This window comes from Terracoccus sp. 273MFTsu3.1, from assembly GCF_000383675.1.
GTDB lineage: Bacteria > Actinomycetota > Actinomycetes > Actinomycetales > Dermatophilaceae > Terrabacter.
On sequence record NZ_KB911820.1, the window covers coordinates 740,108 to 795,822 of the forward strand.

Sequence of the window (55,715 nt, forward strand, 5' to 3'; positions counted from 1 at the left end):
GCGCAGAGGACCGTCACCTGCTCGCCCGCAGCGCGTCGGCCCGCTGCCTCGCCGCCTACCTCTACGCCGCCGCCGGCGAGGGCGAGAGCTCGACCGACCTGTCGTGGGACGGCATGACGATGGTCTACGAGAACGGTGCCCTCCTCGCCGAGAGCGAGCGCTTCCCCGAGGGTGCCCGCGCCTCCGTCGCCGACATCGACCTCGACCTGCTGCGCCAGGAGCGCCAGCGGCAGGGCACCTTCGACGACAACCGCCGCACCCTCGCCGCGCGCACCGACGGCTTCCGCACCGTCGAGCTCGAGCTCGACCCGCCGACCGGCGACCTCGGCCTGCTCCGCAAGGTCGACCGCTTCCCCTTCGTGCCCGACGACGAGGACCGCCTCGCGCTCGACTGCTACGAGGCGTACAACATCCAGGTCTCCGGTCTCGAGCAGCGTCTCCGCGCCATCGGGCAGCCCAAGGTCGTCATCGGCGTGAGCGGCGGCCTCGACTCGACCCACGCGCTCATCGTCGCGGCCAAGGCCATGGACCGGCTGGACCGGCCCCGCAGCGACATCCTCGCCTTCACGATGCCCGGCTTCGCGACGAGCGACCACACCAAGAGCAACGCCATCGCGCTCATGGAGTCGCTCGAGGTCACGTGGGAGGAGCTCGACATCCGACCGGCGGCGACCCAGATGCTCGAGGCGATGGGCCACCCGTTCGGCCGGGGCGAGGAGCTCTACGACGTCACCTTCGAGAACGTCCAGGCGGGCCTGCGCACCGACTACCTCTTCCGCATCGCCAACCAGCGCGGCGGCATCGTCCTCGGCACCGGCGACCTGTCCGAGCTCGCCCTCGGCTGGTGCACCTACGGCGTCGGCGACCAGATGAGCCACTACGGCGTCAACACCGGCGTGCCCAAGACCCTCATGCAGCACCTCATCCGCTGGGTCGTGTCGTCGAGCCAGTTCGACGAGGAGGTGGCCGGCACGCTGACCTCCATCCTCGACACCGAGATCACGCCCGAGCTCGTGCCGGCCAAGGATGGCGAGAAGCCGCAGAGCACGGAGGCGATGATCGGGCCCTACGCGCTGCAGGACTTCACGCTCTTCCACGTGCTGCGCCGCGGCTACCGCCCGTCGAAGATCGCCTACCTCGCGTGGAACGCGTGGCGGGACAGCGAGGCGGGGGAGTGGCCCGCGGGCTACCCCGAGGCCGACCGGACGGCATACGACCTCGCGACGATCAGGCACTGGCTGGAGGTCTTCGTCAGGCGCTACTTCGCCAACCAGTTCAAGCGCTCCGCGCTGCCCAACGGGCCCAAGGTCGTGGCGGGCGGCTCGCTGTCGCCGCGGGGTGACTGGCGTATGCCGTCCGACGCGACGTCGGTGGCGTGGCTGAGCGAGCTCGATGCGAATGTCCCTGAGAAGTAAGGCGATCCGAGTGGCTTCCAGCATCACCGTCCGTGACTTCGACGAGGCCGACTGGCCGCTCGTGTGGCCCGTCATCGAGGAGGTCGTCCGTGCGGGCGACACCTTCCCGTTCCCGACCGACCTCACGGAGACGGAGGCGCGCGGCATCTGGCTCGAGAACGGTCCCGGCGGCCGGGTCACCGTCGCCGTCGACGGCGAGCGTGTCCTCGGCACGGCGAAGATGGGACGCAACCGTCCCGGCCCCGGGTCGCACGTCGCGACCGCGAGCTACATGGTCACGGCAGAGGCGCGTGGTCGTGGTGTGGGCCGCGCCCTCGTCGTCGACTCGCTCGACTGGGCCCGGGAGTCCGGGTATGCCGCCATGCAGTTCAACGCCGTCGTCGCCACGAACACCGGGGCCGTGCGGCTCTACGAGAGCCTCGGCTTCACCGTCGTCGGCACCGTGCCGCGGGCCCACGAGCTCCCGACCGGGGAACGCGTGGGCCTGCGGATCATGCACGTCGACCTCTGAGGTCGCGCGCTCCTCAGCGCGTCAGCACCACCTTGAGGGCTCCGGTGTCCGCCGCGCGGGCGAACGTGTCGTAGGCGTCGAGGAAGTCGGCCATCGGGAACCGGTGCGTCACGAACTGCGCGAGGTCGATGTGGTGGGCGGCCAGGAGGCGGAGCAGGGTCGGCGTCGAGTACGTGTCGACGAGACCCGTCGTGATGGTGACGTTCTTGATCCAGAGCTCCTCCAGGTGCAGGGTGGCCGGGCCGCCGTGGACCCCCACGTTGGCGACGGTGCCGCCCGGACGCACGAGAGCCGCGCACTGCTCGAACGTCGCTGCCACCCCGACCGCCTCGATGGCGACGTCGGCCCCGAGACCCTGGGTCAGGCCCCGGACGATGGCGACGGCGTCCTCGCGGGAGGGGTTCACCGTGATGTCGGCCCCGAACTGCTTGGCCGCCTCGAGTCGGGCATCGGCCAGGTCGATGGCCACGACGTGCGCCGGACTGAAGAGCTTGGCACCCATGATGGCGGAGAGCCCGACCGGGCCGGCGCCCACCACCGCTACGACGTCACCGGGTGAGACCCGGCCGTTCAGCACACCGACCTCGTAGCCCGTGGGCCCGATGTCGGCGAGCATGAGCACTTCCTCGTCAGTCACTCCTTCGGGGACGGCATACGTCGAGGTGTCCGCGAAGGGGACCCGGACGTACTCCGCCTGTGTGCCGTCGATCCGGTGGCCGAGGATCCAGCCACCGCCGCCGATGCACTGGCCGTAGCTGCTCTCGCGGCAGTAGCGGCACGCACCGCACGCGGTGATGCACGAGACGAGCACGCGGTCGCCGGGCTTGACGTTCTTGACGCCGGGTCCGACCTCCTCGACGGTGCCGACGGCCTCGTGGCCGAGGATCCGCCCGTCGGTGACGGCTGCGACGTCACCCTTGAGGATGTGCAGGTCGGTGCCGCAGATGGTCACGGTGTCGACCCTGACGATGGCGTCGGTGTCGGCCTGGACCGTCGGCTTCGGGACCTCGTCCCACGTCTTGCGGCCGGGGCCGTGGTAGACGATCGCGTGCATGGTGCTCATGTCTCCTCCTCGGGCCGCAGGTCAGCGGCGCGGGTCCAGTCCATCGCGCGGACCGGTGAGGAGGTAGGGCCATACGTCCCGGCCCGGGGCGCCGGGACGGGACCTGGGTCCCGTCCCGGCAGGCGGGCGTCAGAGCTCGACGAGGGCCTGGCGCAGCAGCTCGACGAGGGCGTCGAGCTGGAGCGTGTCGCCCGAGGTGATGTCCTCGTCGCTGCCGTCGAGGGCGCGCGCGGCGAGCCCCTGCTTGGCGTCGATGAGCTCGGCGATCTTCGAGTCGATCGTGCCGGACGCGAGGATGCGCCAGGCCGTGACGGGCTCGTCCTGGCCGATGCGGTGCACCCGGTCGATGGCCTGCTGCTGCTCGGCCGCGGTCCACGACAGCTCGGCGAGCACGACGTTTGAGGCGGCGTGCAGGTTGAGCCCGACGCCGGCGGCGGTGAGCGAGCAGACCGCGACCGCGACCTCGGGGTCCTTCTGGAAGGCGTCGATCGCCTCCTGGCGCTGCTTCGAGGTCTGCTCGCCACGGACCGACACGGTGCGCAGGCCGGCCGAGGCGAGGACGCGCTCGGCGGCGTCCATCACGTCGATGTGCTTGGCGAAGAAGACGACCTTGCCCACCGAGTGCGACAGCTGCACGGCGTAGTCGGCGGCGAGCGTCGACTTGGCCTGGCCGATGCGACGCACGAGCGAGAAGACGTTGTCGGTCCCCTTCTCGGCCGACGCGGCGCGCAGCTCCGCGGCGGCGACCCGACGCATGAGCGCGGGGTCGGGCTCGCCGTCCTCCTCGCGTCCGTCGCCGGCAGCCAGGAGGGACCGGTAGCGCTGGGCCAGACGGCGGCCCAGGGCGCGCTCGGCCTCGCGGATCGACCGACCGAGGTCGTCGTCGAGCTCGACGGTGATGTCGGCGATCCGCTTGTCGGGAAGGTCCTTGGCGACGTCGACCTTGCGGCGGCGCACGATGCCCATGTCGATGACGGCGCGACGGGCCTCCGGGTAGAAGGCGCGGTCGGCGGGCGTGTGCCCGGTCTCGTCGAGGCGCCGGGTGATCTCGGCGGTCGGCTTGCCGTCCTTGATCCAGCCGAGGAAGCGCCAGATCGCGTCGAAGTCCTTGACGTCGTTGATGAGCGGCGTGCCCGTCAGGGCGATGAGGAGCGGGTCGCCGCCGGGCGTCGTCGACCGCAGCCGGTCGCCGAGGGCCAGGACCTGCTGGGACCGCTGCGACTGGAGGTTCTTGATGAAGTGGGCCTCGTCGACGACCATCGAGCGGAAGCCGAAGCTCGAGAGCCACCCGAAGTGCCGGTCGAGGATCTCGTAGTTGACGACGAACACGTCCGCGAAGGCGTCGACGTCGTTGCCGTCGCCGTGGATGACGGTGACCCGGCGCTGCGGCGTCCACCGCTCGACCTCACGGGCCCAGTTGATCTTCACGACGTTCGGCACGACGGCGAGCATCGGGTAGGCGCCGGCGATCGAGGCGGCCATGACCGACTGGGCCGTCTTGCCGAGACCGGGCTCGTCGGCGAGCAGGAAGGTGCGGTGGCCCTCCTGGACGCTCTGGAGGAAGCGGGACTGGTGGACCATGAGCTGCGACCCGGGAGGGGAGAAGCGGTCGATCTGCGGGGTCGGCGGCAGGTCCATCGAGGCTGCCTCGCCGCCGGCGCCCTGCTCGAAGGCGCGGTAGAGCGGGCTGAGCAGGTCCCAGCCGGCGAGCCGGTTGGGAAGGTAGTCGCTCTGGGCGCGACCGACGTCGGGCGTCAGGAACGGGTTGGCGAGCGCGCGCGACGGCACCGACTGGGGCATCACCTGGCGGGCCGCGATCTGCGGCGGGACGACCGGCCGCGGGGGCTCGGGCGCCTGGATGACGAGGTCCTCCTCGGCGAGCTCGGCGCCCGACTCGAGGAGCCAGTCGCGGCGCATCTGCTGGGCGGCCGGGCCGGGCTTGGCGTTCGCGTCGAGCAGCGTCAGCAGGCTCGTGTCGCGGGCCGCGATCTGCGCGAGGATCGTCGCGATGCCGTCGAGGCGCTTGAGCAGGTCGGCTCGGGTGGCCGACGGGATCGAGGCGTCCTCGCGGACCCGGGCGCGCTCGGACCGCATGAGCAGGGCCACGACGAGGAACTTGGTCCGGTTCGTCGGGCTGGCCTTGCCCTTGCTCGAGACGCGGGACTCGACCTCGCGGACCCGCCGAGCGAGCACGGGGATGAGCGGCGCAGGGTCGTCCTTGCGCTGGGTGGCCTTCCGCTGACCGTGGTTCTGGCCGTTCTGCCCCTGCTTGGGGCCCTGGCCGTCGGTCGGTCGGCGGCGGACGCGCGTTGCCATGTTCCTCCTGATGACGCGGAGGACGTCGAGCGGGCTGGGCCCCCGGACGACACCGTGCCTGACTGGGTCGGTGTCGGCGGCGGACTCGGCTCGAGTCCCGGTGGACGCGCATCGCGCGCCCCGTGCCCCGAGCGCCGGACCGGCGGTTGCGCCACTGACGGGCGCTTGGGACACCTCGACTCTACAGCCCGGCGGGCGCTGATCGGGTCGTATGCCGCGTGCTGGCCGTGAAGTGGCCGCGCGCTCAGCCGATGTTGACCCCGACGAGCGCGCCGATGGCATACGTCACGCCCATGGCGAGCAGGCCGCCGGCGACGTTGCGCAGGACCGCCCGGGTGGCCGGGCTGCGTCCGAGGCGGGCGCTGACCGCTCCGGTCAGGGCGAGGGCCGCGGCGACGCTGACCACCGTGACGTGGATCCGGATCGAGGCCGGGCTGAAGGTGATGGTGAGCATCGGCAGGATCGCGCCGACGACGAAGGCGAGCATCGAGGCGCCGGCGGCGTGCCACGGGTTGGTCAGCTCGGTCGGGTCGATGCCGAGCTCGGCCTCGGCATGCGCCGTGAGCGCGTCGTGGGCCGTGAGCTCGCGCGCGACCTCGGCGGCCAGCTCGCGGCGCATCCCCTTGGCCTCGTAGAGCTGGGTCAGCTCCTCGAGCTCGCCCTCGGGGTCCTCGTGCAGCTCCTTGCGCTCGAGCGTCAGGAGCGCGCGTTCGGAGTCACGCTGGGTGCTGACCGAGACGTACTCGCCGGCAGCCATCGACATGGCACCGGCGGACAGCGCGGCGATGCCCGCGAGGATGATCGCGGCCTTGTCGGCGGTCGCACCCGCGACGCCGACGACGACGCCGGCGGTCGACACGATGCCGTCGTTGGCGCCCAGGACGCCGGCGCGGAGCCAGTTGAGGCGCGCGCCGACGTTGGCGTCGTGCGGCTCGTCGCGGTCGTGGCCGTTGTCGACGGGCGTGGGCTCGTCGGACGCTCGCACGTCGGACATGGGTGGTGCTCCGATCGAGGGTGAGGCGGTGGGGAGCGGTGCCCGTCGATCGTGGCACCCGCCGGGGACGCTGTCACCGAAGGCGAGGCTCACCTGCGGTGCGCCCGCCCTCCCACGCCGAAAAGAGCGCGCCATCCGGGCGCCACGGCCCGACATGCGCGAGGATCGGGACATGTCGGGCATTGCGGGCGGTCGCGAGGAGGCGGGGGACGACCTCTTCCGCTGGATGGTCGCCGCCTCGCCGGACGGGCTGTGGGTCTTCGACGGCGAGGGGCGCACGATCTTCGCGAACGCCCGGATGGCCGAGCTGCTCGGTCGCGACCCCGACGACATGATCGGCTTCTCGGTCTTCGACGCCGTCGACGACGTCGGCAAGGAGCAGTTCCGCCACCACCTGGCAGAGCTCGCCGCCCAGGGCGAGCCCGGCGACAACATCGAGTGCAGCCTCCTCGACGCCCACGGCAACCGCTTCTGGGCGCTCGTGTCGCACACCCCCCTCCTCGACGACTCGGGCGTGCGGCGTGGCTGGATGCACCGGGTCAGCGAGCACAGCGCCCAGCGCAAGCTGCTCGACCAGCTCGCCGAGGCGCAGTCGATCGCCAAGATCGGCAGCTGGGAGTGGGACGTCGCCGCCGACCGGGTGTCGTGGTCCGACGAGCTCTACCGCATCTACGGGCTGGACCGCACCGACCTCACCCCCACCTACGAGGGCTTCCTGTCCCGCATCCATGCCGACGACCGGGCCCACGTGTCCGAGGTCGTCGGCGCGGCGCTCGTCGCCACGGACTCGTTCGAGTTCGACGCCCGCGTCGTCCGCACGACCGGCGACATCGCCTGGATCCGCGGTCGGGGGCTCGTCACGCGCGATCCCGAGGGACGCGCGATCCGGATGGGCGGCACGACCCAGGACATCACGGAGAAGAAGGACGCCGAGCAGGCGCTCGGCCTCGTCACGGCGATGGCGACCGCCGCCAACGAGTCCGCGACGCTGGACGAGGCGTTGCCCGCGGTGCTCGCCGAGGTCGCCCGCCACACGACGTGGCGCCCGGTGCTCGGGACCGTCGTCGACGCCGAGGGCACCCTCGGCGAGGCGATCCTGCCCCCTGAGGGGACCGAGTCGAGCCGGCTGCCGGTCGAGGTCGGCCTCGACTTCGCGGCCCGTGCCGCCGAGAGCCTGGCCGTCGTGGCCGAACCGTCGCCGGAGGGCTCGACGATCGTCGCCGTGCCGATCGTCCACGAGGGCCGGGTCGCCGCCGTCGTCGTGCTCGACATGCGCAGCGCGGCACCGCCGGTCGAGTCCGACGCCGTGACGATCACCCAGATCACCGCGCTCTTCGCCCGGGTCGCCGACCGCGAGTGGACCGCCGAGCACCTCGCCGCGGCCCGCGACGCCGCCATGGAGGCCTCCCGGGCCAAGTCGGAGTTCCTCGCGACGATGAGCCACGAGATCCGCACCCCGCTCAACGGCGTCATCGGCCTGAGCGAGCTGCTCGGACGCACCGAGCTGACCCCGCACCAGCGGCGGCTCTCGGACGGCATCGACCAGGCGGGCCACGTGCTGCTCGAGCTCGTCAACGACATCCTCGACCTGTCCAAGATCGAGGCCGGCCGGCTCGAGCTGGAGTCCGTCGACTTCGACCCGGCCGCGGTGCTCGAGCGCGGCGTCGCCCTGCTCGCCGAGCGGGCCCGGGCCAAGTCGCTCGACCTCTCGGTGACCCACGGTCCGGACGTGCCGTTCATGGTCTCGGGCGACCCGGTGCGCTTCGGGCAGGTCGTCGCGAACCTCACGACCAACGCCGTGAAGTTCACCGACTCCGGCAGCGTCGTCATCCACCTCACGCTCGACCACGTGACCGACGCCGGACCGGTGCTGCGGGTCGAGGTCACCGACACCGGGGCGGGCATCGCGCCCGAGGTGCGGTCCCGGCTCTTCGAGTCCTTCTCCCAGGGCGACTCGTCGACGACCCGTGAGTACGGCGGCACCGGGCTGGGCCTGGCCATCAGCCGGCAGATCGTCACGGCGTTCGGCGGCGAGATCGGCGTCGAGAGCGAGCCGGGAGAGGGCAGCACGTTCTGGTTCACGGCGGCGTTCGAGCCGGCCTCGGCCCGCAGCGTCGGCCGCTCCGAGACCCAGGCCGCCGCCGTGTCGGGGCTCCGGGCCCTCGTCGTCGGCTCCAACGTCCCCCACCGCGTCCGTGTCGAGGAGCAGCTCTCCGCGTGGTCGATGTCGGTCACGTCGGCCGGCTCCGGCGTCGACGGCCTCGTCCAGCTCGACCGGGCTCACCGAGGGGGCACCCCGCTCGACGTCGTCGTGCTCGACGACCCGGGCTCGGGCGCCGGTGGGCTCCAGGTCGCGCGGATGATCCGTTCCGACGAACGCTTCGCGGGCGTACGCGTCGTGCTCGTCTGCGCGCACGTCCCGCCTCCCGACGTGGCCACGCTCAAGGAGGCCGGCGTCGACGCGACCCTCGCGGCGCCCGTCATGCCGTCCTCGCTCTTCGACGCGATGGCCGATGTCGCCGGTCGACACCTCGTGCCCGAGCCGCTGGCGGCCAGGTCCGTCGTCGCGCCGCCTGGCCCTGACGCGCACCTCGGCACGGTGCTCGTCGTCGAGGACAACGAGGTCAACCAGCTCGTGGCGCAGGGCGTCCTCGAGAGCCTCGGCTACGCCGTCGTGCTGGCCCGCAACGGTGTCGAGGGCGTCGCCGCCCACGCCGCACGCGGAGACGACGTCGTCGCCGTCCTCATGGACTGCCAGATGCCCCAGATGGACGGCTACGAGGCGACGCGGGCGATCCGGGCCCAGGAGGAGCCGGGCCACCGGCTCCCGGTCATCGCGATGACCGCCTCGGCCATCGCCGGCGAGCGGGAGCGGTGCCTGCAGGCGGGCATGGACGACTTCCTGACCAAGCCCATCGACGTCGCGCTGCTCGCCTCGACCCTCCAGCGCTGGACCGGCTCGGGACCCGCGCCACGCCCGCGCCCCCTGGCGGCTGCCGCGACAGCGGGCGGCTCGGACGTGCTCGACCTGGGCCGTCTCGACGAGCTGCGCGACCTCGAGCCCGGCGACCCTTCGATGCTGCTGCGCTTCATCGACCGCTTCGGCTCGGGTGCCCGCCAGCGGCTCTCCGACCTCGTCGACGCGCGCGCCGAGGGCGATGCCCAGACGCAGGGCCGGATCGCCCACGGGCTCAAGGGAACCGCTTCCAACCTCGGGGCCTCGGTCCTCGCCGGCCTGTGCCAGCAGGTCGAGGACCTCGGGGCCGAGGGACGCCTGGCCGACGAAGCCCTCGTCGCCCGGGTCGAGGACGAGGTCGACCGGGCGGCGAGGGCGCTCGAGGAGTACGCGGCAGCGCTGCGTGGCTGATCAGGTCGTCGTGGTGCTGCCGGACGAGCTCGAGTCGTCCTGGCCCGGGTCCTGGCTCGGGTCCTGGTCGGAGAACGGGTCGATGCCCTGACCGAGCTGCTGGAGCAGGTCCTGGGGGTCGAGCTGGCCCAGCTGGTTCGGGTCGATGCCGCCCAGTCCGCCACCCGGCACGCCGTTCTGGAGGTTGGGCAGCTGCTGCGGGGTCGTGCCCTGCTGGTTGGGGTTCTGGTTCGTCAGGCCCTGCTGGCCCCCCGGGAACTGGAAGCCGCGGCCACCGCCCGGACCGCGGAAGCCCGTGTCACCACCCGTCGACCCGGCGGGCATGGCGGCCGCGGCACCGATGGCACCCGCAGACGTCAGCACGAGCGCGAGCCCGGCGGTCACCGCCGTCTTCTTCGCGTTCCACCGGGGCCCGTCACCGGTCGCCGCCACGCCGGCCGGCTTCTCGCGGACCGCCCTCTCGCGGACCGGCAGGCCGGTGGGTGAGAGCGGCACGTCGGGACCGGCGAGGGGGGCCGCGGTCCCCGGCGACACGGCATACGCGTACGGCGTGGCCGGTGGCGTCACCGGCATCTCGGTCGTCGTCGCCGACGGGAGCTGCTGGGTGTCGTCGGCGGGGTGGGCGGCCGGCGCGTTCGGGTCGAACTGCGGCAGCGCGGGCGTCGGCTGCGACGCCGGGACCTGTGGCGTGGACTCGTTGCTCATGGGGCCAACGGTCGGGCGGCTGCCTGTGCGGGTGCTGTGGCGCAGCCATCGAGCCGCTGGGACTTCGGGACAGTCATCCCACAGGATTCGCACAGGAAGGTACTGGTCACAGCACAGGCCCAGGGGTTTCACTGGATGACATGAGCGAGAAGACCAAGCCCGCAGCGGCGCGACTCCAGCGACTCGACGGCTCCCCGGTGCGGGTGCTCGTCGTCGACGACGAGGCCAACCTCACCGAGCTGCTCGGCATGGCCCTGCGCTACGAGGGCTGGGAGGTGCGCGCCGCCGGCACCGGCATGGAGGCCGTGCGCGCGGCCCGCGAGTTCGACCCCGACGCCGTCGTGCTCGACATGATGCTCCCCGACTTCGACGGCCTCGAGGTGCTGCGACGCATGCGTGCCGACAACAGCAACGTGCCCGTCCTCTTCCTCACCGCGAAGGACGCCGTCGAGGACCGCGTCTCGGGTCTCACCGCGGGTGGCGACGACTACGTCACGAAGCCGTTCTCGCTCGAGGAGGTCGTCGCACGCGTCCGTGCCCTCATGCGCCGCACGACCATCGCCGTGTCGGCGTCCGACTCGGTGCTCGTCGTCGGTGACCTCACCCTCGACGAGGACAGCCACGAGGTGATGCGCGGCAGCGAGGAGATCCACCTGACCGCAACGGAGTTCGAGCTGCTGCGCTACCTCATGCGCAACCCCAAGCGGGTCCTCTCGAAGGCGCAGATCCTCGACCGCGTGTGGAACTACGACTTCGGCGGCCAGGCCAACGTCGTCGAGCTCTACATCTCCTACCTGCGCAAGAAGATCGACGCGGGTCGCGAGCCGATGATCCACACCATGCGAGGAGCTGGGTATGTCCTCAAGCCGGCCGCCTGAGGCGGGCACCGAGCTGCCGAGCCGCGCGGACCTGCCCGACGACGACGGCGCAGGTGCGCCCGACATCTTCCCCGAGGGTGTCGGCTTCCGTGACGAGAGCGACGACCCGATGACGTATGCCGTCCAGGCACCCGCCGCAGACACGCCGCGTCCCGGGGCCGGCGTGGACGAGGACGCCGATGCCCGGGTGCCGCTGGGCCGGCGGCTCGCCGACGCCCGTGACCAGGTGCGTCCGTGGTCGGCCTGGACGCTGCGCGCCAAGCTCGTCGCCTCGATGCTGGCGCTCTTCACCGTCCTCAGTCTCGCGACCGGGGCCTTCACGGTCGTCGCCCTCGACCGCCAGCTGACCGGGCAGGTCGACGACCAGCTCCACGAGTCGTTCTCGCGCATCCTGAGCGGGGGGCCCCTCCCCGACTTCAGCGTGAGCGGGGACGACGAACGGCGCTTCGGAGGCCCGGGCGACGAGGGGCTCAACGCCTTCCTCCCCACGAAACCGACGAGCCTGTTCCCGACGGACGTCGGGAAGGCGACGTCACTGGACAAGCAGCCGACCAACCTCACGGCGTCGCAGCTGCAGCTCCTTGCCGGGGCGGGGCTCGGTCCCAACGCCACGGACATCGACCTCGGTGGGAACCTCGGGACCTACCGCGTCATCGCGACGTACCAGACGCTCCGGCCGAGGGGGAGCCTCCCGACGTCGCCTGACGCGTCGCCGGGTGTCCTCGTGGTCGGACTGCCGATGGCGCAGCAGCAGCGCACCGTCCAGCAGATGGTGGTCCTCGCGATCAGCACCGTCGCAGCCGGCCTCATCCTCGTGGCCCTCATCGGGACGTGGCTCGTGCGACGCAACCTCGAACCGCTCCGTCGACTGGCCGCGACGGCGACGAAGGTCTCCCAGACCCCGCTCGACTCGGGCAAGGTCGCGCTCGCCGAGCGGGTCGACCCCGCCGACACCGACACCCGCACCGAGGTGGGGCAGGTGGGCGCCGCCTTCAACGAGATGCTCGACCACGTCGACGAGGCGCTCAACGCCCGCCACCAGAGCGAGCAGCGGGTGCGGCAGTTCGTCGCCGACGCCTCGCACGAGCTGCGCACGCCGCTCGCCTCGATCAAGGGCTACGCCGAGCTGTCGCGTCGCGAGCCCGACCCCGTCCCGCCGACGGTGACCCACGCGATGGGCCGCATCGAGTCGGAGGCCGACCGGATGGGCTCGCTCGTAGAGGACCTGCTCCTGCTCGCGCGTCTCGACGCCGGCCGTCCTCTCGAGCAGGCCCCGGTCGACATGTCGATGCTCGTCATCAACGCCGTGAGCGACGCGCACGCGGCCTCGCCCAGCCACCGCTGGGAGCTCGACCTGCCGCCCGAGCCCGTCGAGGTGACGGGTGACGGTGCACGTCTGCACCAGGTCGTGGCCAACCTCCTCGCCAACGCGCGGACGCACACCCCGGACGGCACGCGCGTCACGACGTCGGTGCGCCCCGAGGGTGAGTGGGTGCGGGTCGCCGTCCACGACGACGGCCCGGGTGTGCCGGATGCCCTGCAGCCCAACGTGTTCGAGCGCTTCGCCCGTGGCGATGACGCGCGTGTGCGGGACGGGGGCAGCACTGGTCTGGGTCTCTCGATCGTCGCTGCGGTCAGCAAGGCGCACGGCGGTCGTGTCGAGCTCGACAGCCGACCCGGCGACACGACCTTCAGCCTGCTCCTCCCCGCCGCCACCTGACGCGCCACGGCGTCGCCCGGAGCTCATGCCCGCACCAAAGTCGGGACATAGCAACCGCACAGTCCCGGGTTCGACGGTAGGGACATGGACACGATGACCCTCACCACCACGGGCCCCGCGGGCAGCACCGCGCCGGCGCCCGTCGGGCCGGCGGACGCCCGCCCCCAGACCACGCAGCCCGCCAGCCGTGCGGGTCGTCCCGGCCGGCTCCAGCGCCTCTGGCGCGGAGCCGACGCCGACCCGTCGTGGGCGCGCCCCGCGCTCCTCGGCCTGCTGCTCGTCACGCTCGTGCTCTACACGTGGAACCTGACGGCGAGCGGCTACGCGAACTCCTTCTACTCCGCGGCCGTCCAGGCGGGCAGCGACAGCTGGAAGGCATTCTTCTTCGGCAGCTCCGACGCCGCGAGCTCGATCACCGTCGACAAGCCGCCGGCCTCCCTGTGGGTGATGGCCCTCTCGGTGCGGCTCCTCGGTCTCAGCTCCTTCGCGATCCTGCTGCCGCAGGCGCTCATGGGTGTCGCGACGGTCGGCGTCGTCTACGCGACGGTCAAGCGCCACTTCGGCGCGGCGGCCGGACTCATCGCCGGTGTCGTCCTCGCGTTGACGCCCGTCGCGGCGTTGATGTTCACCTTCAACAACCCCGACGCGCTCCTGACGCTCCTCATGGCGCTCGGCGCCTGGGCCACGATCAAGGCGATCGAGCAGGCTTCGCCGAAGTGGATGATGATCGTCGGCGTCTTCGTCGGCCTCGGCTTCCTCACCAAGACCCTCCAGGTCCTGCTCGTCGTGCCCTTCTTCGGGCTCGCTTACCTCGTCGCGGCCCCGACGACGCTGCGCAAGCGGATCGTCCACTCGCTGCTCGCCGTCGGCACCATGGTCCTCTCGGCCGGCTGGTGGGTCGCGATCGTCGAGCTCGTGCCGGCCTCGGCCCGTCCCTACATCGGTGGTAGCCAGACCAACTCGTTCCTCGAGCTGACCTTCGGCTACAACGGCCTCGGTCGCCTCAGCGGTGACGAGACCGGCTCGGTCGGCGGTGGCGGAGCGACCGCAGGTGGAGGCATGTGGGGCTCGACGGGCCTCTTCCGGATGTTCTCCTCGAGTGTCGGCGACCAGGTCTCGTGGCTCATCCCGAGCGCGCTGATCCTGCTCGCCGCCGGCCTCTGGCTGCGCGGCCGTCGCCCGCGCACCGACCTGCGCCGCGCCGCCTACCTCGTCTGGGGAGGCTGGCTCGTCGTCACGATGCTCGTCTTCTCCTTCATGGCCGGCATCTTCCACGAGTACTACACGGTGGCGCTGGCCCCCGCGATCGGTGCGGTCGTCGGCATGGGTGCGGTCGAGGCCTGGCAGCGCCGTTCGAGCGCGGTCGGCACGATCGCCCTCGCGGCGGCGACCGCGGCCGCCGCGACGTGGAGCTTCATCCTGCTGTCACGGACGACGGCCTACGGCGACTGGCTGCGCATCTCGGTCCTCGCGGTCGGCATGGCCGCCGCCCTGCTCATCCTCGCGACCCGCTGGATGCACGCCCGCGCCGTCCCGTTCGTGCTTGCCGCGGCCCTCGTCGCGGGCCTCGCCGGCCCGGGTGCGTATGCCGTGTCGACCACGGCCCAGGGCCACAGCGGGTCCATCGTGACCGCCGGACCCGCCGGACCCGCCGGCTCCAGCCGCGGCCCCGGTGGTGCCGGCGGCCCGGGCGGCACGCCGCCGCAGCTGCCCGGCCAGACCGGCACGACCCAGCAGGGCGCCAACGGCACGACGCAGGGCGGTCCGCAGACGGGTGGGGCCGGTGGCGGCATGGGCGGTCTGCTCGACGCCTCGACGCCGAGCACGGCAGTCGTCGCGGCCCTCTCGGCCGATGCCGGAAGCTACACGTGGGTCGCCGCAGCCGTCGGATCCCAGACGGCGGCCGGTCTGCAGCTCGGCACGCAGCTGCCCGTGATGGCGATCGGAGGATTCAACGGCTCCGACCCGAGCCCGACGCTCGCGCAGTTCCAGCAGTACGTCGCGAACGGCCAGATCCACTACTTCGCCGGTGGCGCAAGGGGATTCGGCAACCAGAACGGTGGCAGCAGCGCCTCGTCGGAGATCAGCTCGTGGGTGCAGGCGAACTTCACCCCGGTCACGATCGACGGCTCGACGTTCTACGACCTGACCCAGCCCCTCCAGTGACGACGGTGACGACGGTGACGAGCACGTCGGACTCCGCGCCGGTGTCCCGAGCCCGCCTCTCGCAGCAGGTCATCCGCTTCGCCGGCGTCGGAGTCGTCTCCACCGCCCTGCACCTCGGCCTCTTTGCGGCCCTGGTGCGGGGCGGTGCCCCGTCCCAGCTGGCCAACGGCGTTGCCCTCGTCATCGCCACGGTCGTCAACACCGGCCTCAACCGGGCCTGGACCTTCGGGGTGTCGGGGCGCCGCAACCTCGTGACGCACCACGGTCAGGCTCTCGTCATCTTCGCGATCACGTATGCCGCCACGACCGTCGCGCTCGCGGTGCTCGGCGCGCTCGCACCGTCCGCGGGGACGCTCGTCCAGACCCTCGTCGTCGCCGTGGCCAACGTCCTGTCGACGGCGCTGCGGTTCGTGGCGATGCGCCGGTGGATCTTCCGCACACCGGCCGGCCCGACGGACCGCCACGACCCGGCATACGCGAGCAGTGGTGTGCTCGAGAGCCCGCCGGGCGAGCACTGACGGCGGTCCGTCGGGACGCGCGGGCTCCTAGTCGTGGTCCTCGGGGGCGGCGCACGACTCCCACCAGGGGTCCTGGTGCGCGGCGACGACCTCGTCGACGTCGTTGTCGCTCAGCTGGATCCGCGTCCCGACGCGCGGGGCGACCATGCGCACGCCATGTTCAGCGGCTGCCCGTCGCGCCCAGCGGATCGGCTCGCTCCACCAGTGGGTCGCGAGGTTGAAGGTGGCCCAGTGGATGGGCAGCAGGACCGCGTCGGTCTCGCCCTTGTTGACGTCGAGGTGCGCCTCGATCGCCTCGGCGGGGTTGAGGTGGATGTCAGGCCAGTGCACGCTGTAGGCGCCGATCGGGATGATCGTGAGGTCGAACGGCCCGAGGTCGGCACCGATGTCGGCGTAGCGGTGGGTCGGCCCCGAGTCGCCTCCGAAGAAGACGGCGTGGCGCGGCCCCCGCAGCGACCACGCGGCCCAGAGGGTCTGGTTGCGCACGAACCCGCGTCCCGAGAAGTGCCGGGCCTCGGAGCACGTGATGCGGATGCCCGCGATCTCGGTCTCCTCGCGCCAGTCGAGGCTCGTGATGCGCCCGATGGGCACGCCCCACGCCAGCAGGTGGGCGTCGACCCCGAGCGGCACGACGTAGTGCGGGCGGTGGGTGCGCTCGAGCTGCCGGATCGACGGCTCGTCGAGGTGGTCGTAGTGGTCGTGGCTGATGACGACCGCGTCGAGGTGCGGGATCTCGGCGATGCGGCCCGGGACCGGGTGCAGGCGCTTCGGGCCCGCGACGACCGACGGCGAGGCGCGCCTGCCGAAGACGGGGTCGAGCAGGAAGCGCCGCCCGTCGAGCTCGACGACGCTCGTCGCGTGGCCGTACCACGTGACCGCCAGGTCGGCGGGCTCATGGGGGTGCCGGGGCGTCACGAGCGGGACGGTGCCCCGCGGTCGGCCGCGGCCGAACTCGCGGACCATCGTCGTCAGCATGCTGCCCGGGCCCTCGGCCTCGGACGTCGCGACGACGTGCGTGGGCTCGTGGGAGCGGAACTCGCCGTCGCGGTAGTTCGGCGACGCGGTCGCGCGCTGATGCTGGGCGGCGGTCGACGCACCCATCCGTCGGAGGATCGGGAGCTGCACGGGCTTCTCCTGCCTGTCGTGCCTCGCGGCTCGGGCGGCCACGCGGGTGCGGGCTGCCGTCATTCTCGTCCAGCGTCGGACGGGGCGCCCGAGTTCCCGACCGTCAGTCACGGTCCTCGGGCGCCGCGCACTCCTCCCACCACGGCTCGGCGTGGGCGGCCGCGACGCTGACTGCGTCACCGGTCGTGAGGTCGACGCGCTCGCCGACGCGAGGGAAGGCGACGGGGACCCGCGCCTCGACCGCGGCCCGGCGGATGCGGCGTACGGGCTCGGCCCACCAGTGCATCGAGAGGTTGAAGGTGGCCCAGTGGATCGGGATGAGGAGGGACTCGCGCGCGGCCGTCTGCACGGTGCGGGTCGTCTCGGTGGGATCGCCCTCCTCGTGGGTGCCACCCGGGGTGTCGATGCGCTGGTCGCCCTCGATGAAGTCGTCGGCCACGCCGGCTGCGTCCTCGGTGAGGGCGTGGGCCTCGTCGCCGATGCGGTTGACGTCGCGGTGGGCGGCGAGGGCCTGCTCCGGGTCCATGTGGATGTCGGGCCAGAACGAGTCGTAGGCCCCGACCGGCATGAGGGTCACGTCGAAGGGGCCGAGGTCCGCGCCGATCGCCGCGAAGCGCTTCGACGTGCCCGAGTCCCCGGCGAAGTAGGCCGTGTGCCGGGGACCGTGCAGGGCCCAACCGGCCCACAGCGTCTGGCTGTCGACGAGCCCGCGCCCGGAGTTGTGCCGCGCCTCGGTGCACGTGAGCCGGATCCCGGCGACCTCGGTCTCGCCGCGCCAGTCGAGCGCGGTGATGCGCGACTCCGGCACGCCCCAGGCGAGCAGGTGGGCGTTGACGCCGAGGGGCACGACGTAGTGCGGCCGGTGCGTCTCCTCGAGCCGGACGATCGACGGCTGGTCGAGGTGGTCGTAGTGGTCGTGGCTGATGAGGACGGCGTCGATGCCGGGCAGGTCGGCGATCGACCCCGGGACCGGGTGCATCCGTTTCGGCCCGGAGTGCCGGATCGGCGAGACGCGCTCGCTGAAGACGGGGTCGATGAGGAAGCGGGCGCCGTCGATCTCGAGGACGCTCGTGGCGTGGCCGTACCACGTGACGGCGAGCTCGCCCGGCTGCCGGGGCGGCTTCGCGGGGAGCACCGGCACGGTGCCCGTGGGCCGGCCGCGGCCGCTGACCCGGATGGCCGCGAGCAGGGCGCTCGTCTGGGCCTTGACCCGCGGACGCAGCGACGGCTCCTCGCCCTCGAAGCGGCGGTTCGTGAAGTTCGGGGAGTCCTGGACGAACGGCAGGATCGCCGCGGGCGAGGCGCCCATCCGGTGCATGACCCGCACGAACTGGCGTGATCGGCTGCGTGACGAGACCTTCTCGATGGCGTGCGAGACGGCACGGACGGACGGGCGGTCGGAGGTTCCGAGGCTACGCATCGGGCACCTTTCAGCGAGGGGTGAGCAGTGGGGTGAACGTACCCCGCTTCAAGTCTGCGTCATCATGGTGTTGACATGACACCACAGTGGTGTCATAGTGATGCACATGGACATCACCGAGTACGTCGACGCACTGCGTCGGGATCTCGCCCAGGCGGCCAGGGCGATGGGTCCGGAGACCGAGCAGGCCGCCGAGCGGATCGGTTTCGCGCTCGACTCATCAGCACGGCTGGCTCTCATGGACGCCCTCTCGCACGCTGCGGCCGAGATCACCAACGAGCTCGACGGCACGTCCGTCGAGGTCCGCCTCCAGGGCCGCGAGCCCGTCTTCGTCGTCGTCGGAGCCGGCCCGTCGGCCCTCGCTGATGACACGCAGGCGATCGACACCACTGACACCACGGTGGTGTCACCCGAGGACGAGGGCGCCGAGACGTCGCGGATCACGCTGCGCCTCCCGGAGGCCCTCAAGGTCCGGGCCGAGGAGCTCGCGACCAGCCGCGGCCAGTCGCTCAACACGTGGATCGTCAACGCGGTCCGCGCCGCCACCGGGAGCGGCGTCCCGCCGATGCCCGGCTTCCCGCCGATGCCGCCCGGCCCGCAGTTCGGGCCCGGCGCCCCCGGCCGCAACCGCTCCTCCAACAAGCGCGTGCAGGGCTGGGTCCGATGACCCCGTCCGACCGACCAACGACCACCACCGAGCAAAGGGGACTTCCCATGGGCACCACCCTCGAGACCCGCTTCGACACGACGGGTCCCATCACCCTCAAGGCCGAGCTCCTCGTCGGCGACCTGACGCTGACCGTCGGCACCGGTCCGACGACGACCGTCCGCCTGCACCCGCACGGCAAGCACGGCGCCGAGATCGCCGAGAAGTTCACGGTCGAGGCCCACGGCAACGACGTGTCCGTCCTGGCGCCGAAGCTGCGCGACAGCTTCTTCTCCCTCGGCACCAAGGGCTCGGTCGACGTCGAGGTCGAGCTGCCCGCGTCGAGCACGGTCGATGCCAAGACCGGTGCCGGCGACATCACGGCGGCCGGGCTGCTCGGCGAGGTCCGCGCCGCCACCGGCGCCGGTGACCTCACCTTCCACGAGGTGGGCTCGGCCCGGCTCAAGTCCGGCTCCGGCGACATCGCGCTCCAGTCGGCGAGCGGCGACCTCGACGCCAAGACCGGCTCGGGCGACATCACCGTCGGCACGGGTGGCGGGCGCCTCGACCTCACGTCGGGCAGCGGGGACATCTCCCTGCGGCGCTCCGACGCGGCCGTCAAGGCGAAGACCGGCTCCGGCGACCTCCACATCGGCGCCTCCACCGGCGACCTCGAGCTGACGACCGGCACGGGTGACGTCCAGCTCGACGGCGTGCACGGCGGCGAGGTGCGGGCCAGGACCGGCACGGGCGACGTCACCATCGCCGTCGCCCACGGGGTCGCGGCCTACCTCGACCTCAACACCGTCACCGGCGACGTCGACATCGACCTCGAGGAGACCTCGGGCCCCGGGGACGCCGAGGCCCAGGCACGTCTCGTCGTGCACTCCGGCAGCGGCGACATCCGGGTCAAGCGGGCGCAGGTGAGCCTCGCATGAGCACCGGGACCCTGAGCCTGTCGCCGCAGGAGGCGATCGCCCGCGACCGCATCGTCGAGCGCGTCGCCGCCCGCCACCACGCCCCCAAGGTGGGTCGCACCCGCCGGCACGTCCGGGCCGCGCTCCTGCTGCGCAGCCTCGCCGAGCGGCTCGACCCCACGTCCGAGCGTCCCGGGCGCGCCGACCTGCGCGTCGTGCCCGCCCCGCACGCCGGCAGCCCGCGCCCCTGGAGCGCTGCACCCCGTCGGGCCCCGCACCGGCACAGCTGAACCCATCCCTCCCCACGGAGCCCGTCGACACCCGTCGGCGGGCTCCGTGCGTCTGCGCCCCGCGGGTGCGTGGCACCATCGGAGGATGTACGTGCCCACGGCGAACGCCATGGCCGACCCCGACGTCACGGCCTTTCTCGCGGCCCATCCGGTCGCACGCCTCGTGACCGTCGGGCCCGACGGTCGTCCTGACTCCACCCTGCTGCCCGTCATCGTCGACGGCGACCGCGTCGTCGGCCACCTCGCCAGGGCCAACGACCACTGGGCGCGCATCGCGCCCGGGTCGCCGGGACTCGTCGTCGTGGGCGGTGCCGACGCGTACGTCTCACCGGGGTGGTACGCCACCAAGGCCGAGCACGGACGCGTCGTGCCGACGTGGAACTACACCGAGGTGCAGCTGCGTGGCACCATGACCGTCCACGACGACCCCGACTGGGTGCTCGACGTCGTCACCCGGCTCACCGAGCGCCACGAGTCCGGGCGCGAGCTGCCGTGGTCCGTCGACGACGCCCCGCCGAAGTACGTCCGCGGGCGGTTGCGCGCCATCGTCGGCATCGAGGTCGTCGTCGAGTCGGTCGAGGGCAAGGCCAAGCTGAGCCAGAACCGGTCGGACGCCGACCGTGAGGGAGCGATCGCCGGCATGCGAGCCGAGGGTGCCGGCGCCGCGCTCGCGGTGGCCGACGAGATGGAGCGCGCCCTCCGGGGCTGAACGCCTCTGCGGCACAACGCCGCCCAGCCCATGCCGGACGCATCACCCGTGCACAGACGCCCCACAGGTGCCGACGCGAACGTGGGGACATGGACACGACACCCCGCCCCGGAACCGCTCCCTCGACCTTCCGTGCCACGCTCCGTCGTGGCCTCGGCGCCGCCGGCGCGGCCGTCGCCGTCGCCTTCGTCGGCACCACGGCCCTGGGCGCCGGGGAGGCGCACGCCGCAGGCGTCGCCGGCGGCCTGACTCCCGTCCGCACGGCGTCCGCGCCGACGCCGCACCCGCACCGCCACCACGCGGCTCACCCGGCCAACCTGCCGGCGGCCACGACCACGGCCTACCGCTACTCGTTCCGCGACGGCCAGCTCATCCGTCTCTGACCGCTCGTCCTCGGCCCGGCCGTCAGTGCGACGGGTCGAGCCAGGCGTGCACGAGCGGCACCACCGAGGCGCCCTCGCCGCTCGCCGACGCCACGCGCTTCATCGAGCCCGCGCGGATGTCGCCCGCCGCGAAGACGCCTTGGACCGTCGTCTCGAGGCTCTCGGGCGGCAGGCCGTCGCGCCACCGGTCCTGCGGCACGTCGCGGCCGGTCAGGACGAAGCCTCGCTCGTCACGGACCACCGCGTCGGGCAACCAGTCGCAGTGCGGCGCCGCACCGATGAGCAGGAAGAGGCCGCGGCACTCACGCCTCTCCTGCGTGCCGTCGGCGGTGTTGCGCACCGTGACCCACCCGAGCCGGCCTTCCTCGCCCGGCCCGCCCTCGACGACCTCCGAGCAGGCGAGGACGGAGATCCGGGGGTTGTAGGCGATCTCGCCGACGAGGTAGCTCGACATCGTCTCGGCTAGCGTCGCGCGGCGCACGAGGATCGTGACCGTCCGGGCGAAGCGGGCCAGGTGGATCGCCGCCTGCCCCGCCGAGTTGCCGCCACCGACGACGACGACGTCGGCCCCCTCCATCTCGCGGGCCGCGGTCATGGCGCTGCCGTAGTGCACGCCGAGCCCGACGAGGCGCTCGATGCCCGGGGCGTCGAGGCGGCGGTACTTCACGCCGGCCGAGACGACGACGGCCCGCGCGAGCAGGTCACCGCCCTCGGTGCGGAGGCGGTGCGGTGCGGGGACGCCGTCGGCATCCACCTCGCCGGGCACGAGTGACGTCACCGGCCAGCCGGAGAAGAACTGCGTGCCGAAGCGGATCGCCTGGTTGCGCGCCCGCTGGGCGAGCCGCATACCGCTGATGCCCCTCGGGAAGCCGTTGCGGATCATCGACGACGTGCCCGCCTGTCCGCCGACGGCCTCCGCCTCGAGCACGACGGTGCTCAGCCCCTCGGACGACGCGTAGACGGCGGCGGCGAGACCCGCAGGGCCGGCTCCGACGATCGCGACGTCGACGACCCGGTCGACGTCGACGTCGGCCGGGCGACCGTAGATGGCGGACGCGACGTCGCGCACGCTCCGCGCGCTGCCGACCCGCTGGTTGAGGTCCATGAAGAGCGGGAACTCCGGCTCGCCGCCCTCGGCCGCCACGAGGGCGAGCACGTGCCGGCCCTTCTCGCTCTCGGGCGCGTAGACGCGGTTGGGCAGGCCCATCCGGTCGAGGTAGTCGCGGATGCTCAGGGTCAGGGCGTCCTCGACGGGCGAGACGATGGCAACCGCCACGACCTCGGGCTCGGCCACGGTCGAGCCCCAGTCGGACAGCAGCTCGCAGATGGCGGTGTGGAACTCCTCGTCGCGCGCACCCCGCGGCGCGAGGAGGTAGGCGTCGTACTTGCCCTTGGCCATGCCGCCGCGCAGTCGCTCGGCGTCCTCGCGGAAGCTGGAGACGTGGGCCGCGATGACACGTCGCGCGGTCGGCACGCTCGAGCGCCACCAGTGGAAGGCCTCGAGCACCTCGGCGTCGGGAAGGCGTGACTCGGTGACGAACATCGCCACCTGGCCGCCCTCGGCGACGACACGCTTCGCGGCCAGCTTCGCCTCGTGGGCGGAGGTCGCGGTGGGCAGCTCGTAGTCGCGGGCGTAGCGCCCGAACTCGTCGAGCAGCTCGTCGCAGCGGGTCTCGGACACGAGGATGATCGCCGGCTTCACCCTGACGATCCTAGGAGCCCCGGCCCTCCTGGAGTATGCCGTCGCCTCGGTCCGTGACGACCGTGACGTCGTCGGGTGCGCTGAGCACCTCGACGTCACCGTCGGCGGAGACGGCGAGGTCGACGCGGCCGCCGCAGAATCGCAGTCCCTCGACGCGGAGTGCCCCGTAGGGAGCCGGTCGCACTGGAGAGAGACGCAGCGTGCGGGTGGCCGCGTCGGGTCGCGGGCGGAGCGCCACGGTGAGCAGCGCGACGGCGGACGCGGCGGACCACGCCTGCGGCCGGCACGACGCCGGGTAGGGCGTCGGCGCGCCGGCCAGCGCGAGACCCGAGTAGAGCTCGGGCCAGCGGTAGGAGAAGGCCTCGGCCGACGCGAGCAGGGTCCGTGCGACCTCGCTGGCCTCGGCGCCGAATCCCTCACGGGACAAGCCGATCGCCGTGATCGCGGTGTCGTGGGTCCAGATCGAGCCGGTGTGGTAGCCGATGGGGTTGAAGCCGCCGTTGCCCGTGCCGAAGGTGCGGACCCCGAAGTCGTCGAGCAGCTCGGGGCCGGTGACGGTCGCGGCCACGGCCGCGGCCTCGGCCGGGGTCAGGGCGCCCGTGCCGAGCACGTGGCCCATGTTGGACCCGAGCCCGTCGACCGCTCGGCCCGCGCCGTCGAGGGCGATCGCGAGGTGGTGGCCCGCGTCGGTGTCGACCCAGAAGCGCTCACGCAGCCGGCCCTCGAGGGCCGTCGCCGCGGCGCCGGCGGCGTCGGCCTCGGTGCCGTCGTCACCGAGCGACCGGTGGAGGCGCGCGGCCGCGCGGAGGGCCTCGACGGCATACGCCTGCGCCTCGACGAGCGCGATGGGGGCGTCGGCGACCGTGCCGTCGCGCCACCGGATCGAGTCGCCGGAGTCCTTCCAGCCCTGGTTGGCCAGGCCGGTGCCGGACGTGTCGAGGTACTTGAGCAGGCCGTCGTCGTCGGGCTGGCCGTCGCCGGTCAGCCACGCGACGGCGGACCGGAGGGCCGGCAGCAGGATGCGCGCCCGCTCGGGCGGCAGCCCCCAGTCGCACGCCTCGGCGAGCAGGCAGACCCAGAGGGCGGTCGCGTCGACGGTGCCGTAGTAGACCTGCGGCAGCGTCATGCCCGTGGTCGTGTCGCGGTGCACGTGGCGGCGCAGCTCGTGCGGGATCTTGCCGGGCGCCTCGCCCGTGACGGGGTCGTGCGTCCTGCCCTGGCGTCGGGCGAGAGTGTGCAACGTGCCCTCGGCCAGCGCGGTGCCGAAGGGCAGCAGCATGCGTGCCGTCCAGATGGAGTCGCGGCCGAAGAGCGTGAGGTACCAAGGGGTTCCGGCTGCGGCGAAGACGTGCTCGGGCGACAGCGGGTCGCGCAGGACGAGGTGTCGCAGGTCGTCGAGGCCGTGCTCGACCGTGCGCGCGAGCCGGTGGTCCTGGGCGGTGACGCGCACGTCGTCCCAGGCCAGTGCGTCGGAGCCGGGATCGGCGTCGAAGGCGGAGGCCTGCAGCCGCTCGGTGGTGACGCGGAGGCAGACGGAGGCCGTGCGGCCGGGCTCGACGACGAGCGTCGTCTCGAGCGCGACGGAGCCGTCGTCTCCCGGCCGCACGGCCACGGTGGTGCCCGCCGGGAGCCCCTCGAGGGCGACGGTCGTGCGGTGCCAGTCGTCGGCGAGGACGAGGCCGTCGGCCGTCGCGGTGGCCGCGGTGGCGGGACCGCTGAGGTGGCCGGACTTCACGGCGCCGATGTCGAGACCGTCACCGGCGACGACGAGTCTCACGGGAGCGTGCACCGTCTGCGCGGCCCGCGAGGTGATGGCGACGTGCTCGGTGAGGGTGCGGGCGCCCGACCCGAGCAGGCGCCTGCTGCGGAGCACCTCCACGGTCGGGTCGGGGCCGGGGTTGCCCAGCCCGCGCGCGGCTGCGGCGTAGTCGGCGCCGGCACCCGACGCGCGCTCGGCCACGAAGGCCGGGGTCTCGCCGGCGACCTCGAGGCGCAGGGTGCCGAGGATGCGTCGGTCGTCGACGTAGAGCCCCTGGCTCGTGCCGGGCCGCACGTCACCCGAGCGGTCCGAGAGCACCGTCGCGTTCCCGTCGACGACGATGGACAGCTCGTGCAGCCAGGGCTGGCGAGGGGGGAGCGGCGCGTCGCGCTTGGATCGTCGGGCGTTGTTCTCGCCTGATGGAGCGGGGCTCCGGGGTGTCGACAGGGGGTGTAGCTCTTCGTCGATCTTCATATGGCTCAAGCCTGTGCGCCGGGTGAACCGGTACCTGATGTGCCAACCGCAGCAAACGATTCGGCAGAGAGGCGCATCGCACAATCAGCAACCAGGTTCCTGAACGCCTCGTAACGTTCAGACTTTCGCAGATTCAATGCATTCTCTATGACCAGATAGATGATGAGTAGCGCGCTGGCAATGGCCAAGGGCCAGCGAATGTAAAGCGGTGCGTCGACGACGGAAGCTATGACTGGGCCAGAAAGTGCGATCGGCACTATGCTCGCGCACAATATGTTCACTTCCACCTCTACAGAGTCGATGTTCAAAGGCGGCGCCATCCGGCGAAGCCATAGTTTGGCGTAGACGAAAGCTTCATCGAAATCTCTGTGTCGAAGGAGAGCGGAAGGTTGAGTCGGATTTAGAATCAGTCCCAACGCGGGGTGGAGTCGCAGGGCGTCCTGACACGCTGCGGCGCCAAAGCCATTCTTCAGCGAAACCTGAGCACCTTCACAAGTGTCGCCCTGCAACGCAGTCTTGAAGATCTTCTTCGCCATCCGTGAACTAACCGACTTGAGGGCTCTCGGGAGTCGCTTGTCGCCGGTCGTCGGCGGAGTCTCTATGCTTCTGATGATCCTAAACCCTAGAGCGCGCGCCGTGTAACCGACAATAAAGCTTAGGCCGACAGCGCCGGCAAGAAATAGCGAACCGAAAGAAGTGCTTCCTTCTAGGGCCTTCGAGATGGTTGGGATTTGGAAAGCTTGAGTCCTTGAAAGCCAGAGGATCAAGAGCGACAGAACTATTGCGCCGGGCGCCAAAACGCTTACTGCCATTACCAATATGTACAGCGCCAAACGACGCCATCCGGAATCATCGGCATCTAGCGCGCTCATGTGCCCTCCCAGGTGTCACTTTCGTGGACTTCTCCCTGCAGCCTATGTGCCATCCGGTCGCGTCTGTGCTTGAGGAGCCTCAGCACTGTTCCGTGTGAGCCGGAGAGTGAGCCAGAGGCGGTGCGCGGTGATGACGGCGAGGGCCCAGGCGAGGCCGATGAGCCAGCCGGCGAGCACGTCGGTGAGCCAGTGGTGCCCGAGGAAGACACGGGAGAGCCCCATCGTGAGGACGAAGATCGTGCCGAGCGTGATCGCGAGAGTGCGCTGCCAGGCTGCCGTCGTCTCGATGAGGACGAGGTAGACGACGATCGTCGTCAGCACCGTGGCGTTGAGGGTGTGGCCGCTCGGGAACGAGGGCGAGACCTCGAGCGGCGGCACGGCGAGCGAGGCCGGTGGCCGCGCGCGGTCGACGACGTTCTTGCCGACGATCGTCATGGCGAGCGACCCGGTCGCGGCGATGACGGTGAGGACGATCGGCGTCCACCGGCGACGACGCCACGTGATGATCGCGACGGCGACGAGGGCGAGGATCGGCATGCCGACCGGACCCCCGACGTCGGTGAAGGCCGTCACGGCGGAGTCGAGTGCGGGGGAGCGGAGCGTGATCGCCGCATCGAGCACCGGCTGGTCGACGGCCGTCAGCCCATCGCGCCCGACGACACCCTCGTAGACCGTCTCGATGCCCTCGACGAGGGCGACCATGACGACGAGAGCGATGACGGCGAAGACGACGAATGCCACGTGGGCGGAGGACCATGAGGCGACGCGCCGTGCGGCGGGGCGTGAGAGGCGGGCCAGGGCGGCGAAGACGTCGACGAGCCACCGGCCGAAGCGGGTGTGCCAGGCGGTGAGGTCGCGCGCCCCGATCGTGTCGTCCGGGGTCTGCGGGCGCGTGAGCTCTGGCATGCCCCATCCTTACCCATGAGCGGCCGTCCGGCCGCAGTGGTATGCCGTGCGGCACGTCCCATTGAGACGTAAACCATTGTGGGACAGTCGTTTTCGTGTGGACGACTCTTGAACGTCAATTCGAACACGTGTACGATTGAGGGTATGGAGCAGAGTCGGAGCGTGCAGCAGATCGAGCGGGACTGGGACCACGTCGCGTCCCTGGCCGCCGACCTGCACGACGCGCACGCCCGGCTCGTCGACCTCCTCGTCGCTGTCCTCGCGGACGGGTCGTGGCAGGCGGCGGGGCTGCGCTCGCCCGAGCACTGGCTGATGCTCCGGGCGGGGCTGTCGCGGGGCCAGGCGGCCTCCATCGTGCTGCTGGCCCGCCGGGCGCTGGAGCTGCCCGACACCGTCGCGGCGTTGCGGGAGGGACGGATCAGCCTGGACCAGGCCGCGGTCGTGGCCCGGCACACCCCGGCCGCGTTCGACACGAGCGTGGCCCAGTTCGCCCAGCACGCGACGGTGACCCAGCTGCAGCGCACCGTCACCCGCTACGACTTCACCCTCCAGCCCGACAGCGTCGACGACCGCGGCCGCGGCCTGCCCGGCGAGATCCCACCCGACGAAAGCAGTGGGGGCAGCGCGGACGGTCCGGGTGCGCAGGAGTCTGCGGGCGGTGAGGATGCTGCGGGCAGGGTCGTGGTCGGGCGCGAGCCGGTGCCGGTCGAGCCGGCGCACCTGAGCATGGGCCTCGACACCGACGGACGGTTCCGGCTGCGCTACGACGCCCCCGCCGAGGTCGGCGCCCTCGTCGAAGCCGCGCTCGCCGAGGCCAAGGACCACCTCTTCCACATTCTCAGCACCGACATCCATGGCGAGGTCAGCGACGAGGAGCGGCGGGTCCTGAACGGGGACGTGCTGCACCCGACGTGGAGCGAGACCGACGGCGGCCGGCCCCGCGTCACCTGGGCCGACGCCCTCGTCGTGCTGGCCACCCGCTCCCTCGACGCCGCCACGACAGGCATCGACGGAACGGGCGGGGCGGGTGGTGCTACTTCGGGTGGCGCTGCGCGGCGGGCGCGGTACCGGGTGCAGGTCCACCTCGACACCGACGGCGGCTGGCTCACCGGACGACCCCGCCTGCCCCAGACCATCGTGAACGGCCTCACCTGCGACGGCACCCTGACCCCCGTCTGGGAGACACAAGGGCACCCCGTCAACGTCGGGCGCACCCAACGCGTCGTCCCGCACCGCACCCGCGTCCTGGTCCTGGACCGCGACCGCGGCTGCCGCTTCCCCGGCTGCGGATCGACCCATCACCTCGAGATCCACCACCTGACCCACTGGCGCGACGGCGGACCCACCGACACCGGCAACCTGCTCGCCCTCTGTCCGTTCCACCACGACGGACACCACCGCGGCGAGCTCACGATCACCGGCGACCCCACCCGCCCCGACGGGCTGACCTTCCACACCGACACCGGCCTGCTCATCGGCCCACCCCAGAGACCACCCCGACAAGCACCCCGACTCGCCCCGGCCCCCGACCCCGACGAGCAGAAGCCGCCAGAACAGCCGGACCGGCGCAGACCACCCGCCCGACTCGGGCGGCGCTACCCCGCCGCCACCGGCGGCACCCTGCACCTGCACCTCGTCGACTTCACCCCGACCTGACCTGTATGCAGGCGCGGTTCTCGTCGGCGCGACCCGCTCAGCGGTCGAAGAGCTGCTGGCCCACCCACGTGGAGAGGCAGAACGGGTGGCCTGCCGGGTCGGCGTAGACGCGACAGTGGTCGTTCGGCTGGACCTCGAGGAGCCGGGCCCCGGCTGCCGTCGCCCGCGCGCCGCTCTCGGCGAGGTCGTCGACGAAGAAGTCGAGGTGCAGCTGCATCGGCGCGGACCCGCCCGGCCAGGTCGGCGGCTCGAAGTCCTCGACCTGCTGGAACGCGATGAGCGCGCCACCGGTGCTGACGGCGGCCCAGTGCGACGTGCCCTTGGCGACCCCGCCGGTGAGCTCCGCGTAGAAGTGCGCGAGCGCCAGGGCGTCGGGAGCGTTGACCGTGGTCCCGTCGAAGCGGATCGTCCCGGACATCAGCGCTCCGGGCTCTCGTAGGCGGGGGTCAGGGCCGTCCAGCGCTCCTGCCACGCGGGCGCGGCTGCCTCCGACGACCAGCCGCTCTCGTGGGCCGGGCCTCCGGTGGCGAGTGACCGCGCGAGGTCCTCGAGGTGCACCTGCCAGCCTGCCCCGTAGAAGTGAAGCTGGCCGACCGGCAGGCCGCGCTCCTCGACGACGAGTCGGGTCTGGTCACCTTCGGCCGTGAGCCAGGCCTCGATCTGGCTCTCGTCGTCGGTGCCCGGCTCGGTCGTGAGCAGCAGGTGGTGGGGCGCGTCGCAGACCTCGACCGTCGCCGGTCCGGTCCACGTGCTCGTGAAGATGGCGTGCACCGTCCCACCCACTCGCAGGTCCCCGGAGACCTCGGCGATCCACCGGGCCAGCCGATCGGGGTTCGTGCACGCCTCCCAGAGGTCGTCGATGTCCGTGTCGTAGACGTCTTCCACGCGGACCGCGCCGCGGGTGTCGTCGAGGGCGCGCATCGTGCCGATGATCTTCACTTCCGTGCCTTCTTTCCTCGTGCGATCTCCGTGTGCAGGGCATCGAGCCGGTTCTGCCACAGGGTGCGGTAGCCGTCCAGCCACTCGTCGACCTCGACGAGCGGCTCCGGGCGCAGGCTGTAGATCCTGCGCTGCGCCTCCTGGCGCACGTCGACGAGCCCGGCCTCGCGGAGCACCCGCAGGTGCCGGGACACGCCCGGTCGGGCGATCGGCAGGGCGTCGGCGAGCTCACCGGCGGTCGCCGGGTGGTCGCGCAGGATCTCCAGCACCGTGCGTCGGCTCGGGTCGCTCAAGGCTTGCAGCACCGCGTCCATGCCATGAATGTACCCAATCAGTTATGTACCCGCAAGGGTAATAAACCCGAGAGCCACGCTCCGTGGTAGGAACGAGGCGTGCCGATCCTGCCCGCCCAGCGTGATCCGCGGTTCATCACGATCCGACGCGGAGGCACGCTGACGGACGAGCACCACCGGCTCCTGGCCGAGTGGGCCCTCGTGTGCGCCACGCACGTGCTGCCACTCTTCGAGTCCGCGCTCCCGGACGACACCCGTCCGCAGGATGCCATGGAGGTCGCTCGCGCGTGGATCAGGGGCGAGGCGCCGATGCGTGATGCGCACCGGGCAGCCTTCCAGGCCAACGCTGCCGGCCGCGGCAAGGACGACTCCGTGAAGTTCGCGGCACTGTCGGTGGGGCAGGCGGTCGCGGTGGCCCACGTCGCCGCGCACGAGCTGGGCGCTGCGGCATACGCCATCCGAGCGGTCAGCGCGGCGGCGCCGGGCGGGGAGGCCGAGCGCGCCCGGCTGGCCGAACGTGACTGGCAGCGTGAGCAGCTGCCCGCCGACATCCGTGACCTCGTGCTCGACGACCAGCGTCGCCGTAGCGCCATCTGCTGGCACGTCTTCGACGACTGAGTCGCCTGTCGTCAGCCGCCGAAGTCCTGCGTCCAGTAGTAGCGGTAGGGCCCGCCGACCGCCGAGCCGACCCCGATGGCCGTGTAGCGGCAGTTGAGGATGTTGGCCTTGTGTCCCGGGCTCTTCATCCACGCGTCCATGACGGCCTGGGGCGTCGGGTAGCCGGCCGCGATGTTCTCGCCGATGATCGATCCCGTGTAGCCCTGGGCCCGGATGCGCTGCGCGAAGGTGCGTCCGTCGAGGCTCGTGTGGGAGAAGTAGCGGCGCTTCGCCATGTCGATCGAGTGCGCCTGGGCCGCTCGCGAGAGCCGCGCGTCGAGCACGAGGGCGCGGCACCCGACCTTGGCCCGCTGCACGTTGACGAGCTGGATGACCTGGTTCTGGACGCTCACCGTCGCCGCCTCGGCCGGCTGCGACGAGCCGATCGCCGGCGTGACCGCGAGCGCGGCCGCAGCCGCGACGACGAGGCCGACGCGGGTGCGGGTGGGAGTGCTGGCGGGGTGCATGGGTCCTCCGAGGTGACTGCGGGCGTATGCCGTCCAGCCACGGTACGGAGGACAGCGGCCGCTTGTCGACAAAACGGACAAACCAACCACCCGCAGACGCGTCAGCCGTGGCGCGCCCGGTGGTCCGCTCGCCAGTCGGTGTACGCGGTGACCTCCTCGACGGCGTCCCAGGCCGCCTTGAACACCTGGGCCGCCGCGGCCTTCTCCGGGTCCTCCGGTCCTCGCGGCAGCTCGCTCCGACCGTGGGCGCCGCTCCCACGCCGGCTGTCGGGGACCGGCCCGTCGTACTTGCGGCCTCCCGGGTGGTTCGCGTAGCGGCGAGCCCGGGTGTAGCCCATCTGGAGGAACTTGCGCGCCATGTCGGCGCCGACGAGATCACCGGCCGCGACGTACTCGTCGAAGCGGGAGCGGATCGCCGCAGCGCTCTCGCGGGCCACCTCGGCGGTGCGGAACCGCCACAGCGGCAGCAGCTCGTCCTTGTAGGGCTGCACACGCAGCACGCCCTGCTCGCCGCGGCCGACGCGGTAGTTCTCGGGATGCGCGCGCAGGTCGAGCGACTCGAGGTCGAGTCCGGCATACGGGTCCGGCGTCACGCGCCCATTCTGTCGCGGGTCGGAGCGATGGCGCGATCGTCGCCGCCCAGGCCGTCGCCGTGCTCGTCGTCGTCGCGTCGACGACGGGCTGAGCCGCGCGCCGTCGGAGCCATCGTCACCACCCGTGGCTAGCGTCGACGTCATGACCTTCGACGTGCGACCCGCCACCCTCGCGCGGTTCGACGACGTCGCGACGATGCTCGCGCCGAAGAACCCGTCCTCGACCGTGTGCTGGTGCTTGAGCCACCGTCTCGACTCGAGGACGAGCAGGGGACTCGTCGGCCCCGAGCGTGGCGAGTTCGTCCGTGAGCTGACGCGTCGCCCGGTCGCCCCCGGCGTGCTCGCCTACGACGGCGACGAGGTCGTCGGCTGGGCCGCGCTGGCGCCGCGCTCCGAGCTGCCCTTCGCCCGCTCGGCGAAGATCCCGCACGTCGACGACGTCGCCGTGTGGTCGATCTGGTGCATCCGGGTCCGCGCCGGCCACCGCGGCCGCGGCATCTCCCTGCCGCTCCTCGAGGGCGCCGTCGACTACGCACGCGACCGTGGCGCCCCGGCCGTCGAGGGATACCCCGTCGACAACCGCGGGAAGAAAGTCGACCTCACGATGGCGTACGTCGGCACACGGGCCCTCTTCGAGCGGGCGGGCTTCGCCAAGGCAGCCGAGACGACCTCCGTCTCCGGCGGCTTCCCCCGCGTCGTCATGCGCCGGTCGCTGTCCTAGGGTCGCGGCATGACGGTCGTTGGTGCTGACGGGCTCGCCCGCCCCACGTGGGCCTCCGTGGACCCTCTGCTCATGGACTACTACGACACCGAGTGGGGGGTGCCGATCCGCGATGAGCGAGGCCTCTACGAGCGGATCTGCCTCGAGGGCTTCCAGGCCGGCTTGTCGTGGGCGACGATCCTGCGCAAGCGCCCGAACTTCCGGGCGGCCTTCGCCGACTTCGACCCCGACGTCGTGGCGACCTACACGGAGGCCGATGTCGAGCGGCTGCTCGGCGATGCCGGCATCATCCGCCATCGCGGCAAGATCCAGGCGACGATCACCAACGCCCGTGCCACGATCGCGCTGCGCGACGAGGGCGGTCTCGTCGACTTCGTCTGGGGCTTCCAGCCGGCCGACACCCCGCGCCCGAAGGACCATTCCGAGGTGCCGACCGTCTCCGACGAGAGCAAGGCGCTCTCCAAAGCCTTGCGCAAGAAGGGTTTCGCCTTCGTCGGCCCCACGACGATGTATGCGTTGATGGAGGCCGTCGGCATCGTCGACACCCACCTCATGGGCAGCCACCGGCGGGGCAGCTCGGGCGTCTGGCCCGCCTAGCCCTCAGCGAAGGATCGCCGTGGCCGCGTTGTGGCCGGGGATCGCGCTGACCCCGCCTCCGCGCCGGGCCCCCGCACCGCCTAGCAGCACGTTGTCGTATGCCGTCTCGACGCCCCACGTGCCCACCTCGGAGTCCCGCTCGGCCCAGGGCCACTGCAGCGAGCGGTGGAAGATGTTGCCGCCGGGCAGGCCCACCGACTGCTCGAGGTCGACCGGGCTCTTGACCTCGATGCAGGGGTTGCCGTTGCCGTCGCGGGCGAGCACCGACTCGATCGGCTCGCCGAGCACCGAGTCGAGCGAGCGCAGGGTCGCGGCGAGGGCCTCCTTCGTCGCGGTCTCGTTGTCGGCGCGGAAGAGGCGGGCTGGCAGGTGCAGGCCGAAGAGGGTCAGCGTCTGCGCATCCGTCGCGGCGAGCTCCGCGCCGAGGATCGAGCGGTCCGAGAGGGTGTGGCAGTAGATCTCGCACGGCGGCAGGTCCGGGATGCGCCCGTCGCGCGCGGCGGCATACGTCCGCTCGAGCTGGCCGTAGCCCTCGTTGATGTGGAAGGTGCCGGCGAAGGCTGCGGCCGGGTCGACGGCCGCGTCGCGGAGGCGGGGGAGGCGCGTCAGCAGCATGTTGACCTTGAGCTGCGCGCCCTCGACGTCGGGCTCGGTGTCGACCGGTGCCGCACCCGCAGCCGCGAGGAGGCGGTTGAGGACGGTGGGCGCGCAACCGGCCACGAGGGTGCCACCGACGGCGCTGCCACTGCCGGCGCTCCCGCCGGACCAGGCGACCTCGCCCGTCGAGGGGTCGACGGACGTGACCTCGGCGCCGGTGATGATCGTCGCGCCGGCCGAGACCGCTGCTGCCGCAAGGGAGTCCGTGAGTGCTCCCATGCCGCCGACGGGGACGTCCCAGTCACCGGTGCCGCCACCGATGAGGTGGTAGAGGAAGCAGACGTTCTGACGCAGGTCGGCCTCGCCGAGCGAGGCGAAGGTGCCGATGAGGGCGTCGGTGGCGATGATGCCGCGGAGGGTGTCATCGTCGGTGACCGACTCGATGAGCTCGCCGATGGGACGCGTCGTGAGGGCGTCGAAGAGGTCGGCGTCGCCGGAGAGCGCACGCACCTCGTCACGCGAGCGCAGCGGTTCGAGGACCGTCGGGAAGACGCGCGCCGCGACGTCGGCCATCCGGCCGTAGAAGTCGCTCCACCCGGCGTACGCGTGGTCCCCGCCGGTGAGCGCGCGGAAGGCGGCGCGCGTCGCCTCCTCGTCACCGTGGTCGACGAGGAGGCCGCGGTCGGGATCCGACGGGACCGGCGTGTACGACGAGAACCGCCTCCGGATGAGCCGCAGGTCGAGGTCGAGGTCGGTGAGCACCTGACGCGGCAGCAACGAGACGAGGTAGGAGTAGCGCGACAGCCGCGCGTCGACCCCCTCGAAGGCCCGGGCGGACACGGCAGCGCCGCCCACCTGGTCCGATCGCTCGAGGAGGAGGACGGTCCTTCCCGCGCGGGCCAGGTAGGCGGCGGCCGTGAGGCCGTTGTGACCGGCCCCGATGATGATGTCGTCGTAGCGCACCCGGTCAGACTAGGTGCCGTGCCCGGGCGACGCCCGACGACCTCACCACTGCTTCACCGCTGAGCCGCGGACCTCCTCGCGGCGTCCTGACGGGCCGAGTAGAGCCGGTCGGCGGCGTCGATGCTCGCGCGGCTGTTCAGGTCGACCCCGGCGCGGGCCGCGGCGGCGCGGGCCGCGGGCGTCGTGAGGTCGGGAGCGACGAAGCGCTCAGGGGTGATCGTGCGGTCGACGGCCGCATACCGCCTCGCGTCCCGGGCCAGGGAGTCGGCGGATGCCGTGGCCTTGGCCTCGGCCTGCGACGCCGACAGCTTGAGGGCGAGCCCGAAGGCGGGCTTCGTGACGACGGCGTAGCCGTCCCGGTGACCGGCGACGTTGGGGTGGTAGCTCTCGCCGACCGGGTTGGACAGGCCGTTGAGCCACTCGACGCTGTCGCACACGGCGTGCCCGACGAACTTCGAGGTCGGGTTGACGAAGGTGAACCCGGCGTTGGCCGCGGCGCTGGCCGTCCTGGAGTTGAGCAGGTCGGCCGTCGCGTTGAGGCGCGACTCCTCGGTGGGTGAGAACCACGTGAAGGCGTTGCAGTCCTCGCCGTTGAAGATGCGCGGGTAGCCGACGACGATGACGCGGGCGTTCGGGGCCTTGGCGCGGATCGAGGAGTAGAGCGTCGCGAGGCGCCCCGGGATGGTGTTGTTGATGGTGCCCTGGGCCGTGTCGATGGCGCCGTTGCAGTTGCTGAGCCAGCTCGGCTGCGCGCACGTCGTCAGGACGCTCGCGAAGCCGGCGTCGTTGCCGCCGACCGAGATGGTGACGTATGCCGTCGTGCTCGACAGTGCGGACAGCTGGGTGTTCGTCACGTCGGCGACCGTCGCGCCGGAGCACGCGCGGAACGTCAGTGCCAGCCCGAGGGCCGAGGCGTCGAGCGACGGGTAGGCGTAGACGGATCGCTGGCACGACGTGCCGTCGCTGATGTACGTCCGGGTCCCGGTGCCCGAGGAGTAGGAGTCGCCGAGGGCGACGTAGCCCGTGCCCGCGGCGACGGCCGGGGCGCCGAGGGCGAGGGCGGCTCCGGCTCCGACGAGGGCGGAGAGACCGGCCCCGAGGGCACGCCGGCGGGTGGATGACATGACGGACCTGCTCTTCACGACACACTCCTTTGTGGGTGGAAGGCTTGCTGACGCCGAGCACTGCAACCTGCCGGGGCGCCGGCCGCCGGCCACGCTGTGCCCTGCGTCACACGTCCCGCTACCGGACAGTAGGGGTACCGTGCCCGACCCGCGAGCCGAACGGCAGCCGGACGCTCCGGCTCGTCAGGACGGCGCCTCGCGACGGTCCCCGAGAAGGCTGCCGAGCCATTGCGCGTGGGGGTCGACGTCGACGAGCAGGGCCTTGACGAGCAGCGTCAGCGGGATGGCGAGCACGGCGCCGATGCCGCCGAGCAGCACGGACCAGACGACGAGCGACAGGACGGTCACGACCGTCGAGAGGCCCACCTCGTCGCCGACGATCTTCGGCTGGATGACCGACTGGATGATGAGGTTGATGACGCTGTAGACCACGACGACGAGGGCGAACAGGCTCCACCCGCCCTCGAGCAGCGCGAGGATCGCCGGTGGCACGAGACCGATGACGAAGCCGATGTTGGGGATGTAGTTCGTGATGAAGGCGAGCAGGCCCCAGAGGAGCGCGCCCGGCACCCCGACGAGCCACAGGAACATGGTGTCGAAGACGGCGACGATGGCCCCGAACACCGTTGCCACCACGAGGTATCGGCGGGTGCCGTGCGTGAAGGACGTCATCGCCGACACGAACGCAGGGCGCTCGGTGCGGAGGGTCGTGAGGGTCTCGGAGAAGCCCCGGGCGTCCATCGCGGAGAAGAGCACGAGCGCGAGGACGAAGACGAGGTTCGTCACGAGCGACAGGATGTCCGAGAGCAGCGACGTGATGAGCGCGCTGACGCGCCCGAGGTCGAAGGACGAGGCGATCGCCTGCGTCTGCTCGGGCTTGACCCCGCGAGCGGCGAGCCAGTCGGTCACGTCGGCGACGAGGGCCGCGAGGTCGTCGGCGTACTGGGGCAGGAGGCCCGCGAGCTCGGCGCCGGACACGACGACGAGCAGGGCGAGCCCCACGATGCCGACGTAGATCGCGAGGACGACCGCGAGCGTGCCCAGCCAGTGGGGCAGCCCGCGCCTGACCATGGCGTTGCGCACCGGGAAGGCCGCGATGGTCAGGACGAGGGCGAGGAAGAGCGGCCCGAGGATGCCCGAGACGAGGTGGATGCCGAAGGCGACGACGAAGCCGGCCGCGAGCGCCACGAGGATGAGCACCCCACGCGGCATCGCGGGAACCGCTCGCATCGCCGGAGCGATCCCGGACGGCGCCTCGGGGACCGGAGCCTCGGGGACCGGAGCCTCGGGGTCGCCCGCCCTCGGCACGTCCGTTCCGCTCATGCCTGTCATGTCACCACCGGGGCGCACGGCGGGCGTCACCCCGTCGGGGTGATGCCCCCGGCGCGGGCACCCCGGAGCATGAAGGCGAGCGGTGCCGGTCGCGACTCCGCCACGAACCGGGAGGAGTCCCATGTCGACTGCGACGACAGGGCCGATCGGGCCAGTGGACCTGGCGGTCATCGGCTTCCGCGGAGAGCTGCGGCAGGACGGCATACGCGACGCGGTGGCGCGAGCCGTCGACAAGGGCGCGGTCCGGGTGCTCGACGTGCTCCTCGTCCGCAAGGACGACGACGGCAGCGTGCGGATGTTCGACGCCGAGTCGCCCGAGGGCGCCGAGGAGCTGCTCGGCTTCCCGACGGTCATGCCCGATCTCGTCGGTGAGGAGGACGCGCTGGCGATCGCGGCCGAGATGGACCCGGGCACGACGGTGCTCGTCATCGCCTGGGAGAACGCGTGGGCCGCCGACATCGCGGCCGAGGTGCGCGAGCTGGACGGGCGGCTGCTCGTCCTGGAACGCCTGCCGCGTGAGGACATCGAGCTGGCGCTCAGCGCCATCGCGTCGAACGAGGAGGGGTCATGAGGGGACGCAGGGGCCGGCCCGGTCTGCTGGGTGTGGCGGCCCGTACGGCTGTCGTGGCCGGCACCGCCACCGCGGTGAGCGGCAAGGTGCAGCAGGGCCAGCAGGCCAAGGCACAGCAGGCCGCGGACGCCGAGGCCTTCCGACAGCAGCAGGCCCAGGCGACCGCTGCCCAGACGGCCCCGCCGCCCCCGCCGCCCCCGCCGGTCGCGTCCGCAACGGACGACATGCTGAGCTCGCTCGAGCGCCTGGCGGCCCTGCACGCGCAGGGCATCCTGACCGACGAGGAGCTGGCGCAGCAGAAGGCCCGCATCCTGGGCTGAGTCCGACGACACAGCGCGCGCCGGACCGGTCATGGCGCGCCCGCGGTCGTGCTTCGGCCTAGGCTGAACGCGTACTCGTGTCGGACGAGGTGACCGACGGTGTCCGACGAGACCGTGACGCAGGAGGATGACCGTGGGCTTCCCGGAGAACGTGCTCGCCAAGGGAGAGAAGGTCGAGCGCGACCTGCACCCGCACTGGCTCACCGTCGTCGTGCCCACGATCTTCGGCCTGCTGCTGGCCGCGGCCTGCATCACCGTCGCCCGAGCCACCCCCGACGACGACACGGGCAACCGGATCCAGTGGATCGCCGTGGCGGTGTTCGTCCTCGTCGCCGTCCCGGCGGTCTTCGTGCCCTACCTGCGCTGGCGCACGACCCACTACGTCATCACCTCGCACCGCGTCATGGTGCGCCGAGGCATCCTGACGAAGAACGGCAAGGACATCACGCTCTCGAAGATCACCGACGTCAGCTTCCAGCAGACGGTGATGGACCGGATCATCGGCGCGGGCTCGCTCCACATCGAGTCCGCCGGCGACAGCCCCGACGAGAACCTCACGAACATCCCGCGCAGCAACGAGGTCCAGCAGCTCATCAACCGCCTCATCGACGAGGACGACCTGCGGCGGCGCACCCACGGCCGCGGCACGGTCGACACCCCCGGCTCGGACCCGGCCTTCGCGGCCGGCGACGACGGCTACAGCGAGGACACGACGGCGATCCCACGCCAGCGGCCCGAGCGGCCCGAGCTCGCGGAGGAGCGTCGCCGCCCGCGCGACCTCGGTGACGGCAGCGACCAGTCGCTCTGAGCCCGTCGCCGTCCCCTGCCGCACGGCAGGCGCGTGTGGCATCGTCGGGTCATGACCTCCACTGTCGACGAAGCCGGTGTGACCGCGACCTACCGGGCGGCCCGGGACGAGCTGCTCGCCCTGCGTGGTGACCACGCCCGTGCCGTCCGCGAGTTCACCTTCCCCGACGTGGGAGACCGCTGGAACTGGGGCGTCGACTGGTTCGACGCCGTCGCCCGGGGCAACGACGGCGCCTGCCTGACGATCGTCGAGCAGGACGAGTCGTCTGCGTCGTACTCCTGGGACGAGATGGCCCGCCGCTCCGACCAGGTGGCCGCGCACCTCGCCACCCTCGGTGTGCGCCGCGGTGACTCGGTCATCCTCATGCTCGGCAACCAGGTCGAGCTGTGGGAGTCGATGCTCGCCGTCATCAAGCTCGGCGCCGTCGTCATGCCGACGACGACCGCCGTCGGCCCGGGCGACCTCGTCGACCGGATGGAGCGCGGCGCCGCCCGAGCCGTCATCACCAACGCGTCCGAGGTGCACAAGCTCGACGACGTGCCGGGCGACTACGTCCGCGTCGCCGTCGGTGGGGCCGACCCAGCCGGGACCGCCACGGCCGGCTGGGAACGCCACGAGGCGGCATACGACCTCGAGATCCCGCCCACCGAGCACCCGGGCACGGCGCCCGACGACCGGATGCTCCTCTACTTCACGTCGGGCACGACGAGCCGTCCCAAGCTCGTCGAGCACACCCAGCGCTCCTACCCCGTCGGGCACCTGTCGACGATGTACTGGATCGGGCTGCAGCCCGGCGACGTGCACCTCAACATCAGCAGCCCGGGATGGGCCAAGCACGCGTGGTCGTCGTTCTTCGCACCGTGGGCGGCCGAGGCGACGGCGTTCGTCTACAACTACAGCCGGTTCGACCCGGCTGCCCTGCTGCGGGTCCTGCGCACGCACGAGGTCACCTCGATCTGCGCGCCGCCGACGGTGTGGCGGATGCTCATCAAGAGCGACCTGTCGGGCGGCCCGGGGTCGCTGCGCGAGGTCATCGGTGCCGGCGAGCCGCTCAACCCCGAGGTCATCGCGCAGGTCGAGAAGGCGTGGGGCCTGACGATCCGCGACGGCTACGGCCAGACCGAGATGACGGCTGCCGTGGGCAACACCCCCGGCTCCACCGTCAAGCCCGGCTCGATGGGTCGGCCGCTCCCCGGCTGCCCGGTCGTCGTCGTCGACCCGATCACGAACGTCCTCGTCACCGAGGCCGACGCGGCCGGCAACCGTGAGGGCGAGATCTGCCTCGACCTGTCGCAGCACCCCGTCCCGCTCATGACCGGCTACCAGGGTGACGAGCAGCGCAACGCCGACGCCATGGCGGGCGGTTTCTACCACACGGGCGACGTCGCCTCGGTCGACGCCGACGGCTACATCTCCTTCGTCGGACGCACCGACGACGTCTTCAAGGCGAGCGACTACAAGATCAGCCCGTTCGAGGTCGAGTCGGTGCTCATCGAGCACCCGGCCGTCGCCGAGGCCGCCGTCGTGCCGGCGCCCGACCCCGTGCGCCTCGCCGTGCCCAAGGCGTACATCGCCCTCGCCCCCGGCCACGAGCCAGGCGAGGCCGTCGCGCGCTCGATCCTCGCCCACGCCCGCGAGAAGCTCGCGCCGTGGCAGCGGGTCCGGCGGATCGAGTTCTTCGAGCTGCCCAAGACGATCTCGGGCAAGATCCGCCGGGTCGAGCTGCGTGGCCGCGAGACCGACCTCGAGGCGGCCGGCGCCGACCAGCCCGACAACGAGTGGCGCGACGACCAGTTCCCCGACCTCAAGGGGTGACGGACAGCCCGGACGGTGCGGCAGGGGTCGTCGTGCCCGACGGGGTCGGGTCGTCCGAGGCGAGCGGCAGCGACCGCACCGTCGTCTCGTCGATGCGGCTGCAGATGCGCTTGGCCGGGTCCGGCTGGTCCTGACCGGGCTGCTGGACGGTCGGTGCGGCGGGCCGGTAGGGGTCGATGCGGGCGCCGCTGATGACCTGCACGCTGTCGTAGGCGGGGCGGCCCTCGAGGAGGTTACGGAAGGAGTAGCGGGTCAGCGAGGTCAGCTCGCACGACGTGCCGAACTGCGCGATGTCGAAGGAGTACGGCTGCCCGTCGAGCTCCTGCCCCGGGCCCTCGGAGTAGTGCGAGACGACCCCGCCACCGGTGAAGGTGCCGACCTGGATCCGGTTGCCCTCGATCGCGGGGGTGTGCATGTGCCCGTTGATGAGCAGGCGTCCCCGCTCGACCTGCTCGGCGGCATACGGCTCGTGCGTCACGACGACGTCGGGCTCGGGCTGACCGGCGACGGCCGCGTTGTAGCGGTCGGCCGCGGGCTTGGCCTTGGCCGTCGGGTCGGCGTTGTCGTCGCCGAAGTAGCGCGGGTCGTTGAAGCCGGTGATGCGCAGCCCGTGGAAGGTCAGCTCCCGCAGCGACCCGGCGGCGTCCTCGAGGAGCACGACGTTGGGGATGCGCGCGAGGCGGGCGACGACGGCACGGTCGCTCGCCGACGACTGGTCGTGGTTGCCGCTCGTGAAGATGTAAGGGACGCCGAGCGACTGGATGGACCGGTAGAGGCCCGCCGCGTCGCCCTCCTGGACGCGCCCGAAGTTGACGAGGTCGCCGCTGTCGATGACGGCGTCGATGTCCTCCTCCGCGATGATCGTGCGCATCAGGGCGTACTGGTTCGCGCCGTGGATGTCGGAGACGAGCAGCAAGCGCGCCGAGACGGGCTCGTTGACGTTGCCGGCGACGTACTTCTGCTGGAGCGCCTGCGTCACCGCGAGGAGGTTGCGGAAGTAGGGCGTCACCTGGGTGGCGCGCGCCTCGACGTCGGCGAGCAGGCCGGCGTTGCGCTGGACGACGCCGAGGACGCCGCTCGTGCGGTACTCCGCGAAGCGGCTCGGCTGGTAGGTCAGGGCGATGCCGCCGAAGGTCACGGCCGTCGCCACGACCATCGCCGACGCGACGAAGAGGACGTGGTGGCGACGGGTGGTGCGCTGCCGGATGTAGTGCGAGGCCAGGGCGAGGAGCACCGCGATCGCCGTCGCGCCGAGGACGAAGCGGATGCCGACGCCGACCGCCGCCTGGGCGATCGCCGACGAGATCTCGTCGGGCGAGGGTTGAAGCGCCTTGATGTCGACGTCGGGCCGGGTGAAGAGGTTGGTGATCTCCTCGCGCACCGCGACCTGCACGTCGAGGCCGGGCGCGACGATGGGAGAGGCGAACTGGACGTCGACGTCACCGACGATCGTCGGCGCGTGGAGCACGGGGGAGTGGCGCGGCACCGGGTCGAGCCGCAGGACGGCGCGGTACTGCGACGTCTCGGCGACGGTCGGCGCGAGGTTGGTCGCGGCCACGCCGCCGAGGTAGCAGGCCGCGAGCACCGCGAGCCACTTGAGCACGTGCGAGGCCCGGCGCAGCCAGGGGCTGTCACCGGTCAGCAGGTCGCCCACCTGTCGCATCGCCTCACCCTAACCGGACCGGGACGTGTCACCCGGAGGGCACCGCCCGTTCACGTGCGGGTGGTGCGATGGGGTGGTCAGCGCATCGCAGCGAGGGGGAGTCATGGGGTCGACTCGTCGCAAGGCCGTCGTCGTCACGGCGCTCATGGCGTATGCCGTCCTGCTCGCCGTCGGGCCACGTGTCCTCGGCGGGTCGGCCGGGGTCGTCATCCTCGTGGCGAGCTTCGTCGTGGGCTTCGCCTGGCTCGTGCTGCTCGTCGCTCCGTGGGCGGCACGAGGGGCGGCGCGCGGCCGCGACCGTAGTCTGAGGCCGTGAGCCTCGAGCACCGACCGAACCGGATCATCCTCGTGCGGCACGGCGAGTCCGAGGGGAACCTCGACGACACGATCTACGAGCGGGTCCCCGACCACCGGATCGGCCTGACTCCCAGGGGTTTCGAGCAGGCACGCCAGACGGGCGCCGCCATCCGCGACCTGCTCGACGGGGAGTCGGTCGAGGCCTACGTCTCGCCCTACGTCCGCACGCGGCAGACCCTCGATGCGCTCGGACTGCCGGTCGCCGAGCGGGACGTGCGGGTGGAGCCGCGCCTGCGGGAGCAGGACTGGGCCAACTTCCAGGACCCCGTCGACATCGCGGAGCAGAAGGCCGAGCGGGACCTCTACGGCCACTTCTTCTACCGCTTCAGCCACGGCGAGTCCGGGTCGGACGTCTACGACCGGGTGTCGACGTTCCTCGAGTCGATGCACCGCAACTTCGAGACGCCGGCCGCGCCGCGCAACGTCGTCATCGTGACGCACGGCCTGACGATGCGCCTCTTCTGCATGCGGTGGTTCCACTGGAGCGTCGACTACTTCGAGTCGCTCGACAACCCGGAGAACGCCCAGCCGGTGGTGCTGCTGCGCCAGAAGGACTTCCGCTACAGGCTCGAGTCGCCGTTCACGCAGTGGAACACCGACGTCGTGCCGACCGAGCGCGAGCGCTCGAGCTGGCTCTAGCCCCGTCAACCCGCCACGTGGCGGGTTGACGCGGTCCCTCAGCCCTCGGCACCGCAGCAACCCGCCATGTGGCGGACTGTCGTGTGGTGCGGCGCCCGACGTCAGAGGTACTGGCCGGTGGGCCCGGGCTCGCCGGGGTGGGGCTCACCGGGCTGCATGCCCGGGGGCGTGCCGTAGGTGCTGCCGGGGCCGGGCGGCAGGGCGCGCATCTGCTGGAGCTGCTGCTGCGCCGCCATCTGCTGCGCGACCAGCGCGGTCTGGATGCCGTGGAAGAGCCCCTCGAGCCAGCCGACGAGCTGGGCCTGGGCGATGCGCAGCTCGGCATCGCTGGGCGAGTCGTCGCGGAACGGCAGCGCGATCCGGTCGAGCTCGGCGACGAGCTCGGGAGCGAGACCGTCCTTGAGCTCCTCGATGGAGCGGTGGTGCACGTCGGCGAGGCGACGGCGCCCGGCCTCGTCGAGGGGCGCGTTGCGCACCTCCTCGAGCAGCTGCTTGATCATCGACCCGATGCGCATCACCTTGGCCGGCTCCTCGACGAGGTCGGCCGGGTTGGTGCGCTCCCGCTCGCGCCGCTCCTCGCGTCCCTCCGGGTGGGCGTCCTGTCCGTCGGGGCGGTCCTCGCCCTGGGCGTCCGCGACGCCCATGCCGTCGGGCGTGACGACGACGATGCGCGGCTCGTCGCGCGGGGAGTCGGTGTCGGTGCCCTGGCCCTGTCGGCTCGCGTCGTCGCTCATGCGCACCATCCTGCCTCACCCCGCCGGTCCCAGGGGTCGGGGCCCGTGCGTCCCCCGTCAGGTCGCACGGGCCCCGAGATCATGGGGTATGCCGCGTGGTGGAGTCACGTGGTCACGTGGCGTCACGTCGCCTCAGGTGGCTCGGCGCACCACCACCGGGGCTCGGCGGATCGAGACCCACGCGAGCGCAGCCGCCACCATGGGCACGAGCAGCACCGGCGCCAGGATCTGCACCCAGGGGATGCTGATGATGACGCTGTCGTAGCTGACCTCCGGGCCGGCGTACGAGGCGGTCAGGATCCGTGAGGCTGCGACTCCCGGTGCGAGGCCGACGAGGACGCCGAAGACCGACCCCACGAGCGCGAGGTAGCCGGCCTGTGACGCGCCGAGGGCACGGCGAGTCGTTCGCGTGGCTCCGACGGCCGCGAGGGTTCCCAGCATCGGTGCCGCCTCGGCCTGTCCCAACGCCGTGGCGATGAGCGTCGCCACGAGGATGATGAGCGCGATGACCGCGATGACGATCCCGATGATGAGGGCATCGTGACGCTGGTAGCCCCGCTCGACGGTGACGGTGGACCCCGGGAAGCGGGACAGCACGCTGTCGCGCAGTCCGGACTCCTGCGAGTCGGTGAGCGCGGCGTCGGCCCGGACGAGCAGGCGTTCCGCCTCGCTCGACAGGCCGAGACGCTCGGCGGCCGCGGTCGGGAGGAAGGCTCCCGGCCCTCCGTAGCCGGCAACGACGGCCCGCACCCACTGCTCGTGGGTCAGGGTCATGGTCGGCAGGCGCACCACCGAGTGGGGGATGTCGTCGAGCTTCGGCAGCCCGTCCGTGCCGTACCGAACCGTGTAGCGATGCCACGCGCTGGTGCCGTCGGTCACGGGAACGGCGAGCGGACGGAGGTCCTCCACCGACGTGCCGGAGGTCGTGACGGCGTGGCTCGGCGGCAGCAGCGCGGCCTCCTTCGGGTCGAGCAGAGCCACCGCGCCCCGAGCGAAAGTGGCCCGCTGCGCTGGGTCGAGGCCCACGAAGTCGGCGAACTCGTCCTCGTCGACGACGAGCAGGGTCGCCCCGGGTACCACCGCGTCGGCAGAGACGGTCGCGCATGGAGGCAACGTGTCGCCGTCGATGGTCAGGCCGCCGGAGTAGACGAGGTCGGGGGCCGTCTCGGCGAAGGAGCATCCGGGCCGGACTGCGGCCAGACGCACCGAGGTTCCGTCCAGCGAGTCCGTGAGACGCCTGGGGGCGAGCGTCCTGAGCGACGGGTCGGCGGCGTGCACCGCCAGCGCGACGTCGGAGACGGCGGACGGACCGGGGCCGGGGTAGATGATCGCCTGCCCCTCGACGATCTCGGGGCTGTAGGTCCGGGCCCCGCGCTCGGTGTCGGCCTGCAGCCCGATGCAGACCGTCGTGAGCACGGCGGCGCCGCCCATGATGGCGGCCACGGTCGGAGTGGCCCTGCCGCGCAGGCGCCCGGCCTCCCGAGCGGCCATGCGGGTAGGCAGGGGGAGCCGGTGCCCGAACCTGGCGACGCCGGCGAGGACCAGGGGCACGAGGAGGATCGCGCCGACGGCGATGAGCAGGACGCCGCCGACGAAGACGTAGAAGTAGGCGTCAGCCGAGCGGTAGGAGGCGTAGGACACCGCCCCCACCCCGAGGGCGGCGACGAGCACGCCGGTGGCCGGGACGCGGCGGCGCAGGGGTGGCGACACGTGCTGTCCCTTGAGGACGGCGGTGATGTCGAGTCGACCGAGACCGCGGCTGGGCACGAGGGCGGCCACGACCGAGCTGACCACGCCGGCGAGGGTGACGATGGCGACGGACCCCCACGAGATCTCGGAGGGCGCGAAGAAGTGATCCGGCGAGAGGGTGTGGACCCCGCGGACGGCGACGAGGCCGACCGCCAGGCCGAGGGCCGCGCCCACCACCGCTGCCAGCACCCCGAGGACGAGGCCCTGGGCGAGGACGGTCCGGCGCAGCTGTCCGAGGGTTGCCCCGTTGGAGGCGGCCAGTGCCAGCGAGTGGCGCTGCCTGGCGGCGCTCACCGCGAAGGCCGGTCCCGCCAGCAACGTCGTGAGCAGGAGCAGACCGGTCGAGGCGGCCAGCACGAGGAACAACGTGCTGTTGCTGTTCGGCATGGACGCGTCGGCGGGGATGACCACGGTCTCGGGGTGCTCCACCACATGGCGGGAGAATGCACCGACCCCGTACGTGTTGAGACGCTCGATCTCGGGCCACGTGATCGGCGTCGCCCGGTCGACGAGCCACTGTCGTTCGGCCGAGCCGCTCGGCAGGCGGACGAGCTCGACCGGGTGCACGTCGTCGGCTCCGTAGGTCCCGAAGCCCGTGCCGACGCCCACGATGGTGACGGGGCGCTCGGCCGACATGCCGGTGTCCGTGGCGACCTGGAGGTGGATCGTGCCGGAGCGGGGAAGCCCCGAGGCCAAGCCGAGATCGGTGACGACGACCTCGTCAGCCGCGGTGGGCCACCGGCCGCTCTCGAGGGTCGCTCGCGGCGCAAGCACCGACTCGGCTCCGCGAGGGTCGATCCCGAGCACCGCGGCACTCGTGTGGCGTGTGCCGACGCGCGCGGTGCCGTTCTCGAGGGTGACCGGGTGGAGCTGCGCACCCAGCAGGCGGGAGAGCGCCTCGCCCTCGGCGCCCGGCGCGTAGCCGGGGACGGGGCGCGCCTTGGCCTCGGGGGCGGCGTTGCCGTACGAGCTCCGCGGATCGACGAGCTGGTGGATCGCGAAGTCCATCGGGTCGATGAGGTAACCCTGCGTCTGGCCGAGCTGGAACGGGAGGCGCTCGGCCGCGTCGACGTCCTCGCTGAACCACAGGGTGCTGCCGGCTGTGAGGAGCAGGACGGGGAGGCCGACCATGATGACGATGAGCAGGCTGCGGCCACGGTGGCGGCGGACGTCGCGGCGAGCCATCCGCAGCGACACGCGCCACCCCGCCCGCCACTGCGCGAGGCGCGGTGTCGTCGCCTCGGAGCTCGGGGCCGCCACCTCAGCGGGCCTCTGCGAGAAGGGAGTCCGCCGTCGGGGCCGCGCCCGTCTCGTCGACGATGACCCCGTCGCGCAGGAAGACGACCCGGTCGGCCCACGCCGCGTGCCGGGCCTCGTGGGTCACGATCAGACCCGCCGCCCCGGCGTCGCAGCGCTGCCGCAGGAGCTTGAGCACGCCCTCGCCCGTGTGGGAGTCGAGCGCTCCGGTCGGCTCGTCGGCCAGCACGAGCGTGCGCTCGCCGACGAGGGCTCGCGCGATGGCGACCCGCTGCTGCTGACCCCCGGACATCTGGTCGGGGAAGCGGTCGGCGAGCTCACGCAGCTGCAGCCGGTCGAGGGCGTCGAGGGCTTGCGAGCGGGCCCGGCGCACCGACCACCCGTCGAGCTCGAGCGGGAGGCCGATGTTCTCGGCGGCGGTCAGGCTCGGGATGAGGTTGAGGTCCTGGAAGACGAAGCCGATCGACCGGCGGCGCAGCGCGGCGAGGCCCTTGGCATCGAGGGACGTCACGTCGACGCCCTCGACGACCACCCTGCCCGACGTCGCGCGGTCGAGACCGCCGGCGAGGTTGAGCAGGCTCGACTTGCCCGACCCCGACGGACCCATGACGGCGACGAGCTCACCCCGGGCGACGGTGAGGGACGCGTGGCTCAGGGCGACGACCTCGGTCTCGGCCTCGCCGTGCACGCGCGAGACGTGGTCGAGGACGAGGACCGGTGTCGGGTCGGTGCTCATGCGCTCGCCCCCTTCGCGAGGGCGGCGGGTGACCCGGCCACGTCGTCGACCGTGGGCGCGCGACGGACCGCGGCTGCCGGCATACGGCTCAGGGTGGACTCGACGTGGTCGAGCCAGCGGACCTCCGCCTCGGCGGCGAAGAGGAGGTTCTCGAGGACGAGCTGCCAGGCGAGGTCGTGCGCGTCGGGCTCGTCGCTCGCCCGGCTCTTGAGCCGGGTCAGGTCGCGCAGGTGCTTCAGCGTGGCCGTGCGCTGCGTCTGGACGACACGCGGGACGTCGACACCGGGCGCGGTGACGGCGAGGGCGAGCTTGATCACGAGCTCGTCGCGGGGCGTCGAGTCGCGGTCGACCGGGGTGAGCCACCACGCGTCGATCTCGGTGCGACCGGCGTCGGTGAGTCGGTAGGCGATGCGCCCCTCGTCGTCGCTGCCGCCGACCGGCTCGACGAGGCCGTCGCGCTCGAGCCGGGCGAGGGTCGTGTAGACCTGACCGACGTTGAGCGGCCACGTGCCGCCGGTGCGTGCCTCGAACTCGCTGCGCAGCCGGGCGCCGTACATCGGCTCCTCGGCGAGCAGTGCGAGCAACCCCTGCTTGACGGACATCGACAGGCCCCCTGCATACTCGGTATTGTCTCAGGTGAGGACATGTATACCGAGTATGCATGGGGATGGCAAGCGGTGACGCGCGGTCAGTGCGCGCCGGCCGAGGCGAACCACGGGTGGTGGAGGTCGTGGTAGCTGACGTCGCTCATCAGCGCCATCATCTGCTCCATCTCCGCCTGGGCCTCGGGCGGCGGGCTCTTCTGCTCGCCCTCGCGCGCGGCGTCCTCGGTGCGGAAGGCCATCGTCTGGGTGAAGAAGCCGTCGGCGTCGATCGCGATCGTGCCGCCGATGATGTCGGGCCGGGCCTCGTGGAGCATGTCCATCGGCCCCTCCATCATGTGACGGAAGCGCTCCGGGTCACTGAGTCGGCCCTGGATGACCTGGACGAAGCCGGCGTCGTCGCTGCCGCCGTCGAGCATCATCGTCACGTCGTCGCAGTCGTGGAAGCTGACCTCACCGTCGAAGAGCCGGGCCGTCTCCTCCCACCACGCACCCTGCTCGGGCCGGGCGGAGTTGGCCTCGGCCGAGGCCCGCGAGTCGAAGCGGACGACCCCGACGAACTCGCCGTCGTCCGTGATCCCGTACGTCCCCCCGAGCCAGCCGGACGCGCCGGGCTCGAGCTGCTCGCTCCACCGGTCCATCTGCCGGTGGAGGGCGTCGGCGTCAGTGCACCGACCCTGGATGACCTGGATGAACACCGTGAACCTCCCGTTGCGATCGGGGGCCGCTCCGAGCCGAAGTGGCCCATCGATCGACGGTACGCCGGTCGTGTCGGACGCGTCAGTGGACGAGTCCGACACGACCGGATTCACGTGGTGAGGAGGATCTTGCCGATGTGGCCCGAGGCCTCCATCTCGCGGTGCGCCTCGGCGGCGTGCTCGAGCGGGTGGCGCGAGTGGATGACGGGGCGCACCGCGCCGGCCTCGATGAGCGGCCAGACGTGCTCGCGCACGGCGGCGACGATGGCGGCCTTCTCCGTCGCGGGGCGGGCCCGCAGCGACGTGGCGATGACGGCGGCGCGCTTGGCCAGCAGCAGGCCCATGTCGAGCTCGCCCTTGCGGCCGCCCATGAGGCCGATCGTCACGAGGCGTCCGCTGATGGCGAGGGCCTCGACGTTGCGGGAGAGGTACTTCGCGCCCATGTTGTCGAGGATGACGTCGGCACCGTGACCCTTCGTCAGCTCGCGGACGCGCTCGACGAAGTCCTCCTCGCGGTAGTTGACCAGGAACTCGGCACCGAGGTCGCGGCACACGTCGAGCTTGGCCTGGCTGCCCGCCGTGACGGCGACGTGCGCGCCGACCGCCTTGGCGAGCTGGATGGCCATGGTGCCGATGCCGGAGCTGCCGCCGTGGACGAGGAGCACCTGGCCCGGCTGGATGTTGGCGACGAGGAAGACGTTGGACCAGACGGTGCACGTCACCTCGGGCAGTCCGGCGGCGTCGACGAGCGAGACGCCGCGCGGCACCGGCAGCAGCTGCTCGGCCGGCGCCACGACACGCTCGGCGTAGCCGCCTCCGTCGATGAGGGCGCACACCTCGTCGCCGACCTGCCAGTCCTGTACGCCCTCGCCGAGCGCCGCCACGGTGCCGCTCACCTCGAGGCCCGGGTACTCCGAGGCGCCCGCCGGCGGAGGGTAGTGACCGAGGCGCTGCATGACGTCGGCGCGGTTGACGCCCGCTGCGGCGACGTCGATGAGCACGTGGCCGGCCGCCACCTCGGGGTCAGGCACCTCGTCGAGGACGAGGTGGTCGGCGTCTCCGGGCTCGGGGATCGTGATGGCGCGCATGAGGCCGAGCCTATTGACCTGCGGTCCGAGCACGCACGAGCGCCCCGCCGGGCGTCGCCGGGTCCGGCGTGACGTGCCACACGCGCCCGGCGCCCGACACCGCGCCGTCCGACCGCAGGAGCGTCCCCTCGTCGAGCGCGACTCCGCTCGGGGCCAGCCCCGCGGCCACCGCGGCGACGAGTCGCGAGACGTTGCCCCACTGGGCGGCGTGCACGTCGACGGCTCCCGGCACGAGGCCGATGCCTCCGACCACGGCGACGTCGTCGAGGTCCTCGTTGCTGTCCTCCGGGCAGACCGGCCGCCCGTCGAGGAGCCAGCCGCCGATGACGGCGTGGGAGCCGGCGATGGCCGCACCCGCGGAGAACCCGGCATACGGCATCCCTGCGGACACCAGCGCGCGGATCCGGTGGTAGCTGCCCGCGAGTGACGCGTGGTACTCCGGCGTGGGGCCGCCGCCGACGAAGAGGCCGTCGACCCCGTCGAGGACCGCCGGGTCCAGCGGCGTGCCCTCGGCCACCCGCTCGACGACGAGGTCGTGGCCACCCACGAGACCGAGCGTGTGGACGTACTTCTCGTGGTACTCGAGCGACTCGGGATCCGTGCCCATGACGACGAGCAGGATGCGCGGGGTGTTGACGGCGCGGCGCGCGGCGGCCTCGACGAAGGGTCCGTAGAGCGTGGGGGCGAGGGTGTCGTCCCAGCCGCCGCCGATGAGGTGGACGTCCATGTCGGCACCCTAGGAGACCCCGGTGCCCGGTGGGGGCTCAGCGGCGACCGGTCGGGCTGGGACTGAGACGGCGGGCGATGTCGTCGGCGGCGAGACGGGCCCGGGCCACGAGCTCGGCGACGTGCTCCGTGCTCGCGTCGGGTGTCCGCAGCGTCAGGGCGATCGCGGCGAGCGGCCGGCCGGCGCGGTCGAGCACGGGCACGGCCACCGAAGACAGGTCGGCCGTCACGGTCCCCTCCTCGCGGGCGTAGCCGTCAGTGCGCGTGCGGGTGAGCACGCTCCGCAGCTCGCCGAGCGACCGCGGCCCTCCACCGCTGCGTTGCACGAAGGACGCCCGGTCGGGATAGAGCGCCCGCACCTGCGTCGCGGGGAGGGCGGACAGCATGGCGAGACCGCTGGCCGTGAGGTGGGCGGGCAGGCGCACGCCGACGTCGGTGACGAGCATCGGCTGACCCGGGGCGCGTTCCTCGAGGAGGTAGATGACGTCGCGTCCGTCGAGCGTGGCGAAGTGCGCGTTGCGGCCGCACTGGTCGACGAGCCGGCGCATGGCCGCCCGCGCGACCCGGGCGAGGGGCGCCTGCCGCTGGTAGGCGGACCCGAGCTCGTACGCCGCCTGGCCGAGCCCGAAGCGCCGCTCCTCCACGTAGTGGGTGACGTAGCCGCGGCTGTGCAGCACCTTGAGCAGGTGGTAGACCGAGCTCCGGGGCAGGCCGAGGTCGCGGGCGATGGATGCCGCGGGCACGGGTTCGGCGTGGCGGGAGAGGTGCTCGAGGACGTCGAGGGCGTTGGCGGCGGCCGGGGCGTTGGACATGTGGGCCACCTCCGGTCCGCGATCGAGCACGTCTCGCATCCGAGACAATTGTCCCCCCTCGGGGCCCGCCGCGCCAGCCGTTCGGCGGTTCGATGGGTCCATGAACGCAGCACCTGCCACCGCCGCCCACTCGGTGACCGGCGCCGGCACCGTCACGGTCGGCACCGGTCCGCTCTCCCTCGACGACGTCGTCGCCGTCGCCCGCCACGACGCCCGGGTCGAGCTGTCCGCCGACGCCGAGGCCGAGATCGCCCGCAGCCGCACCGTCATCGAGGACCTCGCGAACGACACCGTCGCCCACTACGGCGTCTCGACCGGCTTCGGCGCGCTCGCGACCCGTCACATCCCGACGGCGCTGCGCGCCCAGCTGCAGCGCTCGCTCGTGCGCTCGCACGCCGCCGGCGCCGGGCCCGAGGTCGAGCGCGAGGTCGTGCGCGCCCTCATGCTGCTGCGCCTGTCGACCCTCGCGACGGGCCGCACCGGCGTCCGCCTCGAGACCGCGAGGACGTATGCCGCCCTGCTCAGTGCCGGCATCACGCCCGTCGTGCACGAGTACGGTTCGCTCGGCTGCTCCGGCGACCTCGCGCCGCTGTCGCACTGCGCGCTCGCCGCGATGGGCGAGGGGCCGGTGCGCCTCGCCGACGGCACGCTCACCGACGCGGCAACCGCCCTGCGTGACAACGGGATCGAGCCGGTCGTCCTCGCCGAGAAGGAGGGCCTCGCCCTCATCAACGGCACCGACGGCATGCTCGGCATGCTCGTCCTCGCGATCCACGACCTGCGCCACCTGCTCAAGGTCGCCGACGTGTCGGCCGCGATGAGCGTCGAGGGCCTGCTCGGCTCCGACAGCGTCTTCGCGCCCGACCTGCACGCGCTGCGACCCCAGGTGGGTCAGGGCGAGTCGGCTGCGAACATCCTGGCCGTCATGGCGGACTCGCCGATCCGGGACTCGCACCGCACTGAGGAGTGCACCCGCGTGCAGGACGCCTACTCGCTCCGCTGCGCGCCGCAGGTGCACGGCGGCGCCCGTGACACGGTCGAGCACGCCGCCCGCGTCGCCGCGGCCGAGCTGGCCTCGGCCGTCGACAACCCCGTCGTCACCCCCGACGGCCGGGTCGAGTCCAACGGCAACTTCCACGGCGCGCCCGTCGCCTACGTCCTCGACTTCCTCGCCATCGTCGCGGCCGACGTCGCCTCGATGTCCGAGCGCCGGTCCGACCGCTTCCTCGACCAGGCTCGCAACCACGGCCTGCCGCCCTTCCTCGCCGACGACCCCGGCGTCGACTCGGGCCTCATGATCGCGCAGTACACCCAGGCCGCCATGGTCTCGGAGATGAAGCGCCTCGCCGTCCCCGCGTCGGTCGACTCCATCCCGAGCTCGGCCATGCAGGAGGACCACGTGTCGATGGGCTGGTCGGGTGCCCGCAAGCTGCGCCGCTCCGTCGACGCGCTCGGCCGCGTCCTCGCCATCGAGGTGCTGACGGCGGCGCGCGGCATCCAGCTGAGGTCCCCGCTCGAGCCGTCGCCCGCCACCGGTGCGGTCATCGCCGCGCTGTCCGCTCGCACGAACGCGGCCCCGGGGCCCGACCGCTTCCTCGCCCCCGACATCGAGGGCGCCCACCGGGCGGTGACCGACGGGGACGTCCTCGCCGCCGCTGAGTCCGTCACCGGCCCGCTCCGCTGAGCGACCCGGCACACCAACGTTTTTCCACCTCGAAGGAGAGTGACATGGAAGGTGCACGACCCGTCCGCGCGGCGCGTGGGACGACCCTGACGGCGCAGTCGTGGGCCACCGAGGCCCCGCTGCGGATGCTCATGAACAACCTCGACCCCGAGGTGGCCGAGCGCCCCGACGACCTCGTCGTCTACGGCGGCACCGGTCGCGCGGCTCGCGACTGGAAGTCCTTCGACGCGATGGTGCGCACGCTGACCACGCTCAAGCAGGACGAGACGATGCTCGTCCAGAGCGGCCGCCCCGTCGGCGTCATGCAGACGCACGAGTGGGCGCCGCGCGTCCTCATCGCCAACTCCAACCTCGTCGGCGACTGGGCGACGTGGCCCGAGTTCCGCCGCCTCGAGCACCTGGGCCTGACGATGTACGGCCAGATGACGGCCGGGTCGTGGATCTACATCGGCACCCAGGGCATCGTCCAGGGCACCTACGAGACCTTTGCCGCCGTCGCCGAGAAGAAGTTCGGCGGCACCCTCGCCGGCACGCTGACCCTGACCGGCGGCTGTGGCGGCATGGGCGGCGCGCAGCCGCTCGCCGTCACGCTCAACGACGGCGCCTGCCTCATCGTCGACGTCGACCCCGCCCGCCTCCAGCGGCGCGTCGAGCACCGCTACCTCGACGAGGTCGCGACCGACCTCGACGACGCCGTCGATAAGGCGCTGGCGGCCAAGCGCGAGCGCCGCGGCTGGTCGGTCGGCGTCGTCGGCAACGCCGCCGAGGTCTTCCCCGAGCTGCTCCGCCGGGGCGTCGAGATCGACATCGTCACCGACCAGACGTCGGCGCACGACCCGCTCAGCTATCTGCCCGAGGGCGTCGACCTCGCCGACTGGGCCGAGTACGCCGAGAAGAAGCCCGAGGACTTCACCGACCGCGCCCGCGCCTCGATGGCCAAGCACGTCAAGGCGATGGTCGAGTTCCAGGACGCCGGCGCCGAGGTCTTCGACTACGGCAACTCGATCCGCGACGAGGCCCGCCAGGGCGGCTACGACCGGGCCTTCGAGTTCCCCGGCTTCGTGCCAGCCTACATCCGCCCGCTCTTCTGCGAGGGCAAGGGCCCGTTCCGGTGGGCCGCGCTGTCGGGCGACCCGCGCGACATCGCCGCGACCGACAAGGCCGTGCTCGAGCTCTTCCCCGACAACGACCGCCTGCACAAGTGGATCCGGGGCGCGCAGGAGCGGATCGCCTTCCAGGGCCTGCCTGCCCGCATCTGCTGGCTCGGCTACGGCGAGCGTGACAAGGCCGGCCTGAAGTTCAACGAGATGGTGCGCACGGGCGAGATCTCCGCGCCCATCGTCATCGGCCGGGACCACCTCGACAGCGGCTCCGTCGCGAGCCCGTACCGCGAGACCGAGTCGATGGCCGACGGCTCCGACGCCATCGCCGACTGGCCGCTGCTCAACGCGCTCGTCAACACGAGCTCGGGCGCGAGCTGGGTCTCGATCCACCACGGCGGCGGCGTCGGCATCGGCCGCAGCCTCCACGCCGGTCAGGTCTCCCTCGCCGACGGCACCGACCTCGCCGCGCAGAAGCTCGCACGCGTCCTGTCGAACGACCCCGGCATGGGTGTCATCCGCCACGTCGACGCCGGCTACGACATCGCCGACCGCGTCGCGCACGAGCGCGGTGTCCGTGTCCCGATGCAGGAGGGCTGAGAGGGCGTATGCCGTCCGGTGGGGTCGTGCGGGCCGCTCAGCGGGGGCGGCGCACCGTGATCGGGCCCTTGGCGTGGTCCGGGTCGATGACCCGACCACCCTGGATGATCTGGGCGCGCCCGGCGGCGACGAGCCGTCGGGCGGCGTTCCGGGCCGGCTCGACGAGCGCCTCCCAGTCCGCGCCACCGACGGACCTGGCCGCCTCCGCCGGGTCGACCGTGGCCGAGGCGGCGTGCGCCCTGACGAGCTTGGCCAGGGTGTCCTCGAGCTCGAGGTCGACGGGGGTCAGGCCGTGCTTGCGGCAGTTGTCCGAGCACCAGCGCACCGTGGCCCAGTCGCGCTCCCAGGCCTTGCGCCACGTGATCGTGCGACCGCATCGAGCGCACGGTTTGGTGGGCAGCGGGGTGCGTGACATGTGCACAGTCTGCGCCCTCGGGGCCGTAGGGGCGTCAACGGTCCGTGCGGACCTCCTCGTCGGAGATGTCGGCGACCGTCGCCTCGAAGAGGCGGATGACGTCGTCGCCGTTGACGGTGAGGCCGATGCCGTGGCCGCCACCGCCGAGCGAGATGCGGCGACCGACGAGGTGCGTGTCGGCGATGACGGGAAGGCGCGCGGCCGAGCCGAAGGGCGTGATGGTGCCGCGCTCGTAGCCCGTGACGGCCTTGGCGGTCGCGGCGTCGGGCATCGAGATGCGGTTCGTGCCGAGCAGGGCACGCACCTTGGCCCAGGAGAAGGTGCGGTCACCGGGTACGAGGACGAAGACGTGGTCGTCCTCGGCCCGGCGCACGACGAGGGTCTTGATGAGGTCACGCGGCTCGATGCCCCGAGCGGCGGCCGCCTCCTCGAGACTCGACACGCGCCCGTGCCGGGTCACCGTGTGCTCGATGCCCGCCGCGAGGACCGCGTCGACCGCGGGCGTGCGGATCGGCGCTTCCGGGCCCGAGTCACTACGCTCGGCGG

Annotated in this window: 53 protein-coding genes (2 of these 53 running past the window's edge); 24 read left to right on the top strand and 29 right to left on the bottom strand. The window is 72.2% G+C overall.

Annotated features, from left to right (window positions below; genetic code table 11):
- Together H283_RS0103410 and H283_RS0103415 are read left to right on the top strand one after the other, a co-directional pair.
- Positions 1-1,415: the 3' portion of an NAD(+) synthase gene (locus tag H283_RS0103410; protein WP_020142117.1), read on the top strand. 628 nt of this gene lie to the left of the window's left edge; 1,415 of the gene's 2,043 nt are visible here — the last part of the coding sequence; the start codon falls outside the window, past its left edge; it ends in the stop codon at positions 1,413-1,415.
- A 10-nt stretch (positions 1,416-1,425) separates the two neighbouring features.
- Complete coding sequence (locus tag H283_RS0103415; RefSeq protein WP_020142118.1) at positions 1,426-1,926, top strand: GNAT family N-acetyltransferase; 501 nt, start codon at positions 1,426-1,428, stop codon at positions 1,924-1,926.
- 13 nt (positions 1,927-1,939) lie between these two features.
- Here H283_RS0103415 and H283_RS0103420 read toward each other — a convergent pair whose 3' ends face one another.
- The 3 genes from H283_RS0103420 to H283_RS0103430 all read right to left on the bottom strand — a co-directional run bounded on the left by H283_RS0103420 (position 1,940) and on the right by H283_RS0103430 (position 6,299).
- Entirely contained in the window at positions 1,940-2,980 is a 1,041-nt protein-coding gene (locus H283_RS0103420; RefSeq protein ID WP_028785300.1) for a zinc-dependent alcohol dehydrogenase family protein, read from the bottom strand.
- Positions 2,981-3,118: 138 nt separating this feature from the next.
- Positions 3,119-5,305: a DEAD/DEAH box helicase gene (locus H283_RS0103425; RefSeq protein WP_020142120.1), complete on the bottom strand. Its 2,187-nt coding sequence runs from the start codon at positions 5,303-5,305 to the stop codon at positions 3,119-3,121.
- Between the two features lie 244 nt (positions 5,306-5,549).
- Positions 5,550-6,299 carry a VIT family protein gene (locus tag H283_RS0103430; protein WP_020142121.1) on the bottom strand — a complete coding sequence of 250 codons (750 nt, stop codon included), beginning with the start codon at positions 6,297-6,299 and terminating at the stop codon, positions 5,550-5,552.
- A 172-nt stretch (positions 6,300-6,471) separates the two neighbouring features.
- Between H283_RS0103430 and H283_RS26465 the strand changes: the two genes are divergently transcribed.
- Positions 6,472-9,666, top strand: coding sequence for a response regulator (locus tag H283_RS26465; RefSeq protein WP_020142122.1), 3,195 nt, complete (start codon positions 6,472-6,474; stop codon positions 9,664-9,666).
- On the opposite strand, the gene H283_RS0103440 is transcribed toward H283_RS26465, so the two are convergent.
- Positions 9,667-10,371 (bottom strand): hypothetical protein, encoded by a 705-nt coding sequence (locus tag H283_RS0103440; RefSeq protein WP_028785301.1) that lies wholly within the window; start codon positions 10,369-10,371, stop codon positions 9,667-9,669.
- A 140-nt stretch (positions 10,372-10,511) separates the two neighbouring features.
- On the opposite strand from H283_RS0103440, the gene H283_RS0103445 reads away from it, so the two are divergent.
- From H283_RS0103445 to H283_RS23920, 4 genes are all read left to right on the top strand, one after another.
- The gene (locus H283_RS0103445; protein ID WP_020142123.1) at positions 10,512-11,249 is read left to right on the top strand and encodes a response regulator transcription factor; all 738 of its coding nucleotides are present in this window, start codon (positions 10,512-10,514) and stop codon (positions 11,247-11,249) included.
- On the top strand, positions 11,227-12,969 hold the full coding sequence (locus H283_RS0103450; protein ID WP_020142124.1) for a cell wall metabolism sensor histidine kinase WalK: 1,743 nt from the start codon (positions 11,227-11,229) through the stop codon (positions 12,967-12,969). Before H283_RS0103445 ends, H283_RS0103450 begins: the two co-directional genes overlap by 23 nt.
- 84 nt (positions 12,970-13,053) lie before the next feature.
- Positions 13,054-15,135: a glycosyltransferase family 39 protein gene (locus tag H283_RS0103455; RefSeq protein ID WP_020142125.1), complete on the top strand. Its 2,082-nt coding sequence runs from the start codon at positions 13,054-13,056 to the stop codon at positions 15,133-15,135.
- Between the two features lie 14 nt (positions 15,136-15,149).
- Positions 15,150-15,653, top strand: a complete 504-nt coding sequence (locus H283_RS23920) for a GtrA family protein (protein ID WP_196805897.1) — start codon at positions 15,150-15,152, stop codon at positions 15,651-15,653.
- A gap of 27 nt (positions 15,654-15,680) precedes the next feature.
- Here H283_RS23920 and H283_RS0103465 read toward each other — a convergent pair whose 3' ends face one another.
- Together H283_RS0103465 and H283_RS0103470 are read right to left on the bottom strand one after the other, a co-directional pair.
- The gene (locus H283_RS0103465) at positions 15,681-16,778 is read right to left on the bottom strand and encodes an MBL fold metallo-hydrolase (protein ID WP_043648322.1); all 1,098 of its coding nucleotides are present in this window, start codon (positions 16,776-16,778) and stop codon (positions 15,681-15,683) included.
- A gap of 103 nt (positions 16,779-16,881) precedes the next feature.
- Positions 16,882-18,198, bottom strand: a complete 1,317-nt coding sequence (locus H283_RS0103470; RefSeq protein ID WP_020142128.1) for an MBL fold metallo-hydrolase — start codon at positions 18,196-18,198, stop codon at positions 16,882-16,884.
- A gap of 106 nt (positions 18,199-18,304) precedes the next feature.
- Between H283_RS0103470 and H283_RS23925 the strand changes: the two genes are divergently transcribed.
- The 5 genes from H283_RS23925 to H283_RS0103495 all read left to right on the top strand — a co-directional run bounded on the left by H283_RS23925 (position 18,305) and on the right by H283_RS0103495 (position 21,143).
- Complete coding sequence (locus H283_RS23925; protein ID WP_020142129.1) at positions 18,305-18,865, top strand: toxin-antitoxin system HicB family antitoxin; 561 nt, start codon at positions 18,305-18,307, stop codon at positions 18,863-18,865.
- A gap of 47 nt (positions 18,866-18,912) precedes the next feature.
- A complete protein-coding gene (locus H283_RS23930) occupies positions 18,913-19,782 on the top strand; it encodes a DUF4097 family beta strand repeat-containing protein (RefSeq protein ID WP_020142130.1) in 870 nt (289 codons plus the stop codon).
- On the top strand, positions 19,779-20,051 hold the full coding sequence (locus H283_RS0103485) for a hypothetical protein (RefSeq protein ID WP_020142131.1): 273 nt from the start codon (positions 19,779-19,781) through the stop codon (positions 20,049-20,051). The genes H283_RS23930 and H283_RS0103485 overlap by 4 nt, the downstream gene beginning before the upstream one ends.
- Before the next feature lie 85 nt (positions 20,052-20,136).
- Complete coding sequence (locus tag H283_RS0103490; RefSeq protein WP_020142132.1) at positions 20,137-20,760, top strand: FMN-binding negative transcriptional regulator; 624 nt, start codon at positions 20,137-20,139, stop codon at positions 20,758-20,760.
- Between the two features lie 89 nt (positions 20,761-20,849).
- Complete coding sequence (locus tag H283_RS0103495; RefSeq protein WP_020142133.1) at positions 20,850-21,143, top strand: hypothetical protein; 294 nt, start codon at positions 20,850-20,852, stop codon at positions 21,141-21,143.
- Between the two features lie 22 nt (positions 21,144-21,165).
- Here H283_RS0103495 and H283_RS0103500 read toward each other — a convergent pair whose 3' ends face one another.
- Genes H283_RS0103500 through H283_RS23940 form a run of 4 tightly spaced genes read right to left on the bottom strand, consistent with a single transcriptional unit; the run spans position 21,166 to position 26,856 of the window.
- The gene (locus tag H283_RS0103500) at positions 21,166-22,845 is read right to left on the bottom strand and encodes an FAD-dependent oxidoreductase (RefSeq protein WP_020142134.1); all 1,680 of its coding nucleotides are present in this window, start codon (positions 22,843-22,845) and stop codon (positions 21,166-21,168) included.
- Positions 22,846-22,855: 10 nt separating this feature from the next.
- Positions 22,856-25,078, bottom strand: coding sequence for a glycogen debranching N-terminal domain-containing protein (locus H283_RS23935; protein WP_020142135.1), 2,223 nt, complete (start codon positions 25,076-25,078; stop codon positions 22,856-22,858).
- Between the two features lie 5 nt (positions 25,079-25,083).
- Positions 25,084-25,950: a hypothetical protein gene (locus H283_RS27520; RefSeq protein WP_156022940.1), complete on the bottom strand. Its 867-nt coding sequence runs from the start codon at positions 25,948-25,950 to the stop codon at positions 25,084-25,086.
- A 42-nt stretch (positions 25,951-25,992) separates the two neighbouring features.
- Complete coding sequence (locus H283_RS23940) at positions 25,993-26,856, bottom strand: phosphatase PAP2 family protein (RefSeq protein ID WP_020142136.1); 864 nt, start codon at positions 26,854-26,856, stop codon at positions 25,993-25,995.
- 144 nt (positions 26,857-27,000) lie between these two features.
- Between H283_RS23940 and H283_RS0103515 the strand changes: the two genes are divergently transcribed.
- Positions 27,001-28,512, top strand: coding sequence for an HNH endonuclease signature motif containing protein (locus tag H283_RS0103515; RefSeq protein ID WP_020142137.1), 1,512 nt, complete (start codon positions 27,001-27,003; stop codon positions 28,510-28,512).
- Positions 28,513-28,549: 37 nt separating this feature from the next.
- Here H283_RS0103515 and H283_RS0103520 read toward each other — a convergent pair whose 3' ends face one another.
- The 3 genes from H283_RS0103520 to H283_RS0103530 are packed head-to-tail and all read right to left on the bottom strand — an operon-like array spanning position 28,550 to position 29,765.
- Positions 28,550-28,930 (bottom strand): VOC family protein, encoded by a 381-nt coding sequence (locus tag H283_RS0103520; RefSeq protein WP_020142138.1) that lies wholly within the window; start codon positions 28,928-28,930, stop codon positions 28,550-28,552.
- A complete protein-coding gene (locus H283_RS0103525; RefSeq protein ID WP_020142139.1) occupies positions 28,930-29,451 on the bottom strand; it encodes an SRPBCC family protein in 522 nt (173 codons plus the stop codon). Before H283_RS0103525 ends, H283_RS0103520 begins: the two co-directional genes overlap by 1 nt.
- Entirely contained in the window at positions 29,448-29,765 is a 318-nt protein-coding gene (locus H283_RS0103530; RefSeq protein ID WP_020142140.1) for a helix-turn-helix transcriptional regulator, read from the bottom strand. The genes H283_RS0103525 and H283_RS0103530 overlap by 4 nt, the downstream gene beginning before the upstream one ends.
- Before the next feature lie 78 nt (positions 29,766-29,843).
- Between H283_RS0103530 and H283_RS0103535 the strand changes: the two genes are divergently transcribed.
- On the top strand, positions 29,844-30,362 hold the full coding sequence (locus tag H283_RS0103535; protein WP_020142141.1) for a putative immunity protein: 519 nt from the start codon (positions 29,844-29,846) through the stop codon (positions 30,360-30,362).
- Positions 30,363-30,373: 11 nt separating this feature from the next.
- On the opposite strand, the gene H283_RS0103540 is transcribed toward H283_RS0103535, so the two are convergent.
- Together H283_RS0103540 and H283_RS0103545 are read right to left on the bottom strand one after the other, a co-directional pair.
- A complete protein-coding gene (locus tag H283_RS0103540; protein ID WP_020142142.1) occupies positions 30,374-30,868 on the bottom strand; it encodes a CAP domain-containing protein in 495 nt (164 codons plus the stop codon).
- Positions 30,869-30,969: 101 nt separating this feature from the next.
- Complete coding sequence (locus H283_RS0103545) at positions 30,970-31,461, bottom strand: DUF4385 domain-containing protein (RefSeq protein WP_020142143.1); 492 nt, start codon at positions 31,459-31,461, stop codon at positions 30,970-30,972.
- A 142-nt stretch (positions 31,462-31,603) separates the two neighbouring features.
- On the opposite strand from H283_RS0103545, the gene H283_RS0103555 reads away from it, so the two are divergent.
- A complete protein-coding gene (locus H283_RS0103555) occupies positions 31,604-32,182 on the top strand; it encodes a GNAT family N-acetyltransferase (RefSeq protein WP_020142145.1) in 579 nt (192 codons plus the stop codon).
- 9 nt (positions 32,183-32,191) lie between these two features.
- On the top strand, positions 32,192-32,779 hold the full coding sequence (locus H283_RS0103560; RefSeq protein WP_020142146.1) for a DNA-3-methyladenine glycosylase I: 588 nt from the start codon (positions 32,192-32,194) through the stop codon (positions 32,777-32,779).
- 3 nt (positions 32,780-32,782) lie between these two features.
- Here H283_RS0103560 and H283_RS0103565 read toward each other — a convergent pair whose 3' ends face one another.
- The 3 genes from H283_RS0103565 to H283_RS0103575 form a co-directional block, all read right to left on the bottom strand.
- Entirely contained in the window at positions 32,783-34,339 is a 1,557-nt protein-coding gene (locus tag H283_RS0103565) for an NAD(P)/FAD-dependent oxidoreductase (RefSeq protein WP_020142147.1), read from the bottom strand.
- Between the two features lie 53 nt (positions 34,340-34,392).
- Positions 34,393-35,481 (bottom strand): SGNH/GDSL hydrolase family protein, encoded by a 1,089-nt coding sequence (locus H283_RS0103570; RefSeq protein WP_020142148.1) that lies wholly within the window; start codon positions 35,479-35,481, stop codon positions 34,393-34,395.
- 165 nt (positions 35,482-35,646) lie between these two features.
- Positions 35,647-36,786, bottom strand: a complete 1,140-nt coding sequence (locus H283_RS0103575; RefSeq protein WP_020142149.1) for an AI-2E family transporter — start codon at positions 36,784-36,786, stop codon at positions 35,647-35,649.
- Between the two features lie 130 nt (positions 36,787-36,916).
- Between H283_RS0103575 and H283_RS28020 the strand changes: the two genes are divergently transcribed.
- From H283_RS28020 to H283_RS0103595, 4 genes are all read left to right on the top strand, one after another.
- The gene (locus H283_RS28020; RefSeq protein ID WP_196805898.1) at positions 36,917-37,366 is read left to right on the top strand and encodes a DUF6325 family protein; all 450 of its coding nucleotides are present in this window, start codon (positions 36,917-36,919) and stop codon (positions 37,364-37,366) included.
- Entirely contained in the window at positions 37,363-37,686 is a 324-nt protein-coding gene (locus H283_RS0103585) for an SHOCT domain-containing protein (protein WP_043647934.1), read from the top strand. The genes H283_RS28020 and H283_RS0103585 overlap by 4 nt, the downstream gene beginning before the upstream one ends.
- Before the next feature lie 127 nt (positions 37,687-37,813).
- Complete coding sequence (locus H283_RS23945) at positions 37,814-38,494, top strand: PH domain-containing protein (protein WP_020142152.1); 681 nt, start codon at positions 37,814-37,816, stop codon at positions 38,492-38,494.
- Positions 38,495-38,545: 51 nt separating this feature from the next.
- The gene (locus tag H283_RS0103595; protein WP_020142153.1) at positions 38,546-40,309 is read left to right on the top strand and encodes an AMP-binding protein; all 1,764 of its coding nucleotides are present in this window, start codon (positions 38,546-38,548) and stop codon (positions 40,307-40,309) included.
- On the opposite strand, the gene H283_RS0103600 is transcribed toward H283_RS0103595, so the two are convergent.
- A complete protein-coding gene (locus H283_RS0103600) occupies positions 40,299-41,972 on the bottom strand; it encodes a metallophosphoesterase (protein WP_156022942.1) in 1,674 nt (557 codons plus the stop codon). The two genes, H283_RS0103595 and H283_RS0103600, sit on opposite strands and share 11 nt — an antisense overlap.
- 103 nt (positions 41,973-42,075) lie before the next feature.
- On the opposite strand from H283_RS0103600, the gene H283_RS0103605 reads away from it, so the two are divergent.
- Positions 42,076-42,288 carry a hypothetical protein gene (locus H283_RS0103605; protein ID WP_020142155.1) on the top strand — a complete coding sequence of 71 codons (213 nt, stop codon included), beginning with the start codon at positions 42,076-42,078 and terminating at the stop codon, positions 42,286-42,288.
- Positions 42,285-42,968, top strand: coding sequence for a histidine phosphatase family protein (locus H283_RS0103610; protein ID WP_020142156.1), 684 nt, complete (start codon positions 42,285-42,287; stop codon positions 42,966-42,968). The genes H283_RS0103605 and H283_RS0103610 overlap by 4 nt, the downstream gene beginning before the upstream one ends.
- 101 nt (positions 42,969-43,069) lie before the next feature.
- On the opposite strand, the gene H283_RS0103615 is transcribed toward H283_RS0103610, so the two are convergent.
- From H283_RS0103615 to H283_RS0103650, 8 genes are all read right to left on the bottom strand, one after another.
- A complete protein-coding gene (locus tag H283_RS0103615) occupies positions 43,070-43,702 on the bottom strand; it encodes a proteasome activator (protein ID WP_020142157.1) in 633 nt (210 codons plus the stop codon).
- A gap of 132 nt (positions 43,703-43,834) precedes the next feature.
- Positions 43,835-46,711, bottom strand: coding sequence for an ABC transporter permease (locus H283_RS0103620; RefSeq protein WP_020142158.1), 2,877 nt, complete (start codon positions 46,709-46,711; stop codon positions 43,835-43,837).
- Position 46,712: 1 nt separating this feature from the next.
- Positions 46,713-47,444, bottom strand: coding sequence for an ABC transporter ATP-binding protein (locus H283_RS0103625; protein ID WP_020142159.1), 732 nt, complete (start codon positions 47,442-47,444; stop codon positions 46,713-46,715).
- Entirely contained in the window at positions 47,441-48,046 is a 606-nt protein-coding gene (locus H283_RS0103630) for a PadR family transcriptional regulator (protein ID WP_020142160.1), read from the bottom strand. Before H283_RS0103630 ends, H283_RS0103625 begins: the two co-directional genes overlap by 4 nt.
- Positions 48,047-48,132: 86 nt before the next feature.
- Positions 48,133-48,744: a hypothetical protein gene (locus H283_RS0103635; RefSeq protein ID WP_020142161.1), complete on the bottom strand. Its 612-nt coding sequence runs from the start codon at positions 48,742-48,744 to the stop codon at positions 48,133-48,135.
- A 110-nt stretch (positions 48,745-48,854) separates the two neighbouring features.
- A complete protein-coding gene (locus H283_RS0103640; protein ID WP_020142162.1) occupies positions 48,855-49,832 on the bottom strand; it encodes an NAD(P)H-quinone oxidoreductase in 978 nt (325 codons plus the stop codon).
- A gap of 10 nt (positions 49,833-49,842) precedes the next feature.
- Entirely contained in the window at positions 49,843-50,559 is a 717-nt protein-coding gene (locus H283_RS0103645; RefSeq protein WP_020142163.1) for a Type 1 glutamine amidotransferase-like domain-containing protein, read from the bottom strand.
- A gap of 37 nt (positions 50,560-50,596) precedes the next feature.
- Positions 50,597-51,370 (bottom strand): IclR family transcriptional regulator, encoded by a 774-nt coding sequence (locus H283_RS0103650; RefSeq protein ID WP_028785305.1) that lies wholly within the window; start codon positions 51,368-51,370, stop codon positions 50,597-50,599.
- Positions 51,371-51,470: 100 nt separating this feature from the next.
- On the opposite strand from H283_RS0103650, the gene hutH reads away from it, so the two are divergent.
- The gene (gene hutH, locus H283_RS0103655; protein ID WP_020142165.1) at positions 51,471-53,054 is read left to right on the top strand and encodes a histidine ammonia-lyase; all 1,584 of its coding nucleotides are present in this window, start codon (positions 51,471-51,473) and stop codon (positions 53,052-53,054) included.
- Positions 53,055-53,098: 44 nt separating this feature from the next.
- The gene (hutU, locus tag H283_RS0103660; RefSeq protein ID WP_020142166.1) at positions 53,099-54,754 is read left to right on the top strand and encodes a urocanate hydratase; all 1,656 of its coding nucleotides are present in this window, start codon (positions 53,099-53,101) and stop codon (positions 54,752-54,754) included.
- Positions 54,755-54,791: 37 nt separating this feature from the next.
- Here the strand turns inward: hutU and H283_RS0103665 are convergent, their stop codons facing one another.
- Entirely contained in the window at positions 54,792-55,169 is a 378-nt protein-coding gene (locus tag H283_RS0103665; RefSeq protein ID WP_020142167.1) for a DUF2256 and DUF3253 domain-containing protein, read from the bottom strand.
- 34 nt (positions 55,170-55,203) lie between these two features.
- On the bottom strand, positions 55,204-55,715 hold the 3' portion of the coding sequence (locus H283_RS0103670; protein WP_020142168.1) for an aminoacyl-tRNA deacylase. It continues 22 nt past the right edge of the window; 512 of the gene's 534 nt are visible here — the last part of the coding sequence; its start codon lies beyond the right edge, outside the window — the gene reads right to left on this strand; it ends in the stop codon at positions 55,204-55,206.

What these genes read in the sequence shown, in the direction of transcription:
- H283_RS0103420 (WP_028785300.1), bottom strand. Translation starts at nt 2,980, where the DNA reads ATGCACGCGATCGTCTACCACGGCCCCGGCCGCAAGACGTGGGACGAG.
- H283_RS0103425 (WP_020142120.1), bottom strand. Translation starts at nt 5,305, where the DNA reads ATGGCAACGCGCGTCCGCCGCCGACCGACCGACGGCCAGGGCCCCAAG.
- H283_RS0103430 (WP_020142121.1), bottom strand. Translation starts at nt 6,299, where the DNA reads ATGTCCGACGTGCGAGCGTCCGACGAGCCCACGCCCGTCGACAACGGC.
- H283_RS26465 (WP_020142122.1), top strand. Translation starts at nt 6,472, where the DNA reads ATGTCGGGCATTGCGGGCGGTCGCGAGGAGGCGGGGGACGACCTCTTC.
- H283_RS0103440 (WP_028785301.1), bottom strand. Translation starts at nt 10,371, where the DNA reads ATGAGCAACGAGTCCACGCCACAGGTCCCGGCGTCGCAGCCGACGCCC.
- H283_RS0103445 (WP_020142123.1), top strand. Translation starts at nt 10,512, where the DNA reads ATGAGCGAGAAGACCAAGCCCGCAGCGGCGCGACTCCAGCGACTCGAC.
- H283_RS0103450 (WP_020142124.1), top strand. Translation starts at nt 11,227, where the DNA reads ATGTCCTCAAGCCGGCCGCCTGAGGCGGGCACCGAGCTGCCGAGCCGC.
- H283_RS0103455 (WP_020142125.1), top strand. Translation starts at nt 13,054, where the DNA reads ATGGACACGATGACCCTCACCACCACGGGCCCCGCGGGCAGCACCGCG.
- H283_RS0103470 (WP_020142128.1), bottom strand. Translation starts at nt 18,198, where the DNA reads ATGCGTAGCCTCGGAACCTCCGACCGCCCGTCCGTCCGTGCCGTCTCG.
- H283_RS23925 (WP_020142129.1), top strand. Translation starts at nt 18,305, where the DNA reads ATGGACATCACCGAGTACGTCGACGCACTGCGTCGGGATCTCGCCCAG.
- H283_RS23930 (WP_020142130.1), top strand. Translation starts at nt 18,913, where the DNA reads ATGGGCACCACCCTCGAGACCCGCTTCGACACGACGGGTCCCATCACC.
- H283_RS0103485 (WP_020142131.1), top strand. Translation starts at nt 19,779, where the DNA reads ATGAGCACCGGGACCCTGAGCCTGTCGCCGCAGGAGGCGATCGCCCGC.
- H283_RS0103490 (WP_020142132.1), top strand. Translation starts at nt 20,137, where the DNA reads ATGTACGTGCCCACGGCGAACGCCATGGCCGACCCCGACGTCACGGCC.
- H283_RS0103495 (WP_020142133.1), top strand. Translation starts at nt 20,850, where the DNA reads ATGGACACGACACCCCGCCCCGGAACCGCTCCCTCGACCTTCCGTGCC.
- H283_RS23935 (WP_020142135.1), bottom strand. Translation starts at nt 25,078, where the DNA reads ATGAAGATCGACGAAGAGCTACACCCCCTGTCGACACCCCGGAGCCCC.
- H283_RS27520 (WP_156022940.1), bottom strand. Translation starts at nt 25,950, where the DNA reads ATGAGCGCGCTAGATGCCGATGATTCCGGATGGCGTCGTTTGGCGCTG.
- H283_RS23940 (WP_020142136.1), bottom strand. Translation starts at nt 26,856, where the DNA reads ATGCCAGAGCTCACGCGCCCGCAGACCCCGGACGACACGATCGGGGCG.
- H283_RS0103515 (WP_020142137.1), top strand. Translation starts at nt 27,001, where the DNA reads ATGGAGCAGAGTCGGAGCGTGCAGCAGATCGAGCGGGACTGGGACCAC.
- H283_RS0103520 (WP_020142138.1), bottom strand. Translation starts at nt 28,930, where the DNA reads ATGTCCGGGACGATCCGCTTCGACGGGACCACGGTCAACGCTCCCGAC.
- H283_RS0103530 (WP_020142140.1), bottom strand. Translation starts at nt 29,765, where the DNA reads ATGGACGCGGTGCTGCAAGCCTTGAGCGACCCGAGCCGACGCACGGTG.
- H283_RS0103540 (WP_020142142.1), bottom strand. Translation starts at nt 30,868, where the DNA reads ATGCACCCCGCCAGCACTCCCACCCGCACCCGCGTCGGCCTCGTCGTC.
- H283_RS0103555 (WP_020142145.1), top strand. Translation starts at nt 31,604, where the DNA reads ATGACCTTCGACGTGCGACCCGCCACCCTCGCGCGGTTCGACGACGTC.
- H283_RS0103560 (WP_020142146.1), top strand. Translation starts at nt 32,192, where the DNA reads ATGACGGTCGTTGGTGCTGACGGGCTCGCCCGCCCCACGTGGGCCTCC.
- H283_RS0103575 (WP_020142149.1), bottom strand. Translation starts at nt 36,786, where the DNA reads ATGAGCGGAACGGACGTGCCGAGGGCGGGCGACCCCGAGGCTCCGGTC.
- H283_RS28020 (WP_196805898.1), top strand. Translation starts at nt 36,917, where the DNA reads ATGTCGACTGCGACGACAGGGCCGATCGGGCCAGTGGACCTGGCGGTC.
- H283_RS0103585 (WP_043647934.1), top strand. Translation starts at nt 37,363, where the DNA reads ATGAGGGGACGCAGGGGCCGGCCCGGTCTGCTGGGTGTGGCGGCCCGT.
- H283_RS23945 (WP_020142152.1), top strand. Translation starts at nt 37,814, where the DNA reads ATGACCGTGGGCTTCCCGGAGAACGTGCTCGCCAAGGGAGAGAAGGTC.
- H283_RS0103595 (WP_020142153.1), top strand. Translation starts at nt 38,546, where the DNA reads ATGACCTCCACTGTCGACGAAGCCGGTGTGACCGCGACCTACCGGGCG.
- H283_RS0103600 (WP_156022942.1), bottom strand. Translation starts at nt 41,972, where the DNA reads ATGCGACAGGTGGGCGACCTGCTGACCGGTGACAGCCCCTGGCTGCGC.
- H283_RS0103605 (WP_020142155.1), top strand. Translation starts at nt 42,076, where the DNA reads ATGGGGTCGACTCGTCGCAAGGCCGTCGTCGTCACGGCGCTCATGGCG.
- H283_RS0103615 (WP_020142157.1), bottom strand. Translation starts at nt 43,702, where the DNA reads ATGAGCGACGACGCGAGCCGACAGGGCCAGGGCACCGACACCGACTCC.
- H283_RS0103625 (WP_020142159.1), bottom strand. Translation starts at nt 47,444, where the DNA reads ATGAGCACCGACCCGACACCGGTCCTCGTCCTCGACCACGTCTCGCGC.
- H283_RS0103630 (WP_020142160.1), bottom strand. Translation starts at nt 48,046, where the DNA reads ATGTCCGTCAAGCAGGGGTTGCTCGCACTGCTCGCCGAGGAGCCGATG.
- H283_RS0103640 (WP_020142162.1), bottom strand. Translation starts at nt 49,832, where the DNA reads ATGCGCGCCATCACGATCCCCGAGCCCGGAGACGCCGACCACCTCGTC.
- H283_RS0103645 (WP_020142163.1), bottom strand. Translation starts at nt 50,559, where the DNA reads ATGGACGTCCACCTCATCGGCGGCGGCTGGGACGACACCCTCGCCCCC.
- H283_RS0103650 (WP_028785305.1), bottom strand. Translation starts at nt 51,370, where the DNA reads ATGTCCAACGCCCCGGCCGCCGCCAACGCCCTCGACGTCCTCGAGCAC.
- hutH (WP_020142165.1), top strand. Translation starts at nt 51,471, where the DNA reads ATGAACGCAGCACCTGCCACCGCCGCCCACTCGGTGACCGGCGCCGGC.
- hutU (WP_020142166.1), top strand. Translation starts at nt 53,099, where the DNA reads ATGGAAGGTGCACGACCCGTCCGCGCGGCGCGTGGGACGACCCTGACG.
- H283_RS0103665 (WP_020142167.1), bottom strand. Translation starts at nt 55,169, where the DNA reads ATGTCACGCACCCCGCTGCCCACCAAACCGTGCGCTCGATGCGGTCGC.